Source organism: Pseudomonas sp. CFBP 5748, from assembly GCF_053850495.1.
The window spans coordinates 284,636-341,932 of the sequence record NZ_JBSPTN010000007.1 but is presented as its reverse complement, the minus strand read 5'-3'; the positions used below and the strand labels follow the sequence as shown (position 1 = coordinate 341,932).

50 protein-coding genes and 1 pseudogene (2 of these 51 only partly in view) are annotated in these 57,297 nt (G+C 61.8%); 35 read left to right on the top strand and 16 right to left on the bottom strand.

Features of this window, described 5'->3' with window-relative positions; translation table 11 throughout:
• The 3 genes from ACWNZ1_RS18625 to ACWNZ1_RS18615 all read right to left on the bottom strand — a co-directional run.
• Nucleotides 1–605: the 5' portion of a 23S rRNA (adenine(2030)-N(6))-methyltransferase RlmJ gene (locus ACWNZ1_RS18625; RefSeq protein WP_456027799.1), read on the bottom strand. It extends 235 nt beyond the left edge of the window; only the first 605 of its 840 coding nucleotides appear in the window; it begins with the start codon at nt 603–605; its stop codon lies off the left edge, out of view.
• A gap of 166 nt (nt 606–771) precedes the next feature.
• Nucleotides 772–1,503, bottom strand: a complete 732-nt coding sequence (locus tag ACWNZ1_RS18620; protein WP_456027798.1) for a DUF4123 domain-containing protein — start codon at nt 1,501–1,503, stop codon at nt 772–774.
• The gene (locus tag ACWNZ1_RS18615; protein ID WP_456027797.1) at nt 1,500–3,554 is read right to left on the bottom strand and encodes a type VI secretion system Vgr family protein; all 2,055 of its coding nucleotides are present in this window, start codon (nt 3,552–3,554) and stop codon (nt 1,500–1,502) included. Before ACWNZ1_RS18615 ends, ACWNZ1_RS18620 begins: the two co-directional genes overlap by 4 nt.
• 267 nt (nt 3,555–3,821) lie before the next feature.
• Here ACWNZ1_RS18615 and ACWNZ1_RS18610 point away from each other — a divergent pair, with 267 nt between their 5' ends.
• On the top strand, nt 3,822–4,316 hold the full coding sequence (locus ACWNZ1_RS18610; protein ID WP_135843365.1) for a DUF2165 family protein: 495 nt from the start codon (nt 3,822–3,824) through the stop codon (nt 4,314–4,316).
• A 120-nt stretch (nt 4,317–4,436) separates the two neighbouring features.
• On the opposite strand, the gene putP is transcribed toward ACWNZ1_RS18610, so the two are convergent.
• Complete coding sequence (putP, locus tag ACWNZ1_RS18605; RefSeq protein WP_135843364.1) at nt 4,437–5,921, bottom strand: sodium/proline symporter PutP; 1,485 nt, start codon at nt 5,919–5,921, stop codon at nt 4,437–4,439.
• Between the two features lie 462 nt (nt 5,922–6,383).
• On the opposite strand from putP, the gene putA reads away from it, so the two are divergent.
• Both putA and ACWNZ1_RS18595 read left to right on the top strand, forming a co-directional pair.
• The gene (gene putA / locus ACWNZ1_RS18600) at nt 6,384–10,337 is read left to right on the top strand and encodes a trifunctional transcriptional regulator/proline dehydrogenase/L-glutamate gamma-semialdehyde dehydrogenase (protein WP_265072621.1); all 3,954 of its coding nucleotides are present in this window, start codon (nt 6,384–6,386) and stop codon (nt 10,335–10,337) included.
• Nucleotides 10,338–10,578: 241 nt separating this feature from the next.
• On the top strand, nt 10,579–12,381 hold the full coding sequence (locus ACWNZ1_RS18595; protein ID WP_135843361.1) for an acyl-CoA dehydrogenase: 1,803 nt from the start codon (nt 10,579–10,581) through the stop codon (nt 12,379–12,381).
• A 219-nt stretch (nt 12,382–12,600) separates the two neighbouring features.
• Here the strand turns inward: ACWNZ1_RS18595 and ACWNZ1_RS18590 are convergent, their stop codons facing one another.
• Together ACWNZ1_RS18590 and ACWNZ1_RS18585 are read right to left on the bottom strand one after the other, a co-directional pair.
• The gene (locus ACWNZ1_RS18590) at nt 12,601–12,903 is read right to left on the bottom strand and encodes a cell division protein ZapA (protein WP_135843360.1); all 303 of its coding nucleotides are present in this window, start codon (nt 12,901–12,903) and stop codon (nt 12,601–12,603) included.
• Nucleotides 12,900–13,130, bottom strand: a complete 231-nt coding sequence (locus tag ACWNZ1_RS18585) for a hypothetical protein (RefSeq protein ID WP_135843359.1) — start codon at nt 13,128–13,130, stop codon at nt 12,900–12,902. Before ACWNZ1_RS18585 ends, ACWNZ1_RS18590 begins: the two co-directional genes overlap by 4 nt.
• A 206-nt stretch (nt 13,131–13,336) precedes the next feature.
• On the opposite strand from ACWNZ1_RS18585, the pseudogene ACWNZ1_RS18580 reads away from it, so the two are divergent.
• The 6 genes and pseudogenes from ACWNZ1_RS18580 to ACWNZ1_RS18555 all read left to right on the top strand — a co-directional run.
• Nucleotides 13,337–14,110: pseudogene (locus ACWNZ1_RS18580) on the top strand (MCP four helix bundle domain-containing protein); the annotation flags it as partial.
• A 30-nt stretch (nt 14,111–14,140) separates the two neighbouring features.
• Nucleotides 14,141–15,013, top strand: coding sequence for a methyl-accepting chemotaxis protein (locus tag ACWNZ1_RS18575; protein WP_406550200.1), 873 nt, complete (start codon nt 14,141–14,143; stop codon nt 15,011–15,013).
• 197 nt (nt 15,014–15,210) lie between these two features.
• The gene (locus tag ACWNZ1_RS18570; RefSeq protein ID WP_135843357.1) at nt 15,211–16,953 is read left to right on the top strand and encodes a potassium/proton antiporter; all 1,743 of its coding nucleotides are present in this window, start codon (nt 15,211–15,213) and stop codon (nt 16,951–16,953) included.
• A gap of 34 nt (nt 16,954–16,987) precedes the next feature.
• Nucleotides 16,988–20,350 carry a mechanosensitive channel MscK gene (mscK, locus tag ACWNZ1_RS18565; protein ID WP_135843356.1) on the top strand — a complete coding sequence of 1,121 codons (3,363 nt, stop codon included), beginning with the start codon at nt 16,988–16,990 and terminating at the stop codon, nt 20,348–20,350.
• A gap of 38 nt (nt 20,351–20,388) precedes the next feature.
• On the top strand, nt 20,389–21,852 hold the full coding sequence (selO, locus tag ACWNZ1_RS18560; protein WP_256454130.1) for a protein adenylyltransferase SelO: 1,464 nt from the start codon (nt 20,389–20,391) through the stop codon (nt 21,850–21,852).
• A 559-nt stretch (nt 21,853–22,411) separates the two neighbouring features.
• Nucleotides 22,412–22,762: a DUF6124 family protein gene (locus ACWNZ1_RS18555; RefSeq protein ID WP_256454129.1), complete on the top strand. Its 351-nt coding sequence runs from the start codon at nt 22,412–22,414 to the stop codon at nt 22,760–22,762.
• 128 nt (nt 22,763–22,890) lie between these two features.
• Here ACWNZ1_RS18555 and ACWNZ1_RS18550 read toward each other — a convergent pair whose 3' ends face one another.
• The 3 genes from ACWNZ1_RS18550 to ACWNZ1_RS18540 form a co-directional block, all read right to left on the bottom strand.
• Entirely contained in the window at nt 22,891–23,292 is a 402-nt protein-coding gene (locus tag ACWNZ1_RS18550; protein ID WP_256454128.1) for a helix-turn-helix domain-containing protein, read from the bottom strand.
• 136 nt (nt 23,293–23,428) lie between these two features.
• The gene (locus tag ACWNZ1_RS18545) at nt 23,429–23,707 is read right to left on the bottom strand and encodes a hypothetical protein (protein ID WP_256454127.1); all 279 of its coding nucleotides are present in this window, start codon (nt 23,705–23,707) and stop codon (nt 23,429–23,431) included.
• A 247-nt stretch (nt 23,708–23,954) separates the two neighbouring features.
• Nucleotides 23,955–24,860: a LysR family transcriptional regulator gene (locus tag ACWNZ1_RS18540; RefSeq protein ID WP_202879090.1), complete on the bottom strand. Its 906-nt coding sequence runs from the start codon at nt 24,858–24,860 to the stop codon at nt 23,955–23,957.
• A 207-nt stretch (nt 24,861–25,067) separates the two neighbouring features.
• On the opposite strand from ACWNZ1_RS18540, the gene ycaC reads away from it, so the two are divergent.
• The gene (gene ycaC, locus ACWNZ1_RS18535) at nt 25,068–25,694 is read left to right on the top strand and encodes an isochorismate family cysteine hydrolase YcaC (RefSeq protein WP_135843353.1); all 627 of its coding nucleotides are present in this window, start codon (nt 25,068–25,070) and stop codon (nt 25,692–25,694) included.
• A 175-nt stretch (nt 25,695–25,869) separates the two neighbouring features.
• Nucleotides 25,870–26,292: a thioredoxin TrxC gene (gene trxC, locus ACWNZ1_RS18530; RefSeq protein ID WP_135843352.1), complete on the top strand. Its 423-nt coding sequence runs from the start codon at nt 25,870–25,872 to the stop codon at nt 26,290–26,292.
• A gap of 126 nt (nt 26,293–26,418) precedes the next feature.
• Here the strand turns inward: trxC and ACWNZ1_RS18525 are convergent, their stop codons facing one another.
• Nucleotides 26,419–27,189, bottom strand: a complete 771-nt coding sequence (locus ACWNZ1_RS18525) for a ParA family protein (protein WP_135843351.1) — start codon at nt 27,187–27,189, stop codon at nt 26,419–26,421.
• A 359-nt stretch (nt 27,190–27,548) separates the two neighbouring features.
• Between ACWNZ1_RS18525 and ACWNZ1_RS18520 the strand changes: the two genes are divergently transcribed.
• From ACWNZ1_RS18520 to ACWNZ1_RS18410, 23 genes are all read left to right on the top strand, one after another.
• On the top strand, nt 27,549–28,268 hold the full coding sequence (locus tag ACWNZ1_RS18520) for a beta-ketoacyl synthase chain length factor (protein WP_456027796.1): 720 nt from the start codon (nt 27,549–27,551) through the stop codon (nt 28,266–28,268).
• Nucleotides 28,244–29,053: a lysophospholipid acyltransferase family protein gene (locus ACWNZ1_RS18515; protein ID WP_135843349.1), complete on the top strand. Its 810-nt coding sequence runs from the start codon at nt 28,244–28,246 to the stop codon at nt 29,051–29,053. Before ACWNZ1_RS18520 ends, ACWNZ1_RS18515 begins: the two co-directional genes overlap by 25 nt.
• Nucleotides 29,034–29,291, top strand: coding sequence for a phosphopantetheine-binding protein (locus ACWNZ1_RS18510; protein WP_014336216.1), 258 nt, complete (start codon nt 29,034–29,036; stop codon nt 29,289–29,291). Before ACWNZ1_RS18515 ends, ACWNZ1_RS18510 begins: the two co-directional genes overlap by 20 nt.
• A 9-nt stretch (nt 29,292–29,300) precedes the next feature.
• Nucleotides 29,301–29,555, top strand: a complete 255-nt coding sequence (locus ACWNZ1_RS18505; protein WP_135843348.1) for an acyl carrier protein — start codon at nt 29,301–29,303, stop codon at nt 29,553–29,555.
• Nucleotides 29,552–30,097: a COG4648 family protein gene (locus tag ACWNZ1_RS18500; RefSeq protein ID WP_135843347.1), complete on the top strand. Its 546-nt coding sequence runs from the start codon at nt 29,552–29,554 to the stop codon at nt 30,095–30,097. The genes ACWNZ1_RS18505 and ACWNZ1_RS18500 overlap by 4 nt, the downstream gene beginning before the upstream one ends.
• Nucleotides 30,094–31,773 carry an AMP-binding protein gene (locus ACWNZ1_RS18495; protein ID WP_135843346.1) on the top strand — a complete coding sequence of 560 codons (1,680 nt, stop codon included), beginning with the start codon at nt 30,094–30,096 and terminating at the stop codon, nt 31,771–31,773. The genes ACWNZ1_RS18500 and ACWNZ1_RS18495 overlap by 4 nt, the downstream gene beginning before the upstream one ends.
• 53 nt (nt 31,774–31,826) lie before the next feature.
• Entirely contained in the window at nt 31,827–32,561 is a 735-nt protein-coding gene (locus ACWNZ1_RS18490; protein WP_135843345.1) for a glycosyltransferase family 2 protein, read from the top strand.
• The gene (locus tag ACWNZ1_RS18485; RefSeq protein ID WP_256454125.1) at nt 32,558–33,502 is read left to right on the top strand and encodes an LpxL/LpxP family acyltransferase; all 945 of its coding nucleotides are present in this window, start codon (nt 32,558–32,560) and stop codon (nt 33,500–33,502) included. Before ACWNZ1_RS18490 ends, ACWNZ1_RS18485 begins: the two co-directional genes overlap by 4 nt.
• A complete protein-coding gene (locus tag ACWNZ1_RS18480; RefSeq protein WP_135843343.1) occupies nt 33,483–35,027 on the top strand; it encodes an HAL/PAL/TAL family ammonia-lyase in 1,545 nt (514 codons plus the stop codon). Before ACWNZ1_RS18485 ends, ACWNZ1_RS18480 begins: the two co-directional genes overlap by 20 nt.
• Nucleotides 35,020–35,445 (top strand): acyl-CoA thioesterase, encoded by a 426-nt coding sequence (locus ACWNZ1_RS18475; protein WP_256454124.1) that lies wholly within the window; start codon nt 35,020–35,022, stop codon nt 35,443–35,445. Before ACWNZ1_RS18480 ends, ACWNZ1_RS18475 begins: the two co-directional genes overlap by 8 nt.
• Nucleotides 35,442–36,035: an outer membrane lipoprotein carrier protein LolA gene (locus ACWNZ1_RS18470; RefSeq protein ID WP_135843341.1), complete on the top strand. Its 594-nt coding sequence runs from the start codon at nt 35,442–35,444 to the stop codon at nt 36,033–36,035. Before ACWNZ1_RS18475 ends, ACWNZ1_RS18470 begins: the two co-directional genes overlap by 4 nt.
• Nucleotides 36,019–38,361, top strand: a complete 2,343-nt coding sequence (locus tag ACWNZ1_RS18465; RefSeq protein ID WP_456027795.1) for an MMPL family transporter — start codon at nt 36,019–36,021, stop codon at nt 38,359–38,361. Before ACWNZ1_RS18470 ends, ACWNZ1_RS18465 begins: the two co-directional genes overlap by 17 nt.
• Complete coding sequence (locus ACWNZ1_RS18460; RefSeq protein ID WP_256454122.1) at nt 38,358–39,515, top strand: cation:proton antiporter; 1,158 nt, start codon at nt 38,358–38,360, stop codon at nt 39,513–39,515. The genes ACWNZ1_RS18465 and ACWNZ1_RS18460 overlap by 4 nt, the downstream gene beginning before the upstream one ends.
• Nucleotides 39,502–40,749, top strand: coding sequence for an NAD(P)/FAD-dependent oxidoreductase (locus ACWNZ1_RS18455; protein ID WP_265072619.1), 1,248 nt, complete (start codon nt 39,502–39,504; stop codon nt 40,747–40,749). Before ACWNZ1_RS18460 ends, ACWNZ1_RS18455 begins: the two co-directional genes overlap by 14 nt.
• Before the next feature lie 10 nt (nt 40,750–40,759).
• A complete protein-coding gene (locus ACWNZ1_RS18450; protein WP_256454120.1) occupies nt 40,760–41,488 on the top strand; it encodes a class I SAM-dependent methyltransferase in 729 nt (242 codons plus the stop codon).
• Complete coding sequence (locus tag ACWNZ1_RS18445) at nt 41,485–41,967, top strand: DUF3261 domain-containing protein (RefSeq protein WP_135843336.1); 483 nt, start codon at nt 41,485–41,487, stop codon at nt 41,965–41,967. Before ACWNZ1_RS18450 ends, ACWNZ1_RS18445 begins: the two co-directional genes overlap by 4 nt.
• Entirely contained in the window at nt 41,964–43,160 is a 1,197-nt protein-coding gene (locus ACWNZ1_RS18440) for a beta-ketoacyl-[acyl-carrier-protein] synthase family protein (protein WP_256454119.1), read from the top strand. Before ACWNZ1_RS18445 ends, ACWNZ1_RS18440 begins: the two co-directional genes overlap by 4 nt.
• On the top strand, nt 43,157–43,624 hold the full coding sequence (locus tag ACWNZ1_RS18435) for a hotdog family protein (protein WP_135843334.1): 468 nt from the start codon (nt 43,157–43,159) through the stop codon (nt 43,622–43,624). The genes ACWNZ1_RS18440 and ACWNZ1_RS18435 overlap by 4 nt, the downstream gene beginning before the upstream one ends.
• A complete protein-coding gene (fabG, locus tag ACWNZ1_RS18430; protein WP_122565330.1) occupies nt 43,621–44,349 on the top strand; it encodes a 3-oxoacyl-ACP reductase FabG in 729 nt (242 codons plus the stop codon). Before ACWNZ1_RS18435 ends, fabG begins: the two co-directional genes overlap by 4 nt.
• Nucleotides 44,349–45,575 (top strand): beta-ketoacyl-ACP synthase, encoded by a 1,227-nt coding sequence (locus ACWNZ1_RS18425; RefSeq protein WP_256454118.1) that lies wholly within the window; start codon nt 44,349–44,351, stop codon nt 45,573–45,575. The genes fabG and ACWNZ1_RS18425 overlap by 1 nt, the downstream gene beginning before the upstream one ends.
• A gap of 42 nt (nt 45,576–45,617) precedes the next feature.
• Nucleotides 45,618–46,064 carry an excinuclease gene (locus ACWNZ1_RS18420; protein ID WP_025211438.1) on the top strand — a complete coding sequence of 149 codons (447 nt, stop codon included), beginning with the start codon at nt 45,618–45,620 and terminating at the stop codon, nt 46,062–46,064.
• Between the two features lie 544 nt (nt 46,065–46,608).
• Nucleotides 46,609–47,586 (top strand): alpha/beta fold hydrolase, encoded by a 978-nt coding sequence (locus tag ACWNZ1_RS18415; protein ID WP_456027794.1) that lies wholly within the window; start codon nt 46,609–46,611, stop codon nt 47,584–47,586.
• 172 nt (nt 47,587–47,758) lie between these two features.
• A complete protein-coding gene (locus ACWNZ1_RS18410; protein WP_456027793.1) occupies nt 47,759–51,838 on the top strand; it encodes a dermonecrotic toxin domain-containing protein in 4,080 nt (1,359 codons plus the stop codon).
• A gap of 96 nt (nt 51,839–51,934) precedes the next feature.
• Here the strand turns inward: ACWNZ1_RS18410 and ACWNZ1_RS18405 are convergent, their stop codons facing one another.
• Nucleotides 51,935–52,831, bottom strand: coding sequence for a LysR family transcriptional regulator (locus ACWNZ1_RS18405; protein ID WP_135843331.1), 897 nt, complete (start codon nt 52,829–52,831; stop codon nt 51,935–51,937).
• A 141-nt stretch (nt 52,832–52,972) separates the two neighbouring features.
• On the opposite strand from ACWNZ1_RS18405, the gene ACWNZ1_RS18400 reads away from it, so the two are divergent.
• Entirely contained in the window at nt 52,973–54,229 is a 1,257-nt protein-coding gene (locus tag ACWNZ1_RS18400; RefSeq protein WP_420825046.1) for an MFS transporter, read from the top strand.
• Between the two features lie 18 nt (nt 54,230–54,247).
• Here ACWNZ1_RS18400 and gspM read toward each other — a convergent pair whose 3' ends face one another.
• The 5 genes in view from gspM to gspI are tightly spaced (each overlapping or abutting the next) and all read right to left on the bottom strand, a layout consistent with a single transcriptional unit that may run on beyond the window.
• The gene (gene gspM, locus ACWNZ1_RS18395) at nt 54,248–54,694 is read right to left on the bottom strand and encodes a type II secretion system protein GspM (protein ID WP_456027792.1); all 447 of its coding nucleotides are present in this window, start codon (nt 54,692–54,694) and stop codon (nt 54,248–54,250) included.
• A complete protein-coding gene (gspL, locus tag ACWNZ1_RS18390) occupies nt 54,694–55,800 on the bottom strand; it encodes a type II secretion system protein GspL (protein ID WP_135843328.1) in 1,107 nt (368 codons plus the stop codon). The genes gspM and gspL overlap by 1 nt, the downstream gene beginning before the upstream one ends.
• Nucleotides 55,800–56,645: a type II secretion system protein GspK gene (locus tag ACWNZ1_RS18385; protein ID WP_456027791.1), complete on the bottom strand. Its 846-nt coding sequence runs from the start codon at nt 56,643–56,645 to the stop codon at nt 55,800–55,802. The genes gspL and ACWNZ1_RS18385 overlap by 1 nt, the downstream gene beginning before the upstream one ends.
• Nucleotides 56,642–57,175, bottom strand: a complete 534-nt coding sequence (gene gspJ / locus ACWNZ1_RS18380; RefSeq protein WP_280944628.1) for a type II secretion system minor pseudopilin GspJ — start codon at nt 57,173–57,175, stop codon at nt 56,642–56,644. The genes ACWNZ1_RS18385 and gspJ overlap by 4 nt, the downstream gene beginning before the upstream one ends.
• Nucleotides 57,168–57,297 carry the end of a type II secretion system minor pseudopilin GspI gene (gene gspI, locus ACWNZ1_RS18375; RefSeq protein WP_135843325.1) on the bottom strand. Its footprint extends 257 nt past the window's final position, so 130 of the gene's 387 nt are visible here — the last part of the coding sequence; its start codon lies off the right edge, out of view; it ends in the stop codon at nt 57,168–57,170. The genes gspJ and gspI overlap by 8 nt, the downstream gene beginning before the upstream one ends.

Here is a 57,297-nt window from a genome sequence, read left to right as displayed (position 1 = left end):
ATCCGCTGGTCCTTCACCGGGTACCAGATCGCCGCTACCGTCTGGCGCATACGACCAATGGCTTCTTTCAGAGAAGCGGCGCAGCGCTGCATCTCGTCAAGTTGTTCAAAGGGTGGATCGATCAGCATCACCGCTCGTTTCTCCGGCACCGGCAGTAACGCACGCGGGACATGCCAACCTTCGCCCAGATGAACCTTCACCCGACGGTCGCCCTGCATGTTGTCCTTGAGCAGCACGCCGTCTTCGGGGTGTTTCTCATTGAGCAGTACCCGATCCTGCGGCCGGGTCAGGCGCCGCGCCAGCTCCGGTGAACCCGGGTAGTAGCGCAATTGCCCGTCCGGGTTCATCTCGTGCAGCACCTTCATGTAATCGGCAGTCAGCGGTGGCAGATCATCCTGGCCCCACAACCGCGCGATGCCTTCCAGGTATTCACCGGTCCGATTGGCCTGATCGCCCCGCAGGTCATACAGCCCGATGCCCGCGTGGGTATCGAGGTAGGCGAAGGGCTGCTCCTTGCGCGACATCAAGGCAATGAGGCGGGTCAAGGTCAGGTGTTTGAACACATCGGCGTGATTGCCGGCGTGGAAGGCGTGGCGATAGTTCATGGCGGCTCCTGCGAAGGGCGAGGAGTTTACCCTGAAGCGCGTCGAACGTCAGGGGTTCGCAGCCCAGCGGGCACGCCTTGAAAGAAAACCCTTTAAAGGGGTGGAATGAGTTTGTGGCGAGGGGATTTATCCCCTCGCCACAGGTCACCGCCAAGCCCCGTCACAATCAGTCCAGCTCTTGCACCAGATACGCCTGCAATTGCGCCTTTGGCGCCTGGGCCAGCCCGGGGGTCTCGAGGAAGTGTGCGATCTTGCGCCGCAGGATACGCTCGTCGACCCGTTCGAACAGGTACGGATGTTCCTCGCTCAACCATTGCAGCAGGTTATTCAGCAGGCAATCCTTCGAATTCCCACCCCCTGTTTTCAGCAGCACGTCGGGCACTTCCCACCAAGGAAAAGCCCGAGGCGGTCGCCGGGGACTTCCCATCACCTCAAGCGAATGACCGTTGACCAGGCAACGACTGATGACTGGCAAAAGCTGCCCGACGTCGACCGCTGCCGATTGCAGGATCGGTCGCAAAAAGCGCCCATCCCAAAAGCGGAAAAAAACCGGCTTGCCACCGGGTAATAGAACCTGCGTGAGCCCACGCAGATGTTCGGCAAGGGTTTCCTGGCCGGCAGAAGACACGGCCAGCCAGCCCCAATCGTGGGCGTCGGTGGCCGCCACCCAATCAAGAAACTCACTGTCGACAGCGACAAGCCCTACAAAGGGCATGAGCGATTCCCAATCGGCGTAAGGCGTATCGGCCCAGATCGGGCTGGGCGCCGACGTCATCGAGCGCTTCCAGGCCGTCAACGGCGCGGCGGTACTGGCGCTGCTGAGGATAGCGAAAAGCTGCTCGGATGCCTGCAAAGGGTGCCGCTCCAACCAAGCGCGGGGAGATTGATCGGTAGTCATGGACGCCCCTGAATATCAAAAGGCTTGCCAGAGGTCGTCGGCATTGCGCAGACGCCGTTTTTACAACGCTCACACTCCTCGCAAAACGGTGCGTGGCCTTGCAGGCTGAGAATTTGCGCGAGGAAAAGTGGAGCCGCCGCAGCGACAGATTTCTCGGTAAAGCCAGGTGAACCTGGCGCCACGCTCATGGCCGCCATCAGCCCACCACCGACCTTAATGGGGACGCTGCTGAAAATCCCGTCCGCACCAATGTTGATCCAATGCCCGCCGGCCTGGATGGTCGCACTGACGCCACCGTCCAAGACCACTTGCTGCCCCGCACGGACGTGAAAATGCTGGCTGGCGCTGAGGGCCTGGCTGGTCACGCGGATGTGCCGCTCGCCGGCCACCAGCAAGTGGTCGTCCAGCCTGACTTCGGCCTGGCGCCGACCGTGGGTGACGCGTTGTTCATCGGCCTTGAGCTCATGCCGTGCCGTACCGGTGACGACAACGCTGCGCTCGTGATCGACTTGCACCCGCTGGTCATGCAACACATGCTGGGTCCAGTTGCGCTGGGCTCGCAGGTAGATCTCCTCGGCCCCCTTGCGATCTTCGATGCGCAATTCGTTATAACCGCCTCCGCCGGGGCTGCTCTGGCTGCGCCATATGCTGCGGGTCTTGTCCGCCGGCAGATCCAGTGGCAGCGGGTTGGCGCCGTTCGGCAGGCAACCCACCACCAGAGGCTTGTCCACGTCGCCATCGATGAAACCCACCAATACTTCCATACCGACCCGGGGGATCAGCACCGCGCCGTAGCGATCGTGAGCCCAACCGGAAGCCACCCGCAGCCAGCAACTGGAATGTTCGTCACGTTTGCCATCGCGATCCCAGACCAGTTGTACTTTGACCCGGCCGAATTCATCGCAATGGATCTCGCTGTCGACAGGCCCAGTCACCACTGCCGGCTGATAACCGTGGGCCGGCGGTTTTTCGTGGTGCAAGGGGGGACGGAAGAACACCTCCCATGGGGTGGCCAGGAAGGTATTGCTGTAACCCTGGAATTCATCCGGGCTGGCGTCGGCCGTTTCTTCGAGCACTTGCGACTGGCGACCACGGTGGATGACTTCCGTGAGCAGCCACAGATCATTCCACTGCGCCCGGGGGTGCCCATTGATGTGCATGAAATGCCCGCTGACGAATGCGGCCTGATCGCTGCGGCCCTCGGCCAGCCGGTAATCGGCACCATGGCGTTCGAGTGCGCGTCGGGCCAGGTACCGGCCATGTTCGCGGTCGGAGAACTGACCAGGGTAGCGATAGTCCTCCAGCGCCGGTTGCCGCTGATCATTGAGGCTCGTCTGCAACAACAGGCTGGGTTTGCTGAAATCGTAGTCGCGCAGCGTCACACCCGTGGTTCGAGTCTGGAGCCGCACAGCCAGGCGCTTGATCGCCGGTTCGTCAGCCGCCAGGCCGCTGCCCGGCAAATACACTGTCGGCTTGGGCAAACGGGGAAACACCGTCTGGTCATCACCAAACACTAGCAAGTGGCCTTCAGGGCTGTGCTGGAAGTGGTAATGGATGCCGACCTCGGCGCAAATCCGCTCGATGAAGGCCAGATCGCTTTCACCGAACTGCACACAATATTCACGCTCGGGGTATTGCCCGATGAGGCTGAACCGGAAGGCATCGCCCTGGATGCCATGATCCTTCAACACCCGGGCGATGATCGCCGGCACAGTCAGACGCTGGAAAATTCTCCGGTTGATGCGATGACGCAGATAAGCCAGGCGCGGTACCAGGCTGATCTGGTAACGGGTCAGGCGCTTGCCCGAATCCCCTTGGGCCACGCCGTAGACCTGGCCATGTATGCCACGGCCCTGATCATCGAAAGCCAGAAAGGCCTGACGGTGCAGCAGTTCTTCCAGTGCCAGGTCGGGCCGCTCGCTGACCAGCTCCAGATCAAAGCAATAGGGCTGACTGATGGCTTCCTTGCCCTTGAACTCAAGCACCTCGAGTTCATTCGGCCCGCTGTCGAGGGTCAGCGTGAAACGCGGTTGGTTGGCAGGCGCGAACATCCGATGTGCCTCTGCTGAATGAAAGCGAGCGATTCTGCATGAGCCCTATGGCAAGCTGATCGACCGTCATGAAAAACAGATTTGCCTTACACCCAAGGAGATAAAAGCCGCAACAAGCGCTGCGTTTTCCGACAGACATTCCTCGCGTGGCGGCCAACAGAAGTCGTCGCACGAAACAATCAGCAACTTCCTACGAAGTGATAGAACACGGGACTGCAATTGAGCGTGCTAACGTTCTTTCGTCGTAAAAAAGCAAAGGACGCCTCCATGACAACTCGCTACGCCAAAATAGCAATGACCCTGGCGCTCGCCGCATTCGCTGTCCTGACCGTGTTCAATAACCTCACGGACTACAGCTCAAATTTCAATTTCGTCCATCACGTCTTGAGCATGGACACTACTTTCCCCGACAACGCCGCCCGGTATCGGGCCATCGACCAGCCATGGATGTGGCACGGCGCCTACTGGCTGATCATCCTCGGCGAAGCAATGACGGCGGGCTTGCTGGGCTACGGCGCGCTGAAACTGTGGCAGGCCCGCAAGGCCGCGGGCGTGGTGTTCTCACAGGCCAAGCGGTGGACCATCGTCGGTTTGACGATGGGCTTCTTCGTCTGGTTTTTTGGCTTCATGGTGGTCGGTGGCGAATGGTTCCTGATGTGGCAATCAGAGATCTGGAATGGCCAGGACGCCGCCTTCAGGTTCTACATGGCGATACTGGGCGTATTGATCTTCCTCAACCAGCCCGATACCGACATTCATTGAAGATCCAGTGTGGGAGCGGGCTGAGCCCGACAAAAACCACCCAAAAAAACGGCCCGCCTCCATGGGAGACGGGCCGTTTTCTTATTCCGCAAGCGAGCCCTGAAGGCCTCGCTGAAAACCTTACTGGTTCAGACGGAAATCTTTTTCCGCCGCTTCGAAGCGCTGTAACATACCAGCGGTAGGCGCGCCCATCTTGCTGACGAAGTAGATGGCCAGGCTGGCGAAGATGAAGCCTGGGATGATTTCGTACAGGCCCAGCAGCTCGAAGTGCTTCCAGACGATCACAGTGATCGCACCCACCAGGATGCCGGCCAGTGCGCCGTTACGGGTCATGTCTTTCCAGATCACGGAGATCAGGACCACAGGACCGAAGGCGGCACCGAAACCGGCCCAGGCGTAGCTCACCAGGCCCAGTACGCGGTTTTCCGGGTTGGCGGCCAGGGCAATGGCGACCAACGCCACCAGCAGCACCATGGCTCGGCCGACCCAGACCAGTTCCAGCTGCGACGCACTCTTGCGCAGGAAGGTCTTGTAGAAGTCTTCGGTCAGGGCACTGGAGCACACCAGCAGTTGGCAGCTCAAGGTGCTCATCACCGCCGCCAGGATGGCCGACAGCAGTACACCGGCAACCCATGGGTTGAACAGAATCTTGGCCAACTCGATGAATACGCGCTCAGGGTTCTCGGTCACAGGACCGGCCACTTCAGGGTGGGCCGAGAAGTAAGCGATACCGAAGAAGCCCACGGCAACAGTGCCGCCCAGGCAGAGGATCATCCAGGCCATCGAGATACGACGAGCCTTGGCGATCGACTTGACCGAATCAGCCGCCATGAAGCGCGCCAGGATGTGCGGCTGGCCGAAGTAGCCCAGGCCCCAGCCCATCAGCGAGATCACGCCGATGAAAGTGGTGTTTTTCAGCATGTCGAAGGACGAGGGGTCTTTCGCTTCGATGGCCAGGAACGTAGTGTCCACGCCGCCGGTGGCCAGCAGCACGATGATCGGCGTGAGGATCAACGCGAAAATCATCAGGGTGGCTTGTACGGTGTCGGTCCAGCTCACGGCCAGGAAACCACCGACAAAGGTGTAGGCAATGGTCGCTGCCGCACCGGCCCACAGCGCGGTCTCATAGGACATGCCAAAGGTGCTTTCGAACAGACGGGCACCGGCGACGATACCGGAAGCGCAGTAGATGGTGAAGAACACCAGGATCACCACCGCAGAGATGATCCGCAGCAGGCCGCTCTTATCTTCGAAACGGCTGGAGAAGTAGTCCGGCAGCGTCAGCGCATCGCCGTTGTGCTCGGTCTGTACCCGCAGGCGACCGGCCACGAACAACCAGTTCAAATAGGCACCGACGATCAGGCCGATGGCGATCCAGCTTTCCGACAGGCCGGACATGTAGATTGCACCGGGCAACCCCATCAACAACCAACCGCTCATGTCGGAAGCTCCGGCCGACAGTGCAGTCACGACGCTGCCCAGGCTACGACCGCCCAGGATGTAATCGGAAAGGTTATTGGTGGAGCGATAAGCCATCAGGCCGATCAGGACCATGGCTGCGATATAGATCACGAAGGTGATCAAGGTGGGATTACTAACACTCATGAGTTACGCCCTGGCTTTGTTTTTATGTAGCGGTGGCAGTTGAAAGCGCCGACAACACAGATGTTGTAGCGACGATTTGCAGTCCCGCGAATTTATGACTGATGTTTCCCCAGGAAAGCCATCAGCCGATGCCCCTCGGTTTTGGACCGGTTGCACCTTGGCCACGAATGCTATTCAACAAATCAAATAAGGTGCAACCAGTTTCGCTCGATTCAGTTGCACCTGATCGGTTTTATCGTGAAAACAGCGTTTTTTGCTCCCTTTTAGTGCAGTCGACGAGACCCAACTAGAAGCCAAAGCACTAAGGCGGTGCAGCTTTGAGGTAATCCCGTTTACTTCCAGATGAGCTGCTGGGGATTTCGACAAAAAAAGGGTTGCACCCGGTTGCACCTCCTTCGGTGCGCAGCTAATCTTGCCGCCAGCTGATGCCACGCCATACGTGGTAAACATGAGGATAAAAATATGGCTACCACCACCCTTGGGGTCAAACTCGATGACCCGACCCGCGAACGCCTCAAGGCGGCCGCAACCTCGATTGATCGCACGCCTCACTGGCTGATCAAGCAGGCAATTTTCAATTACCTGGAAAAACTCGAGGGTGGTGCAACCCTGACCGAGCTGAACGGTTCAACCCGTGCCGACAGCGATGATGCCGGCGAAGTCCAGGCCGACCACGCCCACCAGTGCTTCCTGGAATTTGCCGAGAGCATCCTGCCGCAATCGGTCCTGCGCGCCTCTATCACCGCCGCTTACCGTCGCCCGGAACCGGAAGTGGTGCCGATGCTGATTGAGCAGGCACGCCTGCCGGCCGCCATGGCTGAAGCCACCAACAAGCTGGCCGCCTCGATTGCCGAGAAACTGCGCAATCAGAAGAGCGCCGGCGGCCGTGCCGGGATTGTTCAGGGGTTGCTGCAGGAGTTTTCCCTGTCGTCCCAGGAAGGCGTAGCGCTGATGTGCCTGGCCGAAGCGCTGCTGCGCATTCCGGACAAAGGTACTCGCGACGCCCTGATCCGCGACAAGATCAGCACCGGCAACTGGCAGCCGCACTTGGGTAACAGCCCGTCGCTGTTCGTCAACGCCGCCACTTGGGGCCTGCTGCTGACCGGCAAACTGGTCGCCACCCATAATGAAGCGGGCCTGACCTCCTCCCTGAGCCGCATCATCGGCAAGAGCGGCGAGCCGATGATCCGCAAGGGCGTCGACATGGCCATGCGCCTGATGGGCGAGCAGTTCGTCACCGGTGAAACCATCGCCGAAGCCCTGGCCAACGCCAGCAAGTTCGAATCCAAGGGTTTCCGCTATTCCTACGACATGTTGGGTGAAGCCGCACTCACCGAACATGACGCCCAGAAGTACCTGGCCTCGTACGAACAAGCCATCCACTCGATCGGCAAAGCGTCCCACGGTCGTGGGATTTATGAAGGCCCGGGCATTTCCATCAAGCTGTCCGCACTGCACCCGCGCTACAGCCGTGCCCAGTACGAACGCGTGATGGAAGAGCTGTACCCGCGCCTGCTGTCGCTGACCCTGTTGGCCAAGCAATACGACATCGGCCTGAACATCGACGCCGAAGAAGCCGACCGCCTCGAGCTGTCCCTGGATCTGCTGGAGCGCCTGTGCTTCGAGCCACAACTGACCGGCTGGAACGGCATCGGTTTCGTGATCCAGGCGTACCAGAAGCGTTGCCCGTACGTGATCGACTACGTCATCGACCTGGCTCGTCGCAGCCGTCATCGCCTGATGATCCGCCTGGTGAAAGGCGCGTACTGGGACAGCGAAATCAAGCGCGCCCAGGTCGAAGGCCTGGAAGGCTATCCGGTCTACACCCGCAAGGTGTACACCGACGTTTCCTACATCGCTTGCGCCCGCAAGTTGCTGTCGGTGCCGGAAGTCATTTACCCGCAGTTCGCTACGCACAACGCCCACACCCTGTCGGCCATTTATCACATTGCCGGTCAGAACTATTACCCAGGTCAGTACGAGTTCCAGTGCCTGCACGGCATGGGTGAACCGCTGTACGAACAGGTTGTAGGCAAGGTTTCCGAAGGCAAGCTGAACCGTCCGTGCCGCGTGTACGCTCCGGTGGGTACTCACGAAACCTTGCTGGCGTACCTCGTACGTCGTCTGCTGGAAAACGGCGCGAACACCTCGTTCGTCAACCGTATCGCCGACCAGTCCATCTCCATCCAGGAGCTGGTGGCCGATCCAGTGGCCAGCATCGAGCAGATGGCGACGCTGGAAGGCGGCTTCGGCCTGCCGCACCCGCGCATTCCGCTGCCACGCGACCTGTACGGCAGCGACCGCGCCAACTCCAGCGGCATCGACCTGGCCAACGAACATCGTTTGGCTTCGCTGTCCTGCGCCCTGCTCGCAACGGCCCATAACGACTGGAAAGCCGTGCCGATGCTCGGTTGCGCCGCCAGCCAGGAAACACCGGCAGCGGTACTGAACCCCTCCGATCACCGTGACGTGGTTGGCCATGTGCAGGAAGCCACGGTCACCGACGTTGATAACGCGATCCAGTGCGCCCTTAACGCCGCGCCGATCTGGCAGGCCACGCCACCGGCCGAGCGCGCCGCAATCCTCGAGCGTGCCGCCGACCTGATGGAAGGCGAGATCCAGCCGTTGATGGGTCTGCTGGCCCGCGAAGCCGGCAAGACCTTCGCCAACGCCATCGCCGAAGTGCGCGAAGCCGTGGACTTCCTGCGCTACTACGCGGTGCAGGCCCGCAACGACTTCACCAACGATGCCCACCGCCCACTGGGTCCGGTGGTCTGTATCAGCCCGTGGAACTTCCCGCTGGCGATTTTCAGCGGCCAGGTCGCCGCCGCCCTGGCCGCCGGTAACCCGGTGCTGGCCAAGCCAGCCGAGCAGACGCCATTGGTGGCCGCTCAAGCTGTACGCCTGTTGCTCGAAGCCGGCATTCCGGAAGGCGTCCTGCAACTGCTGCCGGGCCGTGGCGAAACCGTCGGTGCTCGCCTGGTGGGTGACGAGCGGGTCAAAGGCGTGATGTTCACCGGCTCCACTGAAGTCGCGCGCCTGCTGCAACGCAACATCGCCGGTCGCCTGGACAACCAGGGCCGTCCGATCCCACTGATCGCCGAAACCGGCGGCCAGAACGCGATGATCGTCGACTCCTCGGCGCTGACCGAGCAAGTGGTCATCGACGTGGTGTCCTCGGCCTTCGACAGTGCCGGCCAGCGTTGTTCGGCGTTGCGGGTCCTGTGCCTGCAGGAAGATTCCGCCGACCGCGTCATCGAAATGCTCAAGGGCGCCATGGCTGAGTCGCGCCTCGGCAACCCCGAGCGCCTGTCGGTAGACATCGGTCCGGTAATCGACGCCGAAGCCAAGGCCGGCATCGAGAAGCACATCCAGGCCATGCGCGACAAAGGTCGCACCGTGTACCAGATGGCAATCGCCGACAGCGACGAGTGCAAGCGCGGCACCTTTGTGATGCCAACCCTGATCGAGCTGGAGAGCTTCGACGAACTGCAGCGCGAGATCTTTGGTCCGGTGCTGCACGTGGTGCGCTACAAGCGCAAGGAGCTGGATCAGTTGATCAACCAGATCAACGCCTCCGGCTATGGCCTGACCCTCGGCGTGCATACCCGCATTGACGAGACCATCGCCAAGGTGATCGATAACGTCCACGCCGGTAACGTCTACGTGAACCGCAACATTGTCGGTGCCGTGGTCGGGGTGCAGCCGTTCGGCGGCGAAGGCCTGTCAGGCACTGGCCCCAAGGCCGGTGGTCCGCTGTACCTGTACCGCCTGCTGTCGACCCGTCCGACCGATGCGATCCAGCAATCCTTCGTGCGTGGCGATGCCCTCACTGCGCCGGACCTGCGTTTGCGCGATGCCATGAGCAAGCCGCTGACGGCCCTGCAAGCCTGGGCCGACAGCCAGAAGCTCGCCGAACTGAGTGCCCTGTGCGTGCAGTTCGCCGCCCAATCGCAAAGCGGTATCACCCGGACCCTGACCGGCCCGACCGGCGAACGCAACAGCTACGCCATCCTGCCCCGCGAGCACGTGCTGTGCCTGGCGGACGTGGAAGGCGATCTGCTGACGCAACTGGCGGCCGTGCTGGCCGTAGGTGGCTCGGCCGTATGGCCGGAAACCGACACCAGCAAAGCCTTGTTCGCACGCTTGCCGAAGGACATTCAGGCACGTATCCAGCGGATTTCCGACTGGGCCAAGGACGAAGTGGTGTATGACGCGGTCCTGCACCACGGCGACTCGGATCAACTGCGCAGCGTTTGCCAGCAAGTGGCCAAGCGTGCCGGCGCCATCGTTGGAGTGCACGGTTTATCCCAGGGCGAGACCAACATTGCGCTGGAGCGCCTGGTGATCGAGCGGGCGTTGAGCGTCAACACGGCTGCCGCGGGTGGTAACGCCAGCCTGATGACCATCGGCTAAACCGCTGTAAAGCAGGCACCTGCAATGGGTGCCTGGCCATCGAATCCCTGTGGGAGCGGGCTTGCTCGCGAAAGCGGTGTATCAGTCGCAGTTGCTTCGCCTGACCTACCGCTTTCGCGAGCAAGCCCGCTCCCACATTGGATTAGTGTCGCCCTAACCTCTGCATCACTGCCATCAATCATCCTGTTCAGCCTCTATTCCCACGCCTAGACTCGGCCCATTCCAAAAAAGGTACGCCGCCATGTCCGAGACGCTGCTCAGTTCCCGCAATCTGGCTTTCGAGCTGTATGAAGTCCTTGATGCCGAGGGCCTGACCCAGCGCGAGCGGTTTGCCGAACATAATCGCGAAACCTTCGACGCGGCCATCGGTACGGCCCGTAGCATCGCCGAGAAATTTTTCGCCCCGCACAACCGCAAGAACGATGAAAACGAACCGCGCTACGAGAACGGCCAGGCGATCCTGATTCCGGAAGTGAAGCCGGCGGTGGACGCCTTCCTCGAGGCGGGCTTTCTCAACGCCGCGCGCAGCTTCGACGCTGGCGGCATGCAACTGCCGACGTTGCTGTCCCAAGCCTGTTTCGCGCACTTCCAGTCGGCCAACGCCGCTTCCACCTCTTACCCGTTCCTGACCATGGGCGCGGCGAACCTGATCGAAAGCTTCGGCAGCGAGGAGCAAAAGCAACGCTTCCTGCAACCGATGATCGATGGGCGTTTCTTCGGCACCATGGCCCTGACCGAGCCCCACGCGGGCTCGTCACTGTCGGATATTCGTACCCGTGCAGAACCGGCGCCTGACGGCAGCTATCGACTCAAAGGCAACAAGATCTTCATCTCCGGCGGTGATCATCCGTTGTCGGAAAACATCGTGCACATGGTCCTGGCGAAACTGCCGGACGCGCCGCCGGGGGTGAAGGGCATTTCGCTGTTTATCGTGCCCAAGTTCCTGGTCAATGACGACGGCAGCCTCGGCCAGCGCAACGACGTGCTGCTGGCCGGGCTGTTCCACAAGATGGGCTGGCGTGGCACCACCTCCACGGCGCTGAACTTCGGTGACAACGGCGAGTGTGTCGGTTACCTCGTAGGAAAACCGCACCACGGCCTGAGCTACATGTTCCAGATGATGAACGAAGCGCGGATCGGCGTCGGCATGGGCGCCGTGATGCTGGGCTACGCCGGCTACCTGTATTCTCTGGAGTACGCCCGCGAACGCCCCCAGGGCCGGGTGCCCGACAGCAAGGACCCGACCACCGCTCCCGTGGCGATCATCCAGCACGCCGACGTGCGCCGCATGTTGCTGACCCAGAAGGCCTACGTTGAAGGCTCGTTTGACCTGGGCCTGTACGCGGCGCGGCTGTTCGACGACACCACGACCCTGGAAAGCGAAGCCGAGCGCAGGCGCGCCCATGAACTGTTGGATTTGCTGACCCCCATCGTCAAATCCTGGCCATCGGAGTTTTGCCTGAAGGCCAACGAGCTGGCGATCCAGATTCTCGGCGGCCACGGTTACACCCGTGAATACCCGGTGGAGCAGTATTACCGCGACAACCGTTTGAACCCGATCCACGAAGGCACCCACGGCATCCAGTCCCTGGACCTGTTGGGACGCAAACTGGCGCAAAACGGCGGCGCCGGGCTCAAGCAACTGATCCGCCTGGTGGCCGACACCAGCGAACGCGCCCAGGCGCACGCATCACTGACGCCGCTGCGTCAGCCGTTGGAAGCCCTGGTGGCGCGCCTGCAAACGGTCACCCTGGGCCTGCTGACCGACCTGGGCCAAGGCAAGGTCAACAGCAGCCTCGCCAACTCGGCGTTGTACCTCAAGGTGTTTGGTCACATGGTGATTGGCTGGCGCTGGCTGGAACAGGCGATTCGCGCCGAGGAAGGCTTGGCCAAGGGAAATGCGGCGGACAGCGACTTCTATAAGGGCAAGCTGCAAGCGGCGCGGTATTTCCTGACCTGGGAAGTGCCGGGTTGCCACCATGAGCTGGAACTGCTCGAGGCGCGGGATGATACGTGCCTGGGGATGCGGGATGAGTGGTTCTGATCCAGTTCTTGCGGTGTAGCTCAAATCCAATCGCGAGCAGGCTTGCTCCCACAGTGGATCGGCGGTGAACACAAATTTTGTCACCACCTAATCTACTGTGGGAGCGGGCTTGCGCGCGAAGACGGTGTATCAGCTACAAATATGCTGTCTGACACGCCGCCTTCGCGAGCAAGCCCACTCTCACATTGGATCACCGCCAACCCTTGGCCCTAAAAGGCTTCAAGCCTGCTGGATCGTCTTGGCAATGACATCGACCGTGGCGCTGACTTGCTCTTGATAACGGTCGAGTTCCGCTTTGTGCTGCTTTTGCATTTCAATCTGTTGCGAGCACAGGTTCATCGCCGCCAGCACCAGCAGGCGATCACCGATCAGCGTCGGGTATTTCCTCTTGGTGTCGGCCAGGGCGGCCTTGAGCATCGACGCGGCGTCCAGCAGGGCCTGTTCCTGCCCGGCCGGCGCCTTGATTGAATACTCTTCCCCCAGGATCGAAATGACGGTCACCCCATCGGCACCGTGCTTCATGCGCTGACGGGACCGGTGCTGGCGCGCTCGATCAGGGCCTGGATGCGGGCGGCAGTGGTGCCGTGCAGCTCTTCCTGTTCCATCAGGCTCAGTTGCAGGCTTTCGTTTTCATCCTTGGCCCTGGCAAGTTCCGCGCTCAGGGTTTCATTGAGGCCGGTGAGGTCACGATTCTGTTGCACCAAGTCATTGACCAGTTGCTCCAGTTGACTGAGGGATGTTTCCAACATATTGATTTCCAGGCTTTTTCAAGGGGCGCGTACGATAAAGAAAAGTCACCGCCGATGCCACGATTTACGGGCCGCGGTACTTCGCTCGCGAGCTGTAGAGACTGCGAATGGAGAATCTGGTTCCTACCCTTCGTCGTACCGCAACCGTTGCGCTGCGACAAAAAGCACGCAGCCCCTCAAGACTTTAGTCGTATGACCGATAAGTCATGAACACCCGTCACAGCCCCGCACGGACGCGCCTCATCCCGGTACCTTCCATGTCTCTACGTAATATGAATATCGCGCCGCGGGCGTTCCTCGGGTTTGCCCTGATCGGCGCCCTGATGCTGGCCCTCGGGGTGTTTGCCCTGACCCAGATGGGCAAAATCCGCGAGTCCGGCGAAAACATCGTCGACAACAGCGTGCCCAGCATCAAGGCCCTGGATGAGTTCACCTCGCTGACCCTGCGCCTGCGCGTGCTGTCCTACCGCTTGCTGGTCAACCGCGAACCGGACGTCCAGCAGAAAACCTTCGGCCTGTTCGAACAACGTAACCAGCAGATCCAGGCCGCTCAAAGCACCTATGAAAAACTCATCAGCTCCCCGCAAGAACGGGCCGCCTACGATCAGTACCTTCAATTGCTGAGCCAATACCGTCAGCTCGAAGAACGGATGAAAACCCTTTCGCGCAACAATCAACTCGAGGAATTGCGTGCACTGCTCAACACGGAACTGCTAAGCAATTCCGACGCCATCAACGCCGCGATCAATCGCTTGGTGGAGATCAACAACCAGCAAGCCGAGGCCCTCAATCAGGGTGCGAAGCAACAATATTCAACGGCCTTCAATTGGGTCATCACCCTGCTGGTCATCGCCACCGGCCTGACCCTGCTGTTCGCCTGGTTGCTGACCAACAGCATTACCAAGCCGATCGCCAACGCCCTGGACGCCGCCGAAGAAATCGCCAAGGGCAACCTGACCCGACCGATCATTGTGGATGGCAGCGACGAAGCCGGTCGCCTGTTGCGGGCGATGTCGACCATGCAGGAAAAACTGCGCGACACCCTGCAGCGGATCTCCGGCTCGGCCACCCAACTGGCTTCCGCCGCCGAAGAGCTCAACAGCGTCACCGACGAAAGCGCCCGCGGCCTGACCCAGCAGAACAATGAAATCGAACAGGCCGCCACGGCGGTCAATGAGATGACCAGCGCCGTTGAAGAAGTGGCGCGTAACGCCGTCAGCACCTCCGAGGCCTCGAAAAACGCCACCACATCCGCTGGCGACGGCCGCGACCTGGTGCAGGAAACCGTCAGCGCCATCGAACGCATGAGCGCCGATGTGCAAAGCACCGCGACCTTGATCGGCAACCTGGCCGATGAGTCTCGCGACATCGGCAAGGTGCTGGACGTCATCCGCGGCCTGGCCGACCAGACCAATCTGTTGGCCCTGAACGCCGCCATCGAAGCCGCCCGTGCCGGTGAGGCCGGTCGCGGTTTTGCCGTGGTGGCCGACGAGGTGCGCGCCCTGGCCCATCGCACCCAACAGTCGACCAGCGAGATCGAACGCATGATCGGCAGCATCCAGAGCGGCACCGAACACGCCGTGGATTCGATGCGCAACAGCACCGAACGCGCCGAGTCGACCCTGAACATCGCCCGCGGCGCCGGCATGTCCCTGGACACGATCAACACCGCCATCGTCCAGATCAATGAACGCAACCTGGTGATCGCCAGCGCCGCCGAAGAACAGGCACAGGTGGCCCGTGAAGTGGATCGCAACCTGGTGAACATCCGCGATCTTTCGGTGCAATCGGCCACCGGCGCCAACCAGACCAGCGCCGCCAGCGCTGAACTGTCGCGCCTGGCCGTGGACCTGAACAGCATGGTTGGGCGGTTCAGCCTTTAACCCGTGCAGTTGCTGATCGCTCACCGACTGGGTGGGCGATCAACTCACCAGCTTTTGTGGCGCCTGGGATCCGCTGCATGTGAACCGTTCATCCCAACCTTTTTTGACAGCATCACATTTCAACAGGTTAGAATCGCTGGCACGCAGACTGCATGGTCAGTTTGTGCCCGCCCTTCAGTTTTCCCGGAGTAACGCCTTTGACTGCGACGACCATCAACAGCCTGTTCTTGATCGGCGCGTTGCTGGTGGGTGCGAGCATTCTGGTCAGTTCTCTTTCGTCCCGCCTGGGCATCCCGATTCTGGTGATCATCCTGGCGGTGGGTATGGTGGCCGGTGTCGACGGCGCCGGTATTCTTTTCGATAACTACGCCACGGCCTATCTGGTCGGCAACCTCGCCCTGGCCGTCATCCTGCTGGACGGTGGCTTGCGCACGCGAGTCTCGAGTTTTCGCGTGGCCTTGTGGCCGGCGCTGTCCCTGGCCACGGTCGGCGTATTGATCACCACCGGGCTGACCGGCCTCGCGGCGGCCTGGCTGTTCAACCTGAACCTGATCCAGGGCCTGCTGATCGGCGCCATCGTCGGCTCGACCGATGCCGCGGCGGTGTTCTCTTTGCTCGGCGGCAAGGGCCTGAACGAACGGGTCAGCGCCACCCTCGAGATCGAATCCGGCAGCAACGACCCCATGGCGGTGTTCCTGACCGTGACCCTGATCGGCATGCTCGCCAGTGGTGAAACCGGCTTGCACTGGAGCCTGCTGGGGCATCTGGTGCGCGAGTTCGGCATTGGCGCGGTGATCGGCCTGGGCGGTGGCTGGCTGATGCTGCAACTGGTCAATCGCATCAATCTGGCCAACGGCCTCTACCCAATCCTCGTCATCAGCGGCGGCCTGGCCGTATTCGCCTTGACCAACGCCCTGCATGGCAGTGGCTTCCTCGCGGTGTACCTGTGTGGCCTGGTGATCGGCAACCGCCCCGTGCGCAGCCGCCACGGCATCCTGCACATGCTCGACGGCATGGCCTGGCTGGCGCAGATCGGCATGTTCCTGGTGCTGGGGCTGCTGGTCACGCCCCATGACCTGTTGCCCATCGCCCTGCCCGCCCTGGGCCTGGCGCTGTGGATGATTCTGTTTGCCCGCCCACTGTCGGTCATGGTCGGCCTATTACCGTTCAAGGCCTTCCATGGTCGCGAGAAAGCGTTCATATCCTGGGTCGGCCTGCGCGGCGCGGTGCCGATCATCCTCGCGGTGTTCCCGTTGATGGCCGGCCTGCCCCACGCCCAGCTCTATTTCAACCTGGCGTTCTTTATCGTGCTGGTCTCGCTACTGGTGCAGGGCACGAGCCTGCCGTGGGTCGCCAAGCTGCTGCACGTTACCGTCCCGCCCGAGCCGCTGCCGATTTCCCGGGCCGCGCTGGAAGTCCACGTCACCAGCGAGTGGGAGCTGTTCATCTATCGCCTCGGCGCGGAAAAATGGTGCATCGGCTCGCCCCTGCGAGAGCTGAAAATGCCCGAGGGCACGCGCATCGCGGCCCTGTTTCGTGGCCAGCAACTGCTCCATCCGTCGGGTAGTACCGTACTGGAAGTCAATGATTTGCTGTGTGTTATCGGCCATGAACACGACTTGCCGGCCCTGGGAAAACTGTTCAGCCAAGCGCCGCAACGCGGCCTGGATCTGCGCTTTTTCGGCGACTTCGTACTCGAAGGAGACGCCCAGCTGGCCGCGGTTGCGGCGCTATATGGGCTGCAACTCGACGGTATCGATCCCGACATGTCCCTGGGCCGCTTCATCGCTCAGAAAGTCGGCGGCGCACCAGTGGTCGGCGACCAGGTGGAGTGGAACAACACCTTGTGGACTGTTGCGGTCATGGACGGGAACAAGATCGGCAAAGTGGGCGTCAGATTCCCCGAAGGAAGTCGCCCGGGTCCCGGCTTGTTCCTCTAAACTGCTCCCACTCTCACTTGCTTGACCGGTCTATATGCCTACCCTGCGCTCCTTTTTCGCCATCGCCCTGCTGGGCTTGAGTCTTTCCGTCTGCTCACTGCAAGCCGCCGAACCGCTCACCAGCGCCTCGGTAGAGGCCAGCCTGGACAAAATTGCCGACCGCAAACTGCCGGAAGCCGAGCAGAAGGCCTTGCAGGCGGTGCTGCAAAGCACCCTGACCCAGCTCAACAGCAAGGCCGAGTACGAACAGAAGCTGCTCGCGCTCAAGCAGCAATTGGCAAGCGCCCCCAAGCAGAACATCGAAAACCAGCGCGAACTGGCGCGGCTCAAGGGCACCACGCTGGTACCCGTGGCGCAGCGCTACGCCAACCTGCCGATTCCCCAGCTCGAACAAATGCTGACGGAACGCTCCACCCAGCAGGGTGACCTGCAAAAAGCCCTGGCCGACGCCAACAGCCTGATCATCACCGCCCAGACCCGTCCCGAGCGGGCCCAGGCGGAAATTTCCAGCAGCCAGACCCGCATCCAGCAGATCAACGCCATCCTCAAGGCCGGCCGGGATGCCGGCAAGACCCTGAGTGGCGAGCAACGCGACCAGCTCACCGCCGAGCTGGCGGCCCTCAATGCGCTGATTCCGCTGCGCCGCCAGGAACTGGCCGGCAACAGCCAACTGCAGGATCTGGGCAACGGCCAGCACGACTTGCTGATGGAAAAAATCGCCCGCACGGAGCAGGAAATCCAGGACCTGCAAAACCTGATCAACCAGAAGCGCCTGGCCCAGTCCCAGGAGACGGTGACCCAGCAATCCATCGAAGCCCAGAAGGCCGGCGGCAGCAGCTTGCTGGCGACCGAAAGCGCGGCCAACCTGAAGCTCTCCGACTACCTGCTCAAGAGCACCGACCGTCTCAACGAAGTCACCCAGCAGAACCTGCAGACCAAGCAACTGCTGGACAGCGTCACCCAGACCGACGCCGCCCTGGACGAGCAGATCAGCGTGCTCAAGGGCAGCCTGCTGCTCTCCAAGATTCTCTACAAGCAGCGCCAGACCCTGCCGCGCCTGAAGCTGGACCAGAACCTGGCCGACCAGATCGCCGACATCCGCCTGTACCAGTTCGAAGTCAGCCAACAGCGCGAGTTGCTGAACAATCCGAGCGCCTATGTCGACAACCTGCTGGCGTCCCAACCGTCGGAGCAAGCCACACCGCAGCTGCGCAAGACCTTGCTGGAACTGGCGCTGACCCGCGTCGATTTGCTGGAACGCCTGAACCGCGAATTGAGCGCGGTGCTCAACGAATCCATCACCTTGCAGCTCAACCAGAAACAACTGCTCAGCACCGCCCAGAACCTGCGGGCGACCCTCGAAGAGCAGATGTTCTGGATTCCCAGCAACAAGCCGCTGGATTTCGAATGGATGCGTGGGGTGCCAGCGCGCCTGGGCAAACAGGTCGACTCGCTGCCCTGGGCCTCGAGCCTCAGTGAACTGGCCGATGGCCTGACACAACGGCCACTGCTGTTCCTGCCCCTGGCGTTGCTGATTGGTGCATTGCTGTGGCGGCGCAAAAGTCTCTACGCCCGGCTGAACAAGGTTCACCAGGACGTTGGCCACTTCAAGCGCGACAGCCAGTGGCACACGCCCCAGGCGATCCTGATCAATATCCTCCTGGCAATGCCGTTGGCCCTGGCGCTGGCCCTGTGTGGCTACGCCTTGCAAATCGACGCCCGTGGCCAGAACGCCAACCTCGGCGCGGCGCTGCTGCAGATCGGCCAGGCCTGGCTGGTGTTCTACACCGCCTATCGCGTGCTGGCCCCCGGCGGCGTGGCCGAGTTGCATTTCCGTTGGGAGAAACCCCAGGTCGAGTTCCTGCAGGGCTGGATCCGCCGTCTCGGGCTGGTGGTGCTGGCGCTGGTGGCCGTGGTGGCCGTGGCCGAACTGCAACCCTCGGCCCTGGCCGATGACGTGCTCGGCATGCCGGTGGTTCTGACCTGCTACGCCCTGATGGCGTGGCTGCTCAGCCGCCTGCTGCTCAACAGCCCGACGCACCAGAATACCTCGCTGTTTCGCAAGGCTCTCGGGGTGATGTTCACCGCGCTGCCGATCGCGCTGTTTGTGGCGGTGTGCTTTGGCTACTACTACACCGCGTTGAAACTCAGCGACCGGCTGATCAACACCCTGTACCTGCTGATGTTCTGGCTGGTGATCGAAGCCACCTTCGTGCGCGGCCTCTCGGTCGCGGCGCGGCGCCTGGCCTATCAGCGTGCGCTGGCCAAGCGTCAGGCGGCCAAGGAGGCCGGCGACGGCGAAGCGGTGATCGAAGAGCCGACACTGGATATCGAGAAGGTCAACGAACAGTCCCTGCGCCTGATCCGCCTGGCCCTGCTGGGCGGCTTCATCGCCGCGTTGTATTGGGTCTGGTCGGACCTGATCAGCGTGTTCTCGTACCTGGACAACATCACCCTCTACGAATACACCAGCGGCACCGGCGCCAACATGAGCATGGTGCCCATCAGCATCGGCGACATGCTCGGCGCGCTGATCATCATCGGCATCACCTTCGCCCTGGCGCGCAACCTGCCGGGCTTGCTGGAAGTGTTCGTACTCTCGAAGCTGAATCTGGCCCAGGGCAGCGCCTACGCCACCACCACACTGCTGTCCTATGTCATTGCCGGCATCGGCTTCGTCACCACGCTGTCCACCCTCGGCGTGAGCTGGGACAAACTGCAATGGCTGGTGGCGGCGCTGTCGGTGGGCCTGGGCTTCGGCATGCAGGAGATCTTCGCCAACTTCATCTCCGGGATCATGATCCTGTTCGAGCGTCCGGTGCGGATCGGCGACACCATCACCATCGGCAACCTGTCGGGCACGGTCAGCAAGATCCGCATTCGTGCGACCACCATCACCGACTTCGACCGCAAGGACATCATCGTCCCGAACAAAACCTTTATCACCGGGCAGTTGATCAACTGGTCGCTGACCGACACCGTCACCCGGGTGACCCTGAAGCTGGGCGTGGACTACGGCTCGGACCTGGATCTGGTTCGCGAGCTGCTGCTCAAGGCCGCCCGCGAGAACCCACGGGTGTTGAAGGAGCCGGAGCCCATCGTGTATTTCCTGAACTTCGGTGAAAGCACCCTGGACCATGAGTTGCGCATGCATGTGCGCGACCTCGGCGACCGCAACCCGGTACTGGACGAGATCAACCGTTTCATCAACCGCGAATTCAAGAAAGAGAAGATCAACATCTCCTTCAGGCAGATGGAAATCTATCTGAAGAACCTTCACGGCCAGGAATACAAACTGGTGCCCGCCGAGCCTGACGATAAAACCATCGCCCCCGTGCCCTCGACCGTAGCCAGCATCAAGCCGGTGCCCGAGCCGCCGCAAGACACACTCGACTGATCGCGGGATGCCTTGCTGGCATCGCGCCGGAGACGGCCATGAAAACGCTGGAAACGTTGACCTTCGATAACCGCTTCGCCCGCCTGGGCGACAGCTTCTCGACCCATGTGCTGCCCGAGCCCATCGACAACCCACGGCTGGTGGTGGCCAGCCCGGCGGCCATGGCGTTGCTGGATCTGGACCCGAGCGAAGCACAGGCACCGCTGTTTGCCGAGATATTTGGCGGCCACAAGTTGTGGGCCGAAACCGAGCCTCGGGCGATGGTGTATTCGGGGCACCAGTTCGGTCACTACAACCCGCAACTGGGCGATGGTCGCGGGTTGCTGCTGGGCGAGGTGTACAACGAGGCCGGCGAGCACTGGGACTTGCACCTCAAGGGTGCCGGCCAGACGCCCTTCTCACGGATGGGCGACGGACGGGCGGTACTGCGTTCCTCGATCCGCGAATTCCTCGCCTCCGAAGCCCTGCACGCCTTGGGCATCCCCACCACCCGCGCTTTGTGCGTAATCGGTTCGGACACCCCGGTGTGGCGCGAAAAGCAGGAGCGCGCCGCCATGGTGCTGCGCCTGGCGCCCAGCCATGTGCGTTTCGGCCATTTCGAATATTTCTACTACACCAAGAAGCCCGAGCTGCATGCCGCCCTCGCCGAGCACGTGTTGAACCTGCACTTCGCCGAGTGCCGCGAGCAGTCGGAGCCGTACCTGGCGATGTTCCGCGAGATCGTCGAGCGCAACGCCGAGCTGATTGCCAAATGGCAGGCCTACGGTTTCTGCCACGGCGTGATGAACACCGACAACATGTCGATCCTGGGCATCACCTTCGACTTCGGGCCGTTCGCGTTCCTCGACGACTTCGATGCCAACTTCATCTGCAACCACTCCGATGACCAGGGCCGCTACTCATTCAGCAACCAGGTGCCCATCGGCCAGTGGAACCTCAGCGCCCTGGCCCAGGCCCTGACGCCGTTCATCAGCGTCGAAGCCCTGCGCGAAACCCTCGGCCTGTACTTGCCACTGTTCCAGGCTCACTACCTGGACCTGATGCGCCGCCGCCTCGGCCTGACCCTTGCCGAAGAAGACGACCAGAAACTGGTGGAGCGTCTGCTGCAACTGATGCAGAACAGCGGCGTCGACTACAGCCTGTTTTTCCGCCGGCTGGGCGATCAATTCCCCGAACACGCCGTCGCCATCCTTCGCGATGACTTCGCCGACCTCAAGGGCTTCGACGCCTGGGGTGAGCTTTACATCGCCCGCGTCAACCGCGAAGGCGTGGTCGATCAGGACCAGCGCCGCACTCGCATGCACGCCGTCAACCCGCTGTACGTGCTACGCAACTACCTCGCGCAGAAAGCCATCGACGCTGCCGAGTCAGGGGACTACGAAGAGGTCCGTCGCTTGCACACGGTGCTGAGCAACCCATTCGAAGAACAACCGGACATGGACAGCTACGCGCAACGTCCGCCGGAATGGGGCAAGCATCTGGAGATCAGTTGCTCGTCGTAACCCTTCCTCGCCGCAGGTTCCGGGTTGTCTGAACGACAGTCATCGCGAGCAAGCTCGCCCCCACAGGGATTGGGTGTTGGCGCGAATATCGCGGCCACACAGTTCCCAAATGTGGGAGCGAGCTTGCTCGCGATGGCGATCTTCAATTCACCACAGACTTCTCAGTCCAACGCTTGAACATCAAGCCAATCCACTCCTCGTAACAATCAGCGCGTTTATTCCGATGTAGGACCATTCAGGACCAGGCTACGCCGCCTTGCGCCGTTGCCTACAACTGCGCCAGAATCCGCCGGCTTGTGCGCCTTGGGGTCGGGCTTTATCGTTTCCTAGTCGCTGAAAATCAGCGATCGGGTTTAGCAGCTCGAACACCATCAAGGCACGCCAGTGTCGCCATTCGAACAGTTGATCACCATCAACTTGTCAGCATTATGGCGGCTATGCGTGGGGCACTTCGGTGCGCCGGGTTCCTTGATGCCTGGTCTGCTAACCCGCGTACAGCCGCCACCCTCTTCGTTTAGCAGCGACGGGTGACGACTCCATTCATCAAGGAGTTTCATCTATGTTCAAAGCAACCCCCAACCCACCCGATACCGATCCAGCCCACGCAAACTCAAAAGAATTCGACGAAACGGCTGACCGCGTCCTCGACTACTACCTCAACCCCAAACCCAGCAAGCCCGAGGCTGATCCAAGCCAACTCTTCACCGTCGCCAATGGCGTCGACACCGAAACCCTGCTCGCCAACCTCAGCGAAAACCTAACCTCGGCCAACGCCATGGTCAGCGACCTGGCCTTCGACCTGAAAGGCTCCAGGCGGCACGTAGCCATGGGCATTCAGCAGTTGATCGAACTGAGCAGCTTATTGGCGAACCGCGCACTGGACAACGTCGAACCACGCCAGTCGACATAGCGCATCCCCCTGTGGCGAGGGAGCTTGCTCCCGCTGGGCTGCGCAGCGGCCCCAAAACCTCAAAAGCGACGACTGCTTCGCAGCCGAGCGCGAGCTTGCTCCCTCGCCACAGTTAATGCGCCAAGCCATCAAATAAAGGTCTCAACCGACACACTGAACCGCTCCGCCAACCAGCGGATCTGCCTCAAATTGAGCTGGCGCTTACCGCTCAATACCTCCGATACCACCGACTGGGTGCCGACGCCCGGCAAGTCGCTTTGGCTCATGCCATGTTCACGCATCAGGTAACGAAGCGCCTCGACGCCAGTGACCTTGGGCATTGGCCGATGTTGATGGTCCCACGCCTCGACCCATTCACCGATGATGTCCACCAGGCCCATCAGGGGATGGGCTTCGTCTTCACCAACCCATTCCAACAATTCATCGAGAGCTGCGACCAACCGGTCGTAGTCCTCCTCGTTCTTGGGTTTGCGCAACAAAGGCGCCACAAACGCCCAATGGGCGGCGACTTGTTCAATCAGTGCACTCATCTCTATTTTCCCCATCGCATTTCGCTATGGGAAAGGTAAACATAAATCCGGTTTATCGCAAATTGCGATAAAACTAGAAAAGTAGACAGAAGACTTCAAGTCTTCGGCAAAAAATGTGAGCGGATGTGAGCCCAGATCACCCCACCTTATCGTTCCCCTGCTCAGGCGTCTCGATCCCCGGCTCGGCTTCGGCATTGTCCTTGTCAGCCGGTTTGGCCGACGGTTTTTTCTCGGGGTAACCGGGCAGGCCACGGGCGTCTTCGGGGGTCAGCTCATCCCGGTCGTGGCGGCGGTCGATGGCGTAGGACGGGGCGGCGTTCGGGTCTTCGTCGCGGCCGGCGGTGCCGAGGACGAAGCCGTCGTCGTTGGGATTGGTCGGTGCCTGGGGGATGGTTGGGTCTTGAGGATTGCTCATGGGACCTCCTGGGTTGCGAACAGGTGTTGTGTGTGTTTTTGAGGGCCTGACGCGTTTTCAGTGCGGTGCATCTGATGAATGGCAGTCTTGATAACGGTCCTTCGAAAAACCTGGATTGTGAGTCCCTGTGGGAGCGGGCTTGCTCGCGAAGGCGGTCTGGCAGGCAGCATCTCTATCGAATGTGCCGGCCTCTTCGCGAGCAAGCCCGCTCCCACAGGGGAAATCCGGTGGTAATGCTGCCTCCACGCTACGCCATATCACTCTGGCTGAATTCCTCGGCGAGAAAATCAATCAACGTACGCACCGACGGCAGCAACCCGCGCCGCGAGGCGAAGATCGCATGGACGATGCCGCACTTGGGCGTCCAGCCCGGCACCAGCTCCACCAGCCGACCGGCCGCGATGTCTTCTCGTACCACCACGGCGGGCAAATGGGCGATGCCGATACCCGCCAGCACGGCGTGACGCAGGGCCAGCAGGTCATCGGTGACCATGCGCGGTTCATGGCGGATCAGCGCGCGGGTGCCGTCCGGGCCGAACAATTCCCACTGATATTCGCGCTGCGCCGCGCCCCAGTGCACGCTCGGCAAACCGTTGAGGTCCGCCGGGGAGGCGGGTGAAGACAAGCGCTCGCGGTAAGCCGGGCTGCCCACCAGGCATTGGGTGCTGTTGCCCAGGACTTTCATGACCATGTCGGTGTTTTCCAGCGGCGGAAAGCGCACCCGCAACGCGATGTCGAAACCCTCATGGATCAGGTCGACCCGGCGGTTGGTGCTCTCGATGAACAACTCCACCCGCGGGAACTTGAGCATGTAGCGGGTCAGCATCGGCCCAACCCAGCTGTTGAGAAGCGCCGTCGGACAACTGATGCGCACCAGCCCCTGGGGTTCGGAGCGGTTGCGTTCGATCACTTCGGCCGCGCTCTCGGCTTCGACCCGCATCGCCAGGCAGCGCTGGTAGTAGGCCTGGCCGATCTCCGTCAACGAGCAATGACGACTGGTGCGATGGATCAACCGCACCCCAAGGCGCTCTTCCAGTTGGGCAATCCGCCGGCTGAGCTTCGACTTGGGCATGTCCAGCGCCCGGCCGGCAGCGGCGAAACCGCCGTGCTCGACCACCTGGGTGAAGTAGTAAAGCGTGTTGAGGTCTTCGATGATCGTTCTCCAAATAGAACGCTAAGGCGGATTTTTGCAGTCTAGCGCATCAAAGGTGCCAGTTTTAATCTACACCCATCGAAACGCAACACGGATTGACGCCGGAGCGCTTCGACCGGATGAGTCACCGATCAATCGCTACACCGACATTAAAAACCTTAACCAAGCCGAGACCTTCGGCAACCAAAACTTAATGAGGGCTACGCCATGACTACTTCCTACAAACGTCTCGACAAAGATAACGCCGCCGTTCTGCTGGTAGACCACCAGGCTGGCCTGCTGTCCCTGGTGCGTGACATCGACCCGGACCGCTTCAAGAACAACGTGCTGGCCCTGGCCGACCTGGCCAAATACTTCAAGCTGCCAACCATCCTCACCACCAGTTTCGAAACCGGCCCCAACGGCCCGCTGATGCCCGAGCTCAAGACCCTGTTCCCGGACGCGCCGTACATCGCTCGCCCCGGCCAGATCAACGCCTGGGACAACGAAGATTTCGTCAAGGCCATCAAGGCCACCGGCAAGAAGCAACTGATCATCGCCGGCGTGGTGACTGAAGTCTGCGTGGCTTTCCCGGCACTGTCGGCCCTGGCCGAAGGTTTCGAGGTGTTCGTGGTCACCGATGCCTCCGGCACTTTCAACGAGCTGACCCGTCAATCGGCCTGGGACCGCATGTCTTCCTCGGGTGCGCAACTGATGACCTGGTTCGGCCTGGCTTGTGAGCTGCACCGCGACTGGCGCAACGATGTGGAAGGGCTGGCGACCTTGTTCTCCAACCACATCCCGGACTACCGCAACCTGATGACCAGCTACAACACGCTGACCAACGCTAAATAAGCGGCAGCAATAAGCGACCCTGTGGGAGCGAGCTTGCTCGCGATAGCAGTCTGATAGTCGATGCATCATTGACTGGTAGACCGCAATCGCGAGCAAGCTCGCTCCCACAGGTTTTTGCGGTGGTTTCTATATAGTGTTCAATCTATATCGATGATTTTTTCTGGAGACTGACCTGATGCTGATCCCCTGCCCCCACTGCAACGGGCTCAACCGCATCCCCGCCGAACGCCTGGGCGATCAGCCCAAGTGCGGGCGCTGCAAGGCCCAGGTGTTATTGAGCAAACCGTTCGAACTCAAGCAAGGCGACTACGCCAGCCAGATCAAGGGCGACCTGCCGCTGTTGGTGGATGTCTGGGCCGATTGGTGCGGGCCCTGCAAATCCTTCGCGCCCGTGTTCGAACAGGCCGCTGTGCAATTGGCGGGTAAATGCCGCTTGGCCAAGCTCGACAGCGAGGCCAATCAGCAACTATCGGCGCAGTTGGGGATCCGCTCGATTCCCAGCCTGATCCTGTTCAAGGACGGTCGGGAAGTCGCGCGCCAGAGTGGGGCGCTGCCGTTGCCGCAATTGATGGGCTGGTTGCGTAGCCAGGGCATCTGAAACCATGGGATCCCTGTGGGAGCGGGCTTGCTCGCGAATGCGGCGTACTAGACACATAGATGTCGACTGACACACCGCCTTCGCGAGCAAGCCCGCTCCCACATTGGTGTTGTACAAGCCAGTGAGTCAGGCGCTTTCCAGCAACCCATGCAACTCCACGAACTGCTGGGTCAGCTTGTGCCGCGGGTCCAGGTGGATCAGCGGCAGGCTGGCCTGATGGGATTCGCGCATGCGCACCGAACTGCTCAGGTACACCGGCAATACCGGCAAGCCTTCGGCAATCAATTCGTCGAGGATCTGCTGTGGCAGGCTGGCGCGGGCCTGGAACTGGTTGACCACGATGCCTTCGACTTCCAGGCCTTCGTTATGGTCGTCCTTGAGTTCTTCTATTTCCGCCAGCAGGCCGTACAGTGCCTGTCGGGAAAAGCTGTCACAGTCAAAGGGGATCAGCACACGATCGGCGGCGATCAACGCTGAAACTGCATAGAAGTTCAGGGCCGGCGGGGTGTCCAGATAAATCCGGTCGTAGTCCTCCTCCAGCTCTTCAAGCAGTTTGCGCAGTTTGTTGATCTTGTGTTTCGCCTCGAGCTTGGGCTGTAGATCGGTCAGCTCTGCGGTGGCGGTAATGACGTGCAGGTTATCGAACGGTGTTTCGTAGATATCCACCTTGTTCTTTTTCGAGAATGGCCCCGACGACAGGGTCTGCTTGAAGAAGTCGGCGATGCCCATGGGGATGTCATCGCCGGTCAGGCCAGTCAGGTATTGCGTCGAGTTGGCCTGGGCATCCAGATCCACCAACAGCGTGCGATACCCCTCGCTGGCGCTGACCGCCGCCAGGTTGCAGGCGATGCTCGACTTGCCCACGCCACCTTTCTGATTGAACACCACACGCCGCATGTCAAAACCTCCGTGTATCAAAGATTCCCGAGTGTAGTAGGCCGGGATACCGCTTAGCTACCTTCTGCGAAGAAGGACTACAGCATCAGTGGCTTTTTCCACCAATGAGTCGTCAATTCGACTGGGACCTGACAGAAACAACCGACAGACATGCTCGTCATGATCGTGACAATGTCACTGCCTGACATTTAAGCGGACCAACCAGTACATTTTGCTGGACAAAATGTAACCAGTATTTGCTACAAGCCAATCGCACCGGGATAATGCGCGCCACTTGGGTCGCAAGACCATGCAGGGTTGGACGCGGGTCAAACCACTGAACCGTGACAATAAAAGCCCGCAGGGGTGGGGTGAATTTTGTGATCAATTTCAACATCGCCCAATGGCGCGCATGGGCCCCTGGGCTCGAAAGCGTGGACGATTGGCAGGCATGGAGCCGACAGCCGGTGGTAGTTCCGGCCAGCGATGCCGCCCCAGACGTATCGTTTCTGCCGGCCATGCAGCGCCGGCGCCTCAGCCGCCTGGCGCGGATGGCCTTCAGTGTCGGCTGGCCACTGGCCGAGGGGCGAGCGGACCTACCGTTGGTCTTTATTTCCCGCCACGGCGAAACCCCGCGCACGTTCGAGATTCTCAAGGACCTGGCGGCCGACCAACCCTTGTCGCCAACCCAGTTCAGCCTGTCGGTGCATAACGCAGTGATCGGTCTGTGGTCGATCATGCGTGGCGAAACCAGCGAAATGACCGCCCTGGCCGCCACGGGTGACGGGCTGGAACACGGCGTGCTGGAGGCCGCCGCGCTGTTGAACGAGGGTGCACCGGCCGTGCTGTTGGTGATCACCGAAGAACAACCACCCCAGGTGTATGCCCCCTGGGTCGACGACGTACCGTTTCCCTATGCGGTGGGCCTGCTGCTGACCCCGGGCAACGACTGGCAATTGGACCTTTGTGCGCCAATCGGCCAGATCCCCGGCAGCGACTGGCCCCATGCCCTGGATCTGTTGCGTACGCTACTGAACAACGCAACCACCTGCCAACATGCCTGGAAAAATCGTGTATGGACCTGGCGACGCAGCCGGTGACCGGTAAACATCGCGACGCCTATTACTGGCGCCTGTTCGCGACCGCCGCAAGCTTCGCCCTGTTCGGGCTGGGCGGGCTGTGCCTGCGTGTGTTGGTGTTTCCGTTGCTGGCCTGGCTGCCTGGCGATGCCCAGGCCCATCGACAACGGGCCCGGCGTACGGTCGGACGGCTGTTCTGGTTCTTTATCCGGTTCATGGCCCGCACCGGCGTGCTCACCTATCAGATCGACGGCGCCGAAAAACTCGGTCGGCCCGGGCAGATGATCATTGCCAACCACCCGTCGCTGATCGACGTGGTGTTCCTGATCGGGCTGGTGCGCGACGCCAACTGCGTGGTCAAGCAAAGCCTGTGGGAAAACCCTTTTACCCGCGGGCCGCTGCGCTCGACCCAATACATCAGCAACGACGGCAGCATGGACATGCTCGCTGCCGCCAGCGATGCCCTGCAAGACGGCCAGAGCCTGATCGTATTTCCCGAAGGTACGCGCACCCAACCCGGCCATGCACCAGCCTTTCATCGGGGCGCGGCGGCCATTGCCCTGCGCGGTGCGAAAATCCTCACCCCCGTCACCATCAAGGTCAGCCCTACCACCCTGACCAAGGCCGAACCCTGGTATCGCATCCCCCATCGCCGCGTGCACTTCAGTTTTCGCGTGGGGGCCGATATAGACCCACAGGCGTTCGCCGCGCTCGGCCCGCCACCCCAGGCTTCGCGCAGGCTCAACGATTTTCTGCATCACTATTACATCAAGGAGCTCGCCGAAGATGAGCGATCTGCACCGTGACATCAAACAGCTGATCATCGACGCCCTGGGCCTGGAGGATATCGGCATCGACGACATCGGCGACCACCAGACCCTGTTCGGCGAAGGCCTGGGCCTGGACTCGGTGGATGCCCTGGAGCTAGGCCTGGCGATCCAGAAGGAGTACGGCATCAAGATAGATGCCGACGCCAAGGACACCCGTAACCATTTCAGCAATGTGGCAAGCCTTGCGGCCTTCGTCACTGCAAAACGCCCCTGAGACCGGACCATGCAAACTCGTGACGATATTTTCAACACCCTGCGCGATGCTCTGGTCGAGCTTTTCGAGCTGGACCCTCAGCGTGTAACGCTGGAATCGAACCTGTACCAGGATCTGGAAATCGACAGCATCGACGCGGTCGACCTGATCGACCACATCAAGCGCCAGACCGGCAAGAAAATCGCCGCCGAAGAATTCAAGTCGGTACGCACCGTCAACGACGTGGTCGAGGCGGTCTATCGACTGGTCCAACCGGCCGCATGACCCGGCTGATTGGCCTCGGCCTGCTGCTGGCGGGCCTGCTGTACCCCTTTGCGGTGTATTTCGGCATGGAGCACTTCGCCCCGTGGCAGTTCGGCCTGCTACTGGGTAGCCTGTGGCTGGCCCGGGCATTGCTTGGCAAGGGCGGGCCCGGTAGTCGCTGGATGGCGGCCACGGCGATCATGTTTTGCGTATTGCTCGCGCTGTTCGACAGCCCACTCTTGCTGCGCTGGTACCCCGTGCTGATCAGCGCCTTCATGCTCGGGCTGTTCGCCCTGAGCCTGAAATACGGCCCGCCGGTGATCGAACGCCTGGCCCGCCTGCGCGAACCGCAGCTACCGGCCAAGGCAGTGGTGTATACCCGCCAGGTCACGGTGGCCTGGAGTGTGTTTTTCCTGTGTAACGGTTTGCTCGCCGCCGCCCTGACCCTCTGGGCGCCGCTGAGCTGGTGGATGTTGTACACCGGCCTGATTTCCTACGGATTGATGGGGCTGCTGTTTGCCATTGAATGGCTCATACGACAACGGGTAAGAGGCCGCCCATGAATTGGATAACACTTGAGCAGATGTTGCTCGAGGCTCAGCCGGATCGCGCTGTTGCAGTCGACCCGGCACTGAATCACTCGCAGCTGCGAGGCGCAGCCTTGTGCCTGGCCGCCGGCCTCCAGGCCCGGGGTGTTCGGCATGTGGCCGTGCACCTGGAAGATGCCGCCGACCTGGCGATTGCCCTGCTTGGCGCCTGGCGCGCCGGGGTTCGCGTCTTGCTTCCGGCCGACCTGCAAGCGCAAACACGCCAGCGCTGGGCGGCGGATGTCGACCTGTGGCTGACCGACCAGCCCGGTGACACCCATCCAGGCGACTTGCAACTGGCGCCGCTGGACGCCGCCGAACTGGACCTCGATCACTGCTGGCTGAGCCTGTGCACCTCCGGCTCCAGCGGCGAGCCCAAGCGCATCGAGAAAAACCTGCGCCAGTTGAGTAACGAAGTCCACGCCCTGGAGCAGTTGTGGGGCGCCGACCTGGGCCCGGCCTGCATGATCGGCAGCGTCGCCACCCAGCACATCTACGGCCTGCTATTCCGAGTGCTGTGGCCACTGTGCGCCGGACGTGTGTTCGTACGTCGGCAGTTGGCCTTCCCGGAGGACCTGCAGCGCGCCAGCCGCGAGCACCCGGCCTTCGCCTGGGTCGCCAGCCCGGCGCTGCTCAAGCGAATGGGTGACAACCTCGACTGGCCGGCCTTGAGCAGCGTGCGCCGGGTGTTTTCCTCCGGTGGCGCCTTGCCGGCCGAGGCTGCCCAAAGCCTGCAGCAACGCCTGGGTCAGTGGCCAACAGAGATCTTCGGCAGCTCGGAAACCGGCGGCATCGCCTGGCGCCAGGGCGGTGGGCTATGGCAACCGTTCTGCGGTATCGCGTTGAGCCAGGACAGCGACGGCGCCTTGCTGATCGCTTCGCCTTACTTGCCAGCCGGGCATGTGGAACACACCGCCGACGCGGCGCGAATCGCCGCGGACGGACGCTTCGAATTGCTCGGGCGGCTGGACCGCATCGTCAAACTCGAAGAAAAACGCATTTCCCTGCCGATGCTGGAACAGGCGCTGGTGGCCCACGACTGGGTCAGCGAAGCGCGGCTGGGGGTGGTGCAGGAAAACCGCGCCTCCCTCGGCGCACTGCTGGTGCTGAGCGAAAGCGGCCTGCACGCCTTGCGCAACCTGGGCCGGCGCGCCGTTACCGAAGGCCTGCGCCGGCACCTGAGCGAGCATTGCGAAACCCTCGCCCTGCCTCGGCGCTGGCGCTGGCTGCGGCAGTTGCCGCTCAACGCCCAGGGCAAACTGCCCCAGGCCGAAGTCGAAGCCCTGCTGATGGCGCCGCGCCCCAAAGCGCCTGAAGTGCTGGAACAAGTCGAAACCGACGGTGAATGGAACCTGCAACTGGTCGTGCCGCCTGACCTGGCGTACTTCAGCGGCCACTTCCCCACCGCGCCGGTACTGCCCGGCGTGGTGCAGGTCGACTGGGCCATGAGCCTGGGCCGACAACTGCTGGACTTGCCGCCCCGATTCGTCGGCATGGAAGTGCTGAAATTCCAGCAACTGGTCCGCCCCGGCGATCAGGTCCAGCTGCACCTGCGCTTCGACCGCGAACGCGGCAAGCTGTACTTCGCCTACCGCAATGACACCGCAGCCTGTTCCAGTGGGCGGATTGTGTTGGGGATGGCTAATGATTAATTGCACCGCCCTCCCTCGCCACACAATGCACTTTAGCCACCGAGACATGCCGCATGCATAACCCCTGCGCCGTCATTCCGGTCTACAACCACGAAACCGCCATCTGCGCCGTGGTCCAGGCGTTGCTCGCCAACGGCCTGCCCTGTGTGCTGGTGGACGACGCCAGCAGCCCGGGCTGCGCGGCCGTGCTGGAGCAACTGGCCGACGGCGAGCAGGTGCATCTGATACGGCTGGCAGTCAACCAGGGCAAGGGCGGCGCGGTGATGACCGGCCTGCGGGAGGCTTCGCGCCTGGGCTTCAGCCACGCCTTGCAGGTGGATGCCGACGGCCAGCACGACCTTGGCGACGTTAAAGCCTTTATCGAGCAGTCCCGCGCCCACCCGGACGCAGTGATCTGCGGCTATCCGCAATACGACGCCAGCGTGCCGAAAGGCCGTCTCTATGCGCGCTACCTGACGCACGTCATGGTCTGGATCAACAGCCTGTCCCTGCAAATCCGCGACTCCATGTGCGGCTTTCGGGTCTATCCCTTGCCACCGACCCTGGCGCTGATCGACTCGGCGAACATCGGCAAGCGCATGGACTTCGACTCCGACATCCTCGTGCGCCTGGCCTGGCGCAACCAACCGATGCGCTGGTTGCACACCCGGGTTCACTACCCCCAGGACGGGGTCTCGCACTTTCGCCTGTTCCACGACAACGTGCTGATTTCCAGCATGCACACCCGATTGTTCTTCGGCATGCTGGTGCGTTCTCCCTTGATTCTCTGGCGACGGTGGCGGGCATGAGCCTTCAGGCAGATAAACAACACTGGGCCGACCGTCAGGAACGCGGCAGTTTCTGGCTGATGAAATTCACCGCGTTCGCCGCCAAGGTGCTGGGCCGCCGGCTACTCAGCCCACTGCTGTACGGCATCGTCCTGTATTTCTTCGTGTTCGGTCGCAGCGCCCGGCAGGCCGCCTGGCAATATCAGCAGCGCCTGGCCGATTGGAGCGAGCGCCCCGACCTGCGCCCGACCCATCGGCGGGTATTCGGCCAGTTCATGGCGTTCGCCGACTCCCTGCTGGACAAGCTCGATGTCTGGAACGGCAAGCTGAGCATCGAACAGATCGAAATCGTCGACAAGGCGCTGCTGCGCAATCATTTGCGTGACACCCGCGGTCAGATGCTGGTGGGCGCGCACCTGGGCAACCTGGAAATGTGCCGGGCCCTGGCCGAGCTGGGTGAGAAAGTGACCATGAACGTGCTGGTGCACACCAAACACGCCGAGCAGTTCAATCGCTTGCTGGGTGAAGCCGGCGCCACGCACCTGCGGCTGATCCAGGTCAGCGAGCTGGACCCGGTGATCATGCTGCAACTGAGCGAACGCCTGGAGCGCGGCGAGTGGCTGGCGATTGCCGGCGACCGCGTGCCGCTGCACGGCGGGCGCAGCGTGACCGTGGACTTCATGGGCCATCGCGCCGCCTTTCCCCAAGGGCCGTGGCTGCTGGCCGGCCTGCTGAAATGCCCGGTCAACCTGCTGATGTGCCTCAAGCACGAGGGGCGCTATCGCGTCACCCTCGAGCCCTTCGCCGATGCCGTGCTGTGGAAACGCAACGACCGCGAGCAAGTGATCGCCCACTGGGCCGGCCGCTACGCCGAACGCCTGGCACAGTATTGCCTCCAGGCCCCCCAACAGTGGTTCAACTTTTACCCTTTCTGGAAGACCGATGACGATGCCCACTCTTGAGCCGGTGACCTTCGGCGAACGCCCCTTGCGCATCGAAGATGTGCTGGCCCTGGCCAACCGTCACGCGCCGACGCAGTTGCAGGATGACCCGGCGTTCCGCCAGCGCATCGCCAAGGGTGCGCAATTCCTCGATTCCTTGCTGGACAAGGAAGGCGTGATCTACGGCGTGACCACCGGTTACGGCGATTCCTGCGTAGTGGCCGTGCCGTTGCACCACGTCGAAGCCCTGCCGCGTCACTTGTATACGTTCCACGGCTGCGGCCTGGGCAAGCTGCTGGACGCCCAGGCCACTCGCGCGGTGTTGGCGGCGCGTTTGCAGTCGTTGTGCCACGGCGTGTCCGGGGTCCGGGTGGAGTTGCTGGAACGCCTGCAGGCCTTTCTCGAACACGACATCCTGCCGCTGATTCCGGAAGAAGGCTCGGTGGGCGCCAGCGGCGACCTGACGCCGCTGTCCTACGTCGCCGCGACCCTGTCCGGCGAGCGGGAAGTGATGTTCGGTGGCGAACGCCGCCTGGCCGCCGATGTGCACCGCGAACTCGGTTGGACCCCGTTGGTGCTGCGGCCCAAGGAAGCCCTGGCGCTGATGAACGGCACCGCCGTGATGACTGGCCTGGCCTGCCTGGCCTTCGCCCGCGCCGATTACCTGCTGCAACTGGCAACCCGCATCACCGCGCTCAACGTCGTCGCCCTGCAAGGCAACCCGGAACACTTCGACGAGCGCCTGTTCGCCGCCAAGCCACACCCGGGGCAGATGCAAGTCGCCGCGTGGCTGCGCAAGGACCTGGCGATCGACGCCCCGACTGCACCGCTGCATCGCCTGCAGGATCGCTACTCTCTGCGCTGCGCCCCCCATGTGCTCGGCGTGCTGGCCGACAGTCTGAACTGGCTGCGCTCGTTCATCGAAACCGAACTCAACAGCGCCAACGACAACCCGATCATCGACGCCGAAGCCGAGCGGGTGCTGCACGGTGGGCATTTCTACGGCGGGCATATCGCCTTCGCCATGGACAGCCTGAAGAACCTGGTGGCCAACGTCGCCGACTTGCTGGATCGACAACTCGCGCTGCTGGTGGACGAGCGCTACAACCATGGCCTGCCGAGCAACCTGTCCGGCGCCAGCGCCGAGCGGGCGATGCTCAACCATGGTTTCAAGGCCGTGCAGATCGGCACCAGCGCCTGGACCGCCGAGGCTCTGAAAAACACCATGCCGGCCAGCGTGTTCTCACGCTCCACCGAATGCCACAACCAGGACAAGGTGAGCATGGGCACCATTGCCGCCCGGGATGCGATCCGCGTGCTGGAACTGACCGAACAAGTCGCCGCCGCGACGCTGCTGGCCGCCAACCAGGGCGTATGGCTGCGCAGCCGGGCTGAAGACGCGCGACCACTGCCACCGGCCCTGGCCGCCATGCACGAACAACTGGCCGAGGATTTCGCACCGGTTATCGAAGACCGCGCCCTGGAAGGCGAACTGCGCCTGTGCCTGCAACGCATCGCCGAACAACACTGGAGGCTGCATGCGTAGCAAGGGACTGCTGCACGTCGACACCCAGATTGTGGTGCCGTTTTTCGACGTCGATTCGATGAACGTGGTCTGGCACGGTCACTATGTCAAATACCTGGAAGTGGCCCGTTGCGCCTTGCTCGACCGGATCGGCCACAACTACAACGACATGCTCGAGTCCGGCCATGCATGGCCGATCATCGACCTGCAACTGCGCTACGTGCGCAGCGCCGTGTTCGGCCAGACCCTGACCGTGCGCGCCAGCCTGGTGGAATGGGAAAACCGCCTGAAGATCAACTACCTGATCAGCGACGCAGCAACCGGCGAACGCCTGACCCGAGCCAGCTCCGTACAGGTGGCCGTGGATATGAGCCGCCGTGAAATGCTGCTGGCCTCGCCCCGGGTATTTGTCGAAGCCGTCGAAAGGACACTGCCATGAAGCGCCTGTCTGCCTGGCTACTGTTGTGCTGCCTGTCGCCCCTGGCCCAGGCCTTCGACCTGCAACAGTTGAGCGATCAACTGGCCCGCCCGGACGTGATCCACGGCCAGTTCATCCAGGAAAAACACCTGCGCGCCCTGCCCCAGCCCCTCACCAGCAAGGGCCGTTTTGTCCTGGCGAAAAACCACGGCCTGCTCTGGCTGCTGCAAACCCCGCTGCAACAGGACTACCGCATCACCGCCCAGGGCATCGCCCGGCGGGATGGCAACACCTGGCAGATGCTGCCGAACAAGAGCGCCGGGGCCGAGCAGAACCGTCTGTTCCTGGCGGTGTTGCAGGGCGACAGCACTGGCTTGCAACGGGACTTCGAGCTGAGCCTGTCAGGCGAACCGCAGCAGTGGAAACTCACCCTGACCCCACGTTCGATGCTGCTCAAACAGGTCTTCAACCAGATCAACATCGACGGCGGCGAACTGGTGCAACGCATCGAACTGCTGGAAACCCAGGGCGACAGCACCGTACTGCGCATGCAAGACGCTACCCACGCACAACCTTTGAGCGAAGCGGAACAACATGATTTTGCCGAGTGAACGGAGGCTGCCGCGGCTGTTCCTGATCCTGCTGCTGGCGGTGTTGGCGCTTGCCGGTTGGCAATGGCGCAACGGCGCGCCGCTGTCGGCCAATCTCATGGAACTGGTGCCGGGGACGTCTCCCGATGCCTTGGAGATCACCGCCGAGCAACGCATGCAGGAGCCGCTGAACCGCGAGGTGCTGGTGCTGGTCGGTCACGCCGACCGCCAACAAGCCATCGCCCTGGCGCAGAAACTTGGCGAGCAGTGGCAAGCCAGCGGCCTGTTCGACCAGGTCCAGTGGACGTTGCAGGCCGACCTGCCGGCGCTGCGCACGCAATTGCTTAACGGACGGCTGGCGATGCTCTCGGCGGCAGACCGCCAGCAGTTGATCGACCAGCCCCAGGTGTTCATCCAACAACGGGTGCAGGCCCTGTTCGACCCGTTCAGCGGCTTCAGCCTGGTGCCGAGTCAGGACGACTGGCTGGGCCTGACCGGGCGCATCCAGAACAGCCAGCCGCAACGCGGCGCGATACAGCTGGACGTGGGCAGCGGTGCATTGATCGCCGAAGCCGATGGCAAACATTGGGTGATGCTGCGGGCCCGTACCCATGGCAACGCTTTCGACATGAACCTGCCGCTGAAAGTCGCCGAGTTACTGCAGCACAGCCGCGATCAGGCGGGCCAGGCCCAGGGGCAACTGCTGGCGGCCAGCGGCCTGCTGTACGCCGCCAGCGGCCAGCAACAGGCATCACGGGAAATCACCTGGGTCGGCGGTGGGGCGACGGTCGGCATCTTGCTGCTGCTGTTGCTGGCCTTCCGGCGCTTGCGGGTGTGGCTGGCATTCGTGCCGGTACTGGTGGGCATGCTGTTCGGCGCGGTGGCCTGCGTGGCGCTGTTTGGCCGCATGCACGTCATGACCCTGGTGCTGGGTTCCAGCCTGATCGGCGTGGCCGTGGATTACCCTCTGCACTACCTGTCCAAAAGCTGGAGCCTCAAGCCTTGGCGCAGTTGGCCAGCCCTGCGCCTGACCCTGCCGGGGCTGAGCCTGAGCCTGATGACCACCTGCATCGGTTACCTGGCCCTGGCCTGGACGCCATTCCCGGCCCTGACCCAGATCGCGATATTTTCCGCCGCCGGGCTGATCGGCGCCTACCTGAGCGCGGTCTGCCTGCTGCCGGCGCTGCTCAAGGGCGCCGAGTTGCGTCCGGCCCAGTGGCCGCTGCAGCTCTGCGAACACCTGCTCAACGCCCGCACAACGCTGGTGACGCGGGTGGGCACCCCCGTCCTGCTGGTGCTGCTGCTGGCCTTCTGCGCGGGCGGGCTCTGGCACCTGACCACGAAGAACGACATCCGCCAGTGGATCGGCACACCCCAGCACCTGACCGACGAAGCCCGCGACATTGCTCGCATCACCGGTTTCCAGCCCACCAGCCAATTCTTCCTGATCCGCGCCACCGATCAATCACAACTGCTGGAGCGCCAGACAGCGCTCAACGAGCGACTGGACCAATTGATCGGCCTGGAAAAACTCCAGGGCTATCTGTCCCTGAACCAATTGGTCAACTCCCCGGCCGAACAGCAGAAAGTGCGCGAGGCCCTGGCCCGGTTGCCGGCGTTCTGGCAACCGCTGCTGGATCTGGGCGTACCGGTCGCCACACTGCAAGCGGAACTGGCGCAATTACAAGCCCTGCCGGTGACCGACATTGACGCCGCGCTGACCGGTCCGTTGGCCGAGCCGTACCGCACGCTCTGGCTCGGCCCGACAGCGCAAGGCGTAGCGGCGATGGTCAGCCTGCAAGGTTTGAACGACGCCGCACTGCTGCGGGTGCAAGCGGTAGATTTGCCCGGCGTACAACTGGTGGATCGCCTGGGGGACCTGAACCGGGTGTTCGCCGCCACGCAGATCAGCGCCGCCGAGTTGAAACTGGCGTCCTGCGTGCTGATCGTACTGGTGTTGATCTGGCCGTTCGGCGTCGGCGGCGCCCTGCGCATCGTCGCCCTGCCGCTGCTGGCCGCGCTGTGCAGCCTGGCGAGCCTCGGTTGGCTGGGAGAGCCGTTGACGCTGTTCAGCCTGTTCGGCCTGTTGCTGGTGACGGCCATCGGCGTCGACTACGCGATCCTGATGCGCGAGCAGATCGGCGGCGCGGCGGTGAGCCTGCTGGGCACGTTGCTGGCAGCGGTCACCACTTGGCTGTCGTTCGGCTTGCTGGCGCTTTCCAGCACGCCGGCGGTGAGTAATTTCGGCTTGGCGGTGAGCCTGGGGCTGGCGTTCAGTTTCATGCTGGCGCCTTGGGCAGGTGGGCGTCAGGCCCACGCGGCGACGGTCGCGGAGCCCACCCCATGATGATCCTGGCGTTCTGGCTCATGGCCCTGGGGCTGTTCGCGGTAACGACACTCATAGGTCGTCGCTTCGGGCTGATCCCGATTGTCAGCCAATTGCTGTTGGCGACGTTTGGCCTGCCGTTGCTGATGTACTTTTGGATCGAGCCCGGCTGGTCACTCAACGGCGCGCAACTGGTATCGCCGGTGTGGCTGAAAAATCTCTACAGCCTCGGGTTTGCGCTGTTGCTGGGGCACATTCTCAGCGATGTGATCGACCTGCGCCTGGACCGCCAAAGCCTGAAGATCGCCTTGCCAAGCTTCGGCGTTCCGTTTGCCTGCGGTTTGGCGACGGCGCTCTGGCTGCTGCCGCCCCAGCCCTGGATCAGCTCCCTGGCGGTGGGACTGCTGTTTGCAATTACCGCGATCCCGGTGCTGTACCTGTACCTGCGGCACATCGGCTATCCGTCCATCGCCACCCGGCGCCTGGTGCAAACCGCGATTCTGATCGACCTGACCTGCTGGAGCCTGTTCGCCCTGGCCCAGGGCAGCCTGCACCTGGGCAGCCTGCTGCTGCCATTGGCCAGCGCCTGCGTGCCGCTGCTGTTGCGACTGCTCGGCCTGCGCCAACCGTTGCTGCACAGCGGGATCTTTTTCGCCCTGCTGGTGGTGGCCGAACACTACCGGCTCAACGCACTGATTGTCGGCATCGGTTATCTGCTGTGCATGGCCATGCTCAAGGTGCCGTTGGTATTGCCGCTCAAAGCAAGCTGGATGCAAGGTTTGCAAACCTACGTGGCGATACCGCTGATCCTCACCTTCGGCATTGTGCAAGTCGATGTCCACAGCGCGATGAGTCGCCTCGATTGGGTACAGATGGGCGCATTGCTGCTGTTACCGATTGCCAGCAAGCTGCTGGGCAACTGGCTGGGGCTGGGCTGGGCGGGGGCTTCGTTCGCCGGCGCCAGTCGATGGCGCGAAAGTGTTTTGCTGAACATTCGCGGCTTGAGTGAAATCGTGTTCCTCAACCTGCTGCTGCAACAACAGCTCATCAGCCCGGCGTTGTACTTTGCCCTGATGCTGATGGGCCTGATCGCGACATTGCTGCCGGCCATGGCCGGCTTCCACCGTATTCCCTTGATTGCCGTCCCGGCCAGGAGCCCCAGTGCCAACAGTTGAAATGGAACGTCGACAGGTCGTCATCATCGGCGCAGGCCCTTCCGGGGCCATCGCGGCCGCGCTGCTCAAGCGCAAAGGCCATGATGTGCTGGTCGTCGAACGCCAGCATTTCCCACGGTTCTCCATCGGCGAGAGCTTGTTGTCCCATTGCCTGGATTTCGTCGAAGAGGCCGGCATGCTCGAGGCGGTAAACGCCGCCGGGTTCCAACGCAAGAACGGTGCAGCGTTCGCCTGGGGCGAGCGCTACAGCGCCTTCGATTTCGGCGAAACCTTCAGCAATGGCAAGCCCACGACCTTCCAGGTGCAGCGCGCCGACTTCGACAAGTTGCTGGCCGACCAGGCCGCGCTGCAAGGCGTGGAGATCCGTTATGGCCAAGCTATTGCCAACGCCGATTTCACCCTCGCCAAACCCCAACTGGGCGTGCAGCGCGAAGATGGCAGCGAGTACCGGGTCGAGGCCGATTTCGTGCTTGACGCCAGCGGCTATGGGCGGGTCTTGCCACGCCTGCTGGACCTTGAGGCTCCGTCGAATTTCCCGATCCGCCAAGCGGTGTTCACCCACATTGAAGATCGCATTGACTCGGCGAATTTTGATCGGGAAAAAATCCTGATCACCACCCACCCGAGCAAACGCGACGTGTGGTTCTGGACCATTCCGTTCAGCGGCGGACGCTGCTCGGTGGGCGTGGTCGCGGCAGCAGAGCATTTCGCCGGCCGCACCGACGATCTCGATGCCTGCCTGCGCGGCTTCATCGACGAAACCCCAAGCCTGGCCGCGGTGCTGAAAAACGCGGTATGGGATACCCCGGCGCGGACCATCGGCGGCTATTCGGCCAACGTCAAGACCCTGCACGGTCCCGGCTTCGCCCTGCTGGGCAATGCCGCGGAATTCCTCGACCCGGTGTTCTCCTCCGGCGTGACCATCGCCATGCGCTCGGCGAGCATGGCGGCTGGCGTGCTGCATCGGCAGTTGCAAGGCGAGAGCGTCGACTGGCAAAGCGAGTTCGCCGAACCACTCAAGCGCGGCGTCGACACCTTCCGCTGCTACGTCGAGGGCTGGTACGCCGGCACCTTCCAGGACGTGATTTTCTACACCGAAGGCTCGGCCGACATTCGTCGCATGATCAGCTCGATCCTGGCTGGCTACGCCTGGGATCAGCGCAACCCGTTCGTCAGCGAACCCAAGCGGCGCCTGCGCATGCTCTCGGAAATCTGTGCGAGCCCGGCACCATGAGTCAGCAACCATGAGCTACCTGAGCGACAACTACGTCGAAGAGACCCGCTTCGGTTTCTGGTTCCTGCGCAGCCACACCTGGCAGCACCACGTGTTGCGGGTAGCGGTCAACGACCTGCGCAGCCTGTTCAGTACCCCGCTGCCGGCCAACCCGGTGCTGCTGGACGCTGGCTGCGGCCAGGGCAAGTCGTTCCAGTACCTGCGCCAGGTATTTGCGCCGCAACATCTGATCGGCGTGGACGCCGATCCCCATAGCCTTGACCTGAGCGTGGAGGAAGCGGCGCGCCAGGGCATGACCGTGGAATTGATCGGCAGCGACTGCGCGACGTTGGCGGTGCCGGATGCCAGTGTCGACCTGTTGTTCTGCCACCAGACCTTCCATCACCTGGTGGAGCAGGACAAAGCCCTCGCCGAGTTCTATCGCGTACTCAAGCCCGGCGGCTACCTGATGTTCGCCGAGTCCACCGAAGCCTACATCGATACCTGGGTGATCCGCTGGCTGTTCCGCCACCCGATGCACGTGCAGAAAAGTGCCGCCCAGTACCTGGACATGATCCGCAGCCAGGGTTTCCAATTCGAAGCCCAAAACGTGTCTTATCCGTACCTGTGGTGGAGCCGTTCCAAAGACTTCGGCCTGCTGGAGCGTTTTGGCCTGCGCCGCCCCAAGCCGTTTGGCGAGCGGGAGGAAACCCTGGTCAATGTGGTGGCCCGCAAGCCCGTCGAAGGGACCGCCGGATGATTCGTTTCCTGCTTATCGGCTGCCTGCTGCTGCTCAGTGCCTGCGCCAGCCACGCGCCGCTGCCCGAGCGCACGCCGACCCTGGCGCTGCCACTGCAATTGCACATCGAGCGGCAACTGGCCGGTCAACGTCAGGATTGGTTGCTGGTGGTCCAGCGCGAAAACAGCGGCCTGCGCTGGTCAATGATGGACCCGCTGGGCATTCCCGTAGCCCGCCAACGCCTGGTCGACGGCCAATGGCAGGCCGACGGTCTGCTGCCACCCAACGCCGAGGCCCGGGAGTTGTTCGCCGCGCTGCTGTTCGCCCTCACACCCGAAGCCGAACTTGCCGGCAACTACCCGGCCGCCCGCCAGCGGGCATCGCAACGAACCCTCGATTCCCGCTGGCAGGTGCGCTACGAGCGACCGCTGGATTTTGAACTAAGCCTGCCCCAAGGCCCGCACTACCGCATCACACCGTTGACCGAGAGCACCCCATGACTGCCTATTTGAATGCCCTTGGAGTGATTTGCGCCCTGGGCCGCGACAAACATACCGTTGCGCGCAACCTGTTTGCCGGCGACTGCTCGGGTGTGCGGGTCGAGGCGGGCTGGGTGGCCGAGCGTGCATTGCCGGTGGCCTCGGTGTCGGGCGCACTCGCGCCCATCCCTGCCGCCCTGGCGGCGCAAGGCAGCCGCAACAATCAGTTACTGCTGGAAGCGGGCTTGCAGATCCGCACCGAGATCGACCAGGCCATCAAGATCTATGGGCGTGCGCGGATCGGCATCGTGCTAGGTACCAGTACCTCGGGCATCGATGAAGCCAGTAGCGGTATCGCCCATTATCTGCGCGAACAGCGCTTCCCCGACGGCTACGACTACCAGCAACAGGAGCTCAGCGCGCCGGCCAACTTTCTCGCCGACTGGCTCGACCTGAGTGGCCCGTCCTACGTGATTTCCACCGCCTGCACCTCCAGCGCCCGCGCCTTGATGAGTGCCCGGCGCCTGCTGGACCTGGGGCTGTGCGATGCCGTGCTCTGCGGTGGCGTGGACAGCCTGTGCAAACTGACCCTCAATGGTTTTTCGGCGCTGGAAGCGGTGTCGAGCGAACGCTGCAATCCGTTTTCGGTAAACCGCAGCGGCATCAACATTGGCGAAGCAGCCGTGCTGTTCCTCATGAGCAAGACGCCGGGCGAAGGAACACCGATTGCCTTGCTCGGCGACGGCGCCAGTTCCGATGCGCACCATATTTCCGCCCCGGAGCCCAGTGGTCGCGGCGCCCGCCAGGCCATGGAAAAAGCCCTGCATTGCGCAGGTCTTGAGCCCAGTCAGATCGACTACCTGAACCTGCACGGCACCGCCACGCAACACAACGACGCCATGGAAAGCCAGGCCGTGGCCGGGCTATTTCCGGCGGGGGTGCCCTGCTCATCAACCAAGCCCATGACCGGCCACACCCTCGGCGCAGCCGGGGCACTTGAAGCAGCGTTCTGCTGGTTGAGCCTGAGCACACAAAACACCGCCCAGGCCCTGCCACCGCATGTCTGGGATGGCCAGGCCGATCCCCAGTTGCCGGCGCTCGACTGGGTAAACGCCAACACCCGCCTGAACCCAACCTCACCGCGCCGCCTGATGAGCAATTCATTCGCCTTCGGCGGCAACAACGTCAGCCTGATTATCGGAGACGCCCCATGACTGACTGGCCGCTCGCCGAACTGCTGCCCCACGCAGGCGACATGATCCTCATCGATCGGATCCTGGACTTCGATGACGAGCAGATCCATACCCTCGCCACCGTCAGGCCCGGCGGGTTGTTCAGCCGTGACGACGGCGGGCTGCCGGCCTGGGTCGGCATCGAGCTGATGGCCCAGAGTGTCGCGGCGTTTGCCGGTTGCCATGCACGCCGACGCGGCGATGCCGTGGAGCTGGGTTTCCTGCTTGGCACCCGCAAGTTCGAATGCAACGTCGAATATTTCCCTGTCGGCGCCGAACTGACCATCCATGGCGTGCGCTCCCTGGAAGACGACAATGGCATGGGCGTGTTCGAATGCCACATCCGCGCCCCTGGCATCCATGCCACGGCCCGGCTGAACGTGTTCCGCCCGCCCCAGGCCGCCCAATACCTCAATGAACCGTCCGCAACAGGAAACCAGCCATGACTGAATCCGTACTGGTCACCGGCTCCAGCCGTGGCATCGGCCGCGCCATCGCCCTGCGCCTGGCCCAGGCCGGGCACGACATCGTGCTGCATTGCCGCAGTGGCCGCGCCGAGGCCGAAACCGTCCAGGCGCAAATCCAGGCCCTGGGCCGCAATGCCCGGGTGCTGCAGTTCGACGTGTCCGACCGCGCCGCGTGCAAAGCCATTCTCGAAGCCGATGTCGAAACCCACGGTGCCTATTACGGCGTGGTGCTCAACGCCGGCCTGACCCGCGATGGAGCCTTCCCGGCCCTGAGCGAGGACGACTGGGATGTGGTGATGCGCACCAACCTCGACGGTTTCTACAACGTCCTGCATCCGGTGATGATGCCGATGATCCGCCGTCGCGCCGCCGGGCGTATCGTCTGTATCACCTCGGTTTCGGGGCTGATCGGCAACCGCGGCCAGGTCAACTACAGTGCGTCGAAGGCTGGCTTGATCGGCGCGGCCAAGGCATTGGCAATCGAGTTGGGCAAGCGCAAGATCACCGTCAATTGCGTCGCGCCTGGCCTGATCGATACCGCCATGCTCGATGAAAACGTGCCCGTGGAAGAACTGATGAAAATGATCCCCGCCCAGCGCATGGGCACTCCAGAAGAGGTGGCGGGCGCGGTGAACTTCCTGATGTCCGCCGAAGCCGGCTACATCACTCGCCAGGTCCTGGCCGTCAACGGAGGTCTGTGCTGATGAAGCGCGTCGTCGTCACCGGCATGGCCGGCATCACCTCCGTGGGCAGCGACTGGGACACCATCGCCGCCAACTTCGCCGCCAACCGCAGCGGCATCCGTCGCATGGATGAGTGGGATCGCTTCAGCGAACTGAACACCCGCCTGGCAGGGCCTATCGACGATTTCCAGGTCCCGGCCCACTGGACGCGCAAGCAACTGCGCAGCATGGGCCGGGTCTCGCGCCTGGCCGTGGGCGCGGCGGAACAGGCCCTGGCCGACGCCGGTCTCTTGGGCGATGAGTCGATCAAGGACGGGCGCATGGGTGTGTCCTGCGGTTCGTCCACCGGCAGCACCGACGAGATCAAGGCCTTTGGCAACATGCTGCTCAACAGCGTGGCCGAAGGGCTGAACGCCAATTCCTATGTACGGATGATGCCCCACACCACGGCGGCCAACATCAGCATCTTCTTCGGGCTGACCGGGCGCCTGATCCCCACTTCCAGCGCCTGCACCAGCGGCAGCCACGGCATCGGCTATGCCTACGAGGCGATCAAGTTCGGCCGCCTGCCGCTGATGCTGGCCGGTGGCGCGGAAGAGCTGTGCCCGACCGAAGCGATGGTCTTCGACGCGCTCTACGCCACCAGCCTGAAAAACGATGCCCCACAGACCAGCCCACGCCCGTACGACAAGGATCGCGATGGCCTGGTGATCGGTGAAGGCGCCGGCATGCTGGTCCTCGAAGAACTGGAACATGCCCTGGCCCGTGGCGCGCGGATTCATGCCGAAATCGTCGGTTTTGGCAGTAACGCCGACGGCCAGCACGCCACCCGTCCCGAACTGAGCACCATGCGCCGGGCCATGGAACTGGCCCTGGAGGACGCCGGTCTGGAGCCTGCTGCCATCGGCTACGTCAACGGCCACGGCACCGCCACCGAACAGGGCGACATCGCCGAAACCCTGGCCACCAGCAGCCTGTTCGGCGAACACATGCCCATCAGCTCGCAGAAAAGCTTCCTCGGCCACACCCTGGGTGCCTGCGGGGCGCTGGAATCCTGGTTCAGCATCGAGATGATGAACCGCGACCTGTACGTGCACACCTTCAACCTCGACGAGGTCGATCCCCAGTGCGGCAAGCTCGACTACCTGCGTAACGAGTTCCGGTCGATGAGCAACGAATACGTGATGAACAACAACTTCGCCTTCGGAGGGGTCAACACCTCGCTGATCTTCCGTCGCTGGCACTGAACCGAATTCAAACTGCTGCTACCCCTCGTCAAGGAGACCATGATGTCGTTGAAGAAAATCGCCGTTACCGCCGCCCTGTTGCTCAGCACTCTGCCGGCCATCAGCCAGGCTCGTGATACCGCGCTGTTCCTGCCTTTCGACAAAGTCGTCGCGGAAGCCATCCGCACCGGCAAGATCGACGGCAGCGTGAAGTTCTACCTGGCCGGCAACAAACCGGCCGGCAACGTCACCGTGGTCAGCCCAGGCGCGGTGACCAACAAGAAAACCAACGCCTTCAACAAATCCGATGAAGTCGCCTGCGAATGGGTCCTGCAATCGGCCCTGATCAGCCTGCACCAGGCCGCCAAGAATGCCGGTGCCAACGCCGTCACCAACATCGTCAGCTTCTACAAGAGCAACGAACGCAAGGACCCGACCACCTACGAATGCCACGCTGGCGCGATCATGGCGGGCGTTGCGTTGAAAGGGGATTTGGCGAAGGTGCAGTAAAGCGCTAAAGAAACCCTCGACGCTTCCCTTGTGGCGAGGGAGCTTGCTCCCGCTGGGCTGCGCAGCAGCCCTTTTTTGGAGTGTTCGCGCCCCGTCACCACAAAGTTTCAGTATCGAAAGGATCGTGTTCCAAGGATTGACACAGCCTCCCGCCGGCAAAAACTCGGAAAGCAGACCACTCAACTTCCGAAAATATTTAAAGACCAAACTGAAGCCATAACACTCAATAAATGAGTGCCCCCCAGAAAGTGCTCTTTTGACGATCAACTGTTATCTCCGGAGAAAGACCTGAAGCCCCCAGCGTAGCGCAGGGCCTAACCGACCGCTGAGGCAGCAACGGGATGTCTTATATGTAAGCGCAACCATGCAGCTGTCTTACCGCTTGTCGGAACTGTCATCTTCGACAGTATCGGTGAGATTGGGAATGGCTTCAGGCTTTAAACATCTGCCAAAAGGCTTCTCCATTTTCAAATACCTTGCAGGTTAACGCTCGACAACCCTGCTCGCCTTATGAGCTGTAACTAAATTAAATCCGGTTTCCAAAATGGATAAGAAACTGATGGATGCAATAGCTTGGTCGGGCGTCCCACCCGTGTCTTCTCGACAGCAGGCCACATCATCTTCTATTGAACAAAACACCATTGTTGTCGACGGAGCAACGTTTACACGTGCCTATGCCTATGTGAATGGCATTCGCCTTCACTATCTTATAAGCGGTGATGGCGAAAACCCGGTGTTGCTGGTGCATGGGTTTCCCGGAAGCTGGCGTAATTGGGAGGCGTTGATGGGGCAATTGGTGCGTGCCGGTCATACGCCTATCGTTCCTGATTATCGCGGCGCGGGGAAAACTGATGTATCAGAAAGCGGCTATGACAAAAAAAGCATGGCGCACGATTTGCACGAGCTGGTCAGCAGCCTGAACATCAAGCGGGTCGATGTTGTCGGCCATGATATGGGTTTGATTATTGCCTATGCCTACGGGGCACTTTATCCGGATGAAACCAAACGTATTATCTTGATGGACGGATTCATTCCTGGCATCCCGGGATGGGAAACGGTTTACAACGGGGACCCGGCAGGTGGCATTGCAAGCAAATGGCACTTTCGCTTCTTTGGCGAGGCAGCCTTGAACATGGTCCAAGGACGGGAAGAAACTTACCTGAACATGTTTTTTGATAACTTTGTATTTTCCCGCAACCATCCAGTGTCGGATAGCGTGCGGACTGCGCTGGTGAAAGATTATTCCCGGCCTGGACGCATGGAGGCGGCCTTCAAGCTTTATTCGGCCTGGCTAGAGAATGATGTGAATGACAACCAAGCGTTCGCCCACCATAAACTGACGCTGCCTGTGCTCACCATTGGAGGGGATCATTCGAGAGGAAAGACCTTGGCCGAACAAGTCAAATACATCACTACGCAACCGTACTCTTTCATATTGCACAATACCGGGCATTGGGTACTGGAAGAAAAAACCCAGGCGACCTGCGAGGCGATCCTGACATTTTTGCGTGATAAAAAATAACCGTCGGCATGACCCGGCAGGGTTCATCGCGAGCAAGCTCGCTCCCACCTGAATGATGTGTCCTTAATCCCTGTACACCGCCTGACACCGCTCCATGCGGTATCTATATACCGCCCCCTCTTCGCGCGTCTTCAATAGGTTGTTCCTTCCGAAAATTTCTCAGGAAGAGAACATGCTGGAGAAAAACCCGTTACAGACCGCTAGCGCCCTGCTGGTGAACCAACTCAATGCCTCGCAGCAACAGATGATCCGTCTGAACGACGCTGTTCCGCGCGCCTCGAAAGTGGCTGCACAGCACGTGGATGACTGGTTCAGCAAAGCCTTCCCCACCCTGTTGAACAAGCTGGCAATCAACGAAATACTCGTGTGCCGGCTGCAAGACGAAGCAGTCCCCCAAGCTGAGGGCACAACCGACACGCTGGCATTTAAACGCAAGGTGGCGGAAACGGTCCCCCTCGGCAGGCTTTTCTGGCGTGCGGTGGCAGGAAAGATCAATGCGCACGAGCTCTTCGACGAATTGGGCAATATCGACATCGTCACCGATCTGAACGGCGTCACGGATATGCCGGCAGCCCTGAATAGCCGTGACGCCAAGCAAGCAGTCAAGCAGCTGATAAGCATCACTCCCGCGTCGTATGAACGACTGCTGGCGCGGGCATTGGACGACTTCTGGGACAACCCGCCCGACCCTAGCCAGGACCGCAGCGTCAGCGAATGGCTGGCCGATGAATTCGGTAGGCAACTCAAGGCACAGGCCGATCTCCACCAACTGGACGGAACACTCAGCCTGCCGCTGCACAAGGCAGTAACGGAGCATGCGCTGTCGGCACCGGACGCGACGGATCGCGCCAGGCTGGCGGAGCGTGACCGGCCCGGGGTCTATGGCCTGAGTATCACCCCCGAAGGGTGGGGGTTCAGCGTGCCGGTGTCGGGCTCCGTTGCGTTGACCCAGCGTGACAATGTCGACTACCCGGGAAGCGCGCTGTTGTACAGCCCGGGTAAGCCGCTGGAGGTATACGCTGACCTGGCGGCGCTGAAAGCCAGTCTGGAGACGGACGATGACGTTCAGTATGAAGTGACCACCGCTCCCATCGCCGGGAATTTCCTTGCCCACCTGGTTACGGACCTGCGAGCGGCGCAAAAAACCGCCGTGAGCGATGCGCTGCTGAACGGGCCGGGAGAAGATGAGAAGATCAATACCTGGATAGACAGGATCGATGCCGCGGCGAACGTCAAGGATAGGCTGGACCTGGCGGGCGCCATGGACGAGCGCGCGTTACGGCTGTACCAGAAAAAACTGGACGACTGGCTGCACGCCAACCCGAACGTCATCGGCAGCGACCGCGTGTCCTGGTGGAACGCGCTACAGGACTTGCAGACATCCCTGGCGGATACCCCTCCCCCGCCAGATCCCGTGACACTGGCTTCCCTTGACGCCCTCCGGGACCGGACCCGCACGCTGCTCGCCGGGTTCATCAAGGACAAATACGCCCCGGTCGATCCTGACCAGGTATCCCTGTGTATCCGCAGGCAGACCCTCGACCCGCGCGCACCGACCGGCGAGTCGCCGTTCGGGTCTGGTTTATCGCGAGGCCACGTGGAGGCGATATTCGATGACTGCCGGTCCATGACGGAATGGGCGATGGCCAACCTGACGCCGGACGAGCGCAATGCTGCCCACCACACCGAAGAGGGGCCGCTGAGCTTTGCGCAGATCGTAGAGGTCATTGAAAGGGCAAACGTGGGTACCCGTATCCCGCCCGCGTTGCGTCTTGCGGCCCGGGAGCGCCAGGCCGAATGGCTGTCCCTGAAAGCCAAGCAAATGCGGGCGCAAGCGTGGGCCGCCCATATCTCGGGTGACTTTACCCACGACAAGGACAACACCGGCCTGAACCTGGTGCTGGCAGCGTTGGACAGCCCAACGCCCGAGGCACGCCGCAAGGTCAACGGGCACGAGGTGGTGGTCCGGCAGATCCAGTGGGGCGACAGTGTGCTGAAAGAGCTGCTGGTCTTCGGCGTCAGGAAACTCTCCAGCCGGCCTTCATTGACGCTGTACACGCCGGGCGCGCCGGACGCAAAAGTGTTCAGGGACATCCACGCAGAAAGCGAAAGGGCGTTGGAAGCGGTCCTGGTCCAGACACTCATCAGCACCCTGGAAATGACCCGCTGGCTGATTTCACAACTGCCGCTGATGGAACAAGCCGATCAACTCGCCAGCCTGGTGCCGGCAGCGGAAAACCTGACGCTCAACGAGAAGATAAAGAAAGTCACGCAGTCCACCTTCTCATGGATAAAGCATCGGGTTCAGGATGATTTCGCGTTGAAGGTCGCCTCCCCCGTGGTGAAAGGCGACTTGCTCAAGGCACTGCACGAAACCCAGGTCACCCACGCGCTCAAGACGGCTGACGCGCTAACGGTGACAAACGCCGAGCGCAACAGCGCAGCGGCCCAGGAGGGACGCAGCAATGGCATCACGTTGCTGACGGGGGCGATGGCCATGTTCTACGCGGGCCGCCTGGGCGGGGTATTGGGCCGCGCGATTCTGCCGGTGATGGCTGGAGGCGCCGCAGTGTCGGCAATAAAGGACGAGGGTGGCAGCTTCAGCCAGTGGACCAGTGACTTCATCAGCGGGTTGGGAGAGGTCATGGCTGAGGCCGGGCAGGATCTGATTATGGCCCGCGCAGCCCGACGCCGAAGCAAGGACCGTCCAGAACTGTCGTCCCTGCCGCGCATGCCTGACCCGGAGCTGGGACCGTTCCTCCTGAAAGGCTTTGACGGCAAGGGACTGATACCCGAGGGTCGTAACCTGTTCAGGGACGCGGGTGGACAAGGCTATTTAAAGCTGGGGAGTGGCTACAGTAAAACAGCGATACAAGCGGGTGAACGGATTATCTATGCGTCGAACAACCGTACTCATCAACTGCCAGTGACTTGGAAAAATGGCCGATGGCAGATCGAAGAGCCAAAACGGCTGCTCGGTGGCGGAATCATACAAAGTCTATTCGGCCGGACTCCGGAAACCCCGCAACAGAAGACCTACAACGCATTGGTAGAAGGCGTACTGGTGGACCATCGCTGGCCGCCCCGGGAAGTGGTGAATCAGGTAAAGAAGATCATCCACTCAATGCCCGAAGAGCTGGCCGAGCGCATCCTGCGTGAGAGCATGAATGACATCCACGTTCGCGACATCGACACTTATCGCTCCCGAATAAACCAGATAAAGATAAACAAAAGACTCCACGGCCTCGCGCAACATAAAAACCCCCACGAAAGCCTGCTGTACAAATTCAACGTATGGCAGGCCGTCGACTACTGCACCCGGGACATCAGCGCAGAGGAAAGGGGGATCGTGCTTACGCCCCCGCAAAAAATGAAAATATTCGACATGACCCTGCCGCTCAAGAAAGAGCTTTTCGACAGCGAAGGCGACTTCAAGATGATGATGTCCTCCTTGACAGACAACCTCACCGGCGCCTTATTCATCACCATCACCCCTCAACAGGGGCGAAAGAAAGCCGCCATGGATAAGATCCAGGGCGATATTCATGACGTGATCGAAGCCGCGGAAAAACGCTTCTGGGCCGAGCTGGGCGACCTGTACTCAGGGGAGGGGCCCGAAGTAGAAGCCGCCAGGGAAAAATACAAAGAAAATCCGGAAAACCTCCTGGAATATAAGAATAAAAAGTACAGCGCCTTCAGGGACGAGATGAAAAAAAGACGCGTGCCCGGGCTCCTGACGGAAATCCGGAACAATAAGATTCCTTATGTCATCGCCAACAAGGGCAAGTCGCAGCGAAAGACCTTATTGGTCACCAGTGAGGACATCACCAACTTCACGAAAAACCTCTCGAACTACGACACGTTCGATATCGAAGTCGTGACCCAGGTCCCGACGAAAAAGGTTCCTGGCAAGTCACCGACCACCAGCACTGCGCCGGTACTGGCAGAAGCATCCACCGCAACAGAAAAATTTACGATGAGCCTCAGCACACTGGCAGAAACCCAGATGTCATATGACAACTTTCCCGAAGCAGCCAGAGCCAAGGTGACAGAAATCATGGATGACATTCGAGCCGGCAGAGCCACGACAAAACGAATCAACAAATATTACTGGTACGACATGGCCCAGCTATCCCCAGGCAGCGGCAGAGGCGCATGGCGCGCCGCGTTTGAACGCAAGGGCGATACCTGGACCCTCCAAGGGTTTTATGACTATCACGCCAATAAGCCTGCGACGGTTTGGGAGGGCTAAGGAATACGGTAAATAGTTCGAAGAAGGGCGCCTCACGGCGCCCTTCACAAACAGGCTGACTTGTCACCCATCATGTCCAATTGACTCGACATCAGCTCAAACATCAGCCGTATTTTTAGTCAGCAACTCCACAAACGCCTTCGCCATCGGCGAACGCTGATCCTTGCGCTGCACCAGCCACACCGCCGACACCGCCGCCGGGTCAAGCAGCGGTCGATAGACCACGCCATCAATACGCATGCGCTGGTAAGACGCCGGCAGGACCGAGACGCCCAGCCCCGCCGCGACTAGGCCGATGATGGTCATGGCTTCGCCGGCTTCCTGGGCAAAGTTCGGGCTGAAGCCGGCGTCGCGGGCCAGGCTCAGGAGCTGCGCATAGAGGCCGCTGCCGTAGCTGCGGGGGAAAAACACGAACGGCTCCTGGGCCAATGCCGAGAGAAAAAGGCCTTTTTCGTGGCCCTGGGCCAAGGGATGTTTGGAGCTGAGCACGGCGACGAGTGGCTCGCGGCTGAGCTCAATTTCCTGCAAGGCGTCGGGCAATGGCAACGGACGCATGATGCCCACCTCGATCGCGTCGTCCAGCAAGGCATCGGACACCTGGGTGCTGCTCATTTCCCGCAGGTTCAGGTGCACGGCTGGAAAACGTTGGCGGAACGTGAAAATCGCTTGGGGAATGGTCGAGTTGAAAGGCGCCGAGGAGGTGAAGCCGATTTTCAGCTCGCCCAATTCGCCCAACTGGGCACGGCGGGCCACGTCGGCGGCCTTGTCGACCTGGACCAGAACCTGCCGCGCCTCTTCAAGGAACAGCCGCCCGGCCTCGCTCAATTCGACCCGACGATTGGTGCGCTCGAACAACCGCGCACCGATCTCCTGCTCCAACGCCTGGATCTGTTGGCTCAGCGGCGGCTGGGAGATGCCCAAGGCCAGCGCGGCGCGGCCAAAGTGCAGTTCTTCGGCCACAGCAATGAAGTAACGCAGGTGACGCAATTCCATGGGGCGATCCAATAGGTCGTAAAACGTCTTAAACAGGTCGAACAATATATTGGATAGAAACATTAGCCGGCTATATGCTTTTTCCATTGCCTGCCTGGCCGTGCTCCATTGAGGTCCACCGTGAAAACTGCTCTCGCTCCATTGGCCCATGAAATCCCGCCACGTGTGCAGGACGATGCCGTTGCCGAACTCAAAGACATTTACATTGAGAAAGGCACGCCGATGTTCATGCGCACGGTGCTGGCGCTGTTCAGCGCTGGCTTTGCGACCTTCGCCCTGCTGTATTGCGTGCAACCGATGATGCCGCTGTTGTCCCGGGAGTTTTCCATCAACGCGGCGCAGAGCAGCCTGATCCTGTCGGTGGCGACCGGCATGCTCGCCATCGGCCTGTTGATCACCGGCCCGATTTCCGATCGCATCGGCCGCAAGCCGGTGATGGTCGCGGCACTGTTCGCGGCCTCGGCGTGTACGATTGCCAGTGCCATGATGCCGACCTGGCAAGGCGTATTGGTGCTGCGCGCCTTGGTGGGCCTGTCGTTGAGCGGGTTGGCAGCGGTCGCAATGACCTACTTGAGCGAGGAGATCCACCCCAAGCACATCGGCCTGGCGATGGGACTGTATATCGCCGGCAACGCCATTGGCGGAATGTGTGGGCGCCTGATCACCGGGGTCTTGATCGACTTTGTCAGCTGGCACACCGCGATGCTGGTGATCGGTGGCCTGGCCTTGATCGCGGCGGCGGTGTTCTGGAGGATTCTTCCCGAGTCGCGCAACTTCCGCCCTCGCTCGCTGCACCCGCGCAGCCTGCTGGACGGTTTCACCATGCACTTTCGCGACGCTGGCTTGCCGCTGCTGTTTCTTGAAGCTTTCGTGTTGATGGGCGCGTTCGTGACGCTGTTCAACTACATCGGCTACCGCCTGCTGGCCGAGCCTTATCACCTGGATCAGGCCTTTGTCGGGTTGCTGTCGGTGGTGTACCTGTCGGGCATCTACAGCTCGGCAAAAATCGGCGCACTGGCGGACAAACTCGGCCGGCGCAAAATGCTCTGGGCAACCATCGCGCTGATGCTGGCCGGCCTCGCGCTGACCATGGCCACGCCGTTGTGGCTGGTGGTCCTGGGCATGCTGGTGTTCACCTTCGGCTTCTTCGGCGCCCACTCGGTCGCCAGCAGTTGGATCGGCCGCCGCGCCCTCAAAGCCAAGGGCCAGGCGTCGTCGCTTTACCTGTTCAGCTATTACGCCGGCTCGAGTGTCGCGGGTACAGCCGGCGGCGTGGCCTGGCACTTGGGCGGGTGGAACGGTGTTGGTCTGTTCATCGGCGCGTTGCTGGTGGTGGCGTTGCTGGTGGCGGTGAAACTGGCGAAGTTACCGTTGTTGCCGGGGAATGTGCAGGTTTAGGTACCGGTGTTCGGTCGATCATTGACGCAAGACCACCCGCGCCTCCAACACACTACTACGCGCTTCCAGGGTCAACGACTGCAGCGCCGCGCCCTTCCGCTCTTGTTGATCCAGCCACTGGAGCAACTGATTGGCATCGCCACTGACGGCCAGTCGCAACGAATCGCCGTCGATCTCCATCTCTGCGATGTCCAACCCCGCTGCGGTCGCACTGTCATTGACGCGCACCGACAAGGGCTGTGTGGCGGTGGTCAGATCTCGGATGGGCTCGGCGCGCTGGATTCGGGCGTGCAGCTCAGCCTGTTGGCGATACTGTCGCTCGGCAACCTCCAGCCGTTGCCGGACAGGTTGCCAGATCGAGGTGTAGGCCACGACTGTCAGCAACAGCCCGACAAGGCCCAGCAACAATTGTTGCTCACGGCGTGACACCCTCCCCCAGGCCTGTATCAAGCTATTGAAGGTCATCAACGGTTCTCCAGCGTGAGGGTGGCCTGCACTCGGTTGTTCTGTTTGCTGGCGCTGCCCAGGGTAAGGGGCAATCCGTTTTGCTGCCCGCGTTCGCGCAGTTGTTCAAGCTCGACGAAGCTGTTGGCAGTCAGCTGGATTTTCCAACCTTCGTCTTCACGGAAATCGATGCGCTGCACTTCGACGTTGCTCGCGCCAATGACCCGCTCCGTCAGATGGACCAGGCGCGCGACCTGGGTGTCCTGGCTTTGCCCACGACGACTCTGCAACGCCTGGAACTGCGCCGCCAGGTCGACGATCCGGTTCTGCTCGGGATACAGCGACCTGAATCGCTGCTCGCCCTGGGCGTACAAACGCCGGGTTTCGCTTTCAAGAAACCGAACACGCACTTCGCTGGACGCCCAGATGAGCAATAACACGCCCAGCGCGGAAGCCGCCGCACCGCGCCATGGCAGAGGCTGGCGGCGGCGGCGACGAAACTCACCCTGCAACAGGTCGATGGGATGTCCACCAGCGTTGAGCAGCCATGCATCGATGCCTTCGCGATCGCGGCCTTCGTCCAGCCAGTGAATGTCCTCGGGCAAGTCCGGCTTGAGCGTTGCCAAGACCTGGGCCGACAACGACAGTCGCGCCGACAACGCTCCGCCCAGTAGCCAGCGACCGAACCAGCGCACAGCAAAGATCTTGTCTTCGGGAAGCAGATCGGCATCGACATGCATCGCACGGACATCAATGCCTTGCGCGGCCAGCAGCGCCAGCAGGGCCTGGAAACGGCTTCGCCCGGTCACCATCAGCGGATAACGCTGCTGACGGTCTCGTGCGCCGGCGCTGATGTGCAATGCCTCCAGGTTTTCACTCAGTCGCTCTTCGATGGCGAACGCCAGGGCCTGAGGCCGCGGCTGGCGTCGAGAGGGCCATGGATCGCTGCGCAGCCAGCTGCACATTTCCATCGGCAACAACACGTCGACGACTCGCCCGTGCAACTCGCGGGCGGCCTCATGCAAGGGCAGGTAACGCCGTTCGCCCGTGGGTGACCACACGCAGCACGGCCAGTTGGCGCAAGGCGCATCCAAGCCGTCGGCCGTCAGGTAAAGCCAGGTTTTCATCAAGGGCGCTCGCTGGGGCTGATGGGTAAAAAACGACGCTGAGCAACAGTCCAGCGTCCGCTAACCGGGTCACACTCGACATCCGAGGCCAGGCGCAGACGGCTGCCGGCGCGGCTCACGCTCACAGTGATTCGGAACCAGCGGCTGCTCACGCCCAGACCATGGCTGCCAAGGCCCAACCCGGACAACAGCGGGTCATTGGTAAAGGCCGGCACGCTGGCGTAGGGCGCGTGGCGACGCTGGCTGATCAACGCTTTGGCCGGCCCTTCCTCCATGCCGTCCAGGGTCATCAGCACGAGCCGCGGGGCGGTGTTGATATTCAGCAGAGCCTCCTTGGGCAGCAACGCCACCCAAGGCTCCAGGCGCCGCAGCGTCTGGCCGTCGAAGCCCGGCAACAGGCGCAGCTGACTCAACTCCTGCACCACTCCGACCTGGGGCAATGACAGCGCGGGCAAATCCAGCAACGCCAACAATCGCGTCCAACGGCCGAGCGTGATTTGATCGGTTTGGCCCTGGACCAGTAACGCGTTGAGGTTCAGACGCCCGGACAAATCCTGGATATCGATGTGAATCTCGGCGTCTTCCCTCTCGAATGCAGGTTTGAGCCGGGCCCAATCCTGGCTCAGGTCAACCGGCCCGGATGAGGTTATCGCGCTGCGTTCCAACACCGTCTGCGCCCAGGCTTCAGCGGCCAGCGCCAATTGACGCAGCTGGACGTGCTGCAGCTGCTGCGCGCTGCTCTGCACCAACAAGCGGTGACTGCGCAGCATGCCGCCGGTGAGCAGCAGCGCCAGGCTCAGGACCAACAACACGCTGATCAGCGCCACGCCTTGTTGTCGGTTCATGGCAACGATCCAGGCAACAGCAGCACTCGTCGGATCTGCTGGAAACGCCCCGCAGAAACCACCAATTCCAACGCCAGTGGCGCGTTGCCACGCACGGTTTCGCCGTGCCAGCCCCGTTCCGGGTCGAACACCCGCCAGCTCAGGCTGCGTACCTCCTCGAGCAATTTCTGCTGCTGCACAATGACCGGCCCTTCACCGCGACTATCGCGCCACAACACCGTCCCCTCGAGTCGATAGTTCACCGTTTGCTGCTCGCTGCGTGGCTGGTCCAGTGGATTGGACCAATGGCTACGCTGCAATTGCAGGCGCCCTGGCGCAAGCTCAATGGAACCGGCAACGGCCTGCCACGCATCCCGTTCGATCACTCCCACGGCGCGCTGCAAGGCCCGGATTTCTCGCTCATGTTGACCGGCGCCCTGCTGGGTACGCACGACACTGTCGAACAGGCGCCAACTGGCCAGGCCGAGCAGGGCAAAAATGGCGATGGCGATGACCAGTTCCAACAAGGTAAAGCCCGACTGTCTACTCATGACGGTTGCGGAGCCACCCAGTGGTGCGGTGTACGACAGATGGGCCACCGGCGCGGCTGACCTGGATCTCCACCTGGAGCAGGCGTGGGTCACGGGCCTGGGCGATACGCTGTTGCAAGATC

Excerpts from the sequence above, each read along its gene's own strand:
- ACWNZ1_RS18515 (WP_135843349.1), top strand. The coding sequence starts at position 28,244 with ATGGACCTGGCGACGCAGCCGGTGACCGGTAAACATCGCGACGCCTAT.
- ACWNZ1_RS18620 (WP_456027798.1), bottom strand. The coding sequence starts at position 1,503 with ATGACTACCGATCAATCTCCCCGCGCTTGGTTGGAGCGGCACCCTTTG.
- selO (WP_256454130.1), top strand. The coding sequence starts at position 20,389 with ATGAAAACGCTGGAAACGTTGACCTTCGATAACCGCTTCGCCCGCCTG.
- putA (WP_265072621.1), top strand. The coding sequence starts at position 6,384 with ATGGCTACCACCACCCTTGGGGTCAAACTCGATGACCCGACCCGCGAA.
- ACWNZ1_RS18420 (WP_025211438.1), top strand. The coding sequence starts at position 45,618 with ATGTCGTTGAAGAAAATCGCCGTTACCGCCGCCCTGTTGCTCAGCACT.
- ACWNZ1_RS18545 (WP_256454127.1), bottom strand. The coding sequence starts at position 23,707 with ATGAGCAATCCTCAAGACCCAACCATCCCCCAGGCACCGACCAATCCC.
- ycaC (WP_135843353.1), top strand. The coding sequence starts at position 25,068 with ATGACTACTTCCTACAAACGTCTCGACAAAGATAACGCCGCCGTTCTG.
- ACWNZ1_RS18505 (WP_135843348.1), top strand. The coding sequence starts at position 29,301 with ATGCAAACTCGTGACGATATTTTCAACACCCTGCGCGATGCTCTGGTC.
- mscK (WP_135843356.1), top strand. The coding sequence starts at position 16,988 with ATGCCTACCCTGCGCTCCTTTTTCGCCATCGCCCTGCTGGGCTTGAGT.
- ACWNZ1_RS18575 (WP_406550200.1), top strand. The coding sequence starts at position 14,141 with ATGTCGACCATGCAGGAAAAACTGCGCGACACCCTGCAGCGGATCTCC.
- ACWNZ1_RS18585 (WP_135843359.1), bottom strand. The coding sequence starts at position 13,130 with ATGTTGGAAACATCCCTCAGTCAACTGGAGCAACTGGTCAATGACTTG.
- ACWNZ1_RS18550 (WP_256454128.1), bottom strand. The coding sequence starts at position 23,292 with ATGAGTGCACTGATTGAACAAGTCGCCGCCCATTGGGCGTTTGTGGCG.
- ACWNZ1_RS18465 (WP_456027795.1), top strand. The coding sequence starts at position 36,019 with ATGATTTTGCCGAGTGAACGGAGGCTGCCGCGGCTGTTCCTGATCCTG.
- gspJ (WP_280944628.1), bottom strand. The coding sequence starts at position 57,175 with ATGAGTAGACAGTCGGGCTTTACCTTGTTGGAACTGGTCATCGCCATC.
- gspL (WP_135843328.1), bottom strand. The coding sequence starts at position 55,800 with ATGAAAACCTGGCTTTACCTGACGGCCGACGGCTTGGATGCGCCTTGC.
- ACWNZ1_RS18510 (WP_014336216.1), top strand. The coding sequence starts at position 29,034 with ATGAGCGATCTGCACCGTGACATCAAACAGCTGATCATCGACGCCCTG.
- putP (WP_135843364.1), bottom strand. The coding sequence starts at position 5,921 with ATGAGTGTTAGTAATCCCACCTTGATCACCTTCGTGATCTATATCGCA.
- ACWNZ1_RS18425 (WP_256454118.1), top strand. The coding sequence starts at position 44,349 with ATGAAGCGCGTCGTCGTCACCGGCATGGCCGGCATCACCTCCGTGGGC.
- ACWNZ1_RS18500 (WP_135843347.1), top strand. The coding sequence starts at position 29,552 with ATGACCCGGCTGATTGGCCTCGGCCTGCTGCTGGCGGGCCTGCTGTAC.
- ACWNZ1_RS18470 (WP_135843341.1), top strand. The coding sequence starts at position 35,442 with ATGAAGCGCCTGTCTGCCTGGCTACTGTTGTGCTGCCTGTCGCCCCTG.
- ACWNZ1_RS18415 (WP_456027794.1), top strand. The coding sequence starts at position 46,609 with ATGGATAAGAAACTGATGGATGCAATAGCTTGGTCGGGCGTCCCACCC.
- ACWNZ1_RS18525 (WP_135843351.1), bottom strand. The coding sequence starts at position 27,189 with ATGCGGCGTGTGGTGTTCAATCAGAAAGGTGGCGTGGGCAAGTCGAGC.
- ACWNZ1_RS18445 (WP_135843336.1), top strand. The coding sequence starts at position 41,485 with ATGATTCGTTTCCTGCTTATCGGCTGCCTGCTGCTGCTCAGTGCCTGC.
- ACWNZ1_RS18440 (WP_256454119.1), top strand. The coding sequence starts at position 41,964 with ATGACTGCCTATTTGAATGCCCTTGGAGTGATTTGCGCCCTGGGCCGC.
- ACWNZ1_RS18480 (WP_135843343.1), top strand. The coding sequence starts at position 33,483 with ATGACGATGCCCACTCTTGAGCCGGTGACCTTCGGCGAACGCCCCTTG.
- ACWNZ1_RS18405 (WP_135843331.1), bottom strand. The coding sequence starts at position 52,831 with ATGGAATTGCGTCACCTGCGTTACTTCATTGCTGTGGCCGAAGAACTG.
- ACWNZ1_RS18595 (WP_135843361.1), top strand. The coding sequence starts at position 10,579 with ATGTCCGAGACGCTGCTCAGTTCCCGCAATCTGGCTTTCGAGCTGTAT.
- trxC (WP_135843352.1), top strand. The coding sequence starts at position 25,870 with ATGCTGATCCCCTGCCCCCACTGCAACGGGCTCAACCGCATCCCCGCC.
- ACWNZ1_RS18450 (WP_256454120.1), top strand. The coding sequence starts at position 40,760 with ATGAGCTACCTGAGCGACAACTACGTCGAAGAGACCCGCTTCGGTTTC.
- ACWNZ1_RS18555 (WP_256454129.1), top strand. The coding sequence starts at position 22,412 with ATGTTCAAAGCAACCCCCAACCCACCCGATACCGATCCAGCCCACGCA.
- ACWNZ1_RS18490 (WP_135843345.1), top strand. The coding sequence starts at position 31,827 with ATGCATAACCCCTGCGCCGTCATTCCGGTCTACAACCACGAAACCGCC.
- ACWNZ1_RS18610 (WP_135843365.1), top strand. The coding sequence starts at position 3,822 with ATGACAACTCGCTACGCCAAAATAGCAATGACCCTGGCGCTCGCCGCA.
- ACWNZ1_RS18410 (WP_456027793.1), top strand. The coding sequence starts at position 47,759 with ATGCTGGAGAAAAACCCGTTACAGACCGCTAGCGCCCTGCTGGTGAAC.
- ACWNZ1_RS18385 (WP_456027791.1), bottom strand. The coding sequence starts at position 56,645 with ATGAACCGACAACAAGGCGTGGCGCTGATCAGCGTGTTGTTGGTCCTG.
- ACWNZ1_RS18485 (WP_256454125.1), top strand. The coding sequence starts at position 32,558 with ATGAGCCTTCAGGCAGATAAACAACACTGGGCCGACCGTCAGGAACGC.
- ACWNZ1_RS18475 (WP_256454124.1), top strand. The coding sequence starts at position 35,020 with ATGCGTAGCAAGGGACTGCTGCACGTCGACACCCAGATTGTGGTGCCG.
- fabG (WP_122565330.1), top strand. The coding sequence starts at position 43,621 with ATGACTGAATCCGTACTGGTCACCGGCTCCAGCCGTGGCATCGGCCGC.
- gspM (WP_456027792.1), bottom strand. The coding sequence starts at position 54,694 with ATGACCTTCAATAGCTTGATACAGGCCTGGGGGAGGGTGTCACGCCGT.
- ACWNZ1_RS18615 (WP_456027797.1), bottom strand. The coding sequence starts at position 3,554 with ATGTTCGCGCCTGCCAACCAACCGCGTTTCACGCTGACCCTCGACAGC.
- ACWNZ1_RS18590 (WP_135843360.1), bottom strand. The coding sequence starts at position 12,903 with ATGAAGCACGGTGCCGATGGGGTGACCGTCATTTCGATCCTGGGGGAA.
- ACWNZ1_RS18460 (WP_256454122.1), top strand. The coding sequence starts at position 38,358 with ATGATGATCCTGGCGTTCTGGCTCATGGCCCTGGGGCTGTTCGCGGTA.
- ACWNZ1_RS18495 (WP_135843346.1), top strand. The coding sequence starts at position 30,094 with ATGAATTGGATAACACTTGAGCAGATGTTGCTCGAGGCTCAGCCGGAT.
- ACWNZ1_RS18435 (WP_135843334.1), top strand. The coding sequence starts at position 43,157 with ATGACTGACTGGCCGCTCGCCGAACTGCTGCCCCACGCAGGCGACATG.